Here is a 56,030-nt window from a genome sequence, read left to right on the forward strand (position 1 = left end):
GCCGGCAGGTCCGCGCGCGTGGGGGCGGGCAGGCCGCCCAGCATGCGCAGGATCGAGACCAGTTCGTCGCGCAGCTTGCCGCGATGGGTGACGCGGTCCAGCATGCCATGTTCCAGCAGATATTCGGCGCGCTGGAATCCTTCGGGCAGCTTTTCGCGGATGGTCTGTTCGATGACCCTGGGGCCTGCGAAACAGATCAGGGCATTCGGTTCGGCGATGTGGATATCGCCCAGCATCGCATAGCTGGCCGTCACCCCGCCCGTGGTCGGATGGGTCAGCACGACGATATAGGGGATGCCCGCTTCCTTGAGCATCTCGACCGCGACGGTGGTGCGGGGCATCTGCATCAGCGACAGGATGCCCTCTTGCATGCGCGCGCCACCGGCGGCGGAGAAGAGGACCAGCGGCTTGCGGACCTTGACCGCGCGTTCGGCGGCGGCGACGATGGCATTGCCGACATACATGCCCATGGACCCGCCCATGAAGCTGAAGTCCTGACCCACGGCGATGACCGGCGTCCGGCCGATCTCTCCCTCGGCGACCAGCATGGCCTCTTTTTCGCCGGTGGATTTCTGCGCGGCCTTCATGCGGTCGGGATATTTCTTCTGGTCCCGGAACTGCAGCGGGTCGACGATCGGATCGGGAACCTTCACCTCGATGAAGGCGCCGCCGTCGAACAGCGCGCCAAAGCGTTCGCGCGGGGTGATCCCCATATGGTGATCGCAGTTCGTGCAGACGTTCAGATTGTCCGACAGTTCCCGGTGGAACAGCATGGTCCCGCATTCGGGGCATTTGGTCCACAAATTCTCGGGCACATCGCGGCGCGAGAACAGCGAGTTGATGCGCGGGCGGACATAGTTCGTGATCCAGTTCATCGCGAATGGCCTTGGCTGTTTCAGTCCCTCAATTAGGCCGCGACGCAGGGAATTGCAATTGCCGGGGGGGCGGCGGATGATGCGCGCCATGTGGGCCACCCTGTTCTTTCTGTCGCATACCACCCTGTCGCTGGTGATCATCGCCCGCGTGTTGCTGCGACCCCGGGTCGAGCCGTCGGTCCGGCTGGTCTGGATCATGGTGATCGAGGCCCTGCCGCTGCTGGGGATCGCCGCCTATCTGCTGTTCGGCGAGGTCCGCATGAAGCAGGCCGAGGTTCAGCGGATGGCCGATGTGCGCGACCGGCTGACCGGGCTGCGCACGCCCGTGCCCGCCATCCTGGCCCCGGCGCCCGATCCCGCAGGCCCGGTGATCGCCGCCAATACCGCCGTGGGCGGCATGCAGGCCACGGCTGGAAACCGGCTGCAACTGCTGGAGGAAAGCGACGGCGCCATCGACCGGCTGGTCGAGGCGATCGACGGGGCGCAGGATCACGTCCATGTGCTGTTCTATATCTGGCTGCCCGATGTCAGCGGCACCAAGATCGCGGAGGCGATCTGCCGGGCCGAGGCGCGGGGCGTGCAATGCCGGGTCATCGTCGATGCGCTTGGGTCGCGCACGCTGGTCCGGTCGGCCCTGTGGGCGCGGATGCAGGCTGCGGGTGCGGAATGCGTCACCGCCTTTCCCTGGGGCCTGCCCTTCATCAGCGTGCTGTTCCAGCGGCTGGATCTGCGCAACCACCGCAAGATCCTGGTGATCGACAACCGCATCGCCTTTACCGGCAGCCGCAATGCCGCCGACATGGCCTTTGCGATCAAGCCACGCTTTGCGCCTTGGGTCGATATCCTGGTCTCGGTCGAGGGGCCTGCCGTGCGGCAGTTGCAGGCGGTCTTTCTGGGCGACTGGATGAGCTATACGGGCCGCGATCTGGGGCCGATGCTGCAGCCGGTCGCGCCGGTGGCCGATCCCGGCATGGCGGCGCAGGTGGTGGCGACGGGGCCGGATCTGCGGGCGGGCAGCGTGTCGGACTGTCTGTCGGCGATGCTGCATGCGGCGCGCGACCGGGTGGTGATCACCACGCCCTATTATGTGCCCGATGCGGCGCTGGATGCGGCGATCCGGGCGGCGGCGCGGCGGGGGGTGCAGGTCACGATGATCCTGCCCGCCCGCAATGACAGCCTGATCGTGGGGGCGACCAGTCAGGGGTTCTATTACGGGCTGCTGGCGGCGGGGGTGCGGCTGATGCTGTTTCAGGACGGCTTGCTGCATTCCAAGATCCTGACCGTCGACGGGCGCATGGCGATGATCGGCAGCGCCAATCTGGACCGCCGCAGTTTCGAGCTGAACTATGAGGTCAACATGGCCGTGTTCGATCCCGAATTCGTGGGGATGCTGGATGCCCGCCAGACCAGCTATGCCGACCGCGCCCGCCGGGTCACGCTGGACGAGGTCCGCGACTGGAGCGCGTGGCGCCGCATCCGCAACAACCTGTTCGCGCTGGCCTCTCCGTTGCTGTAATTTTTGATGAAGGCAAACCGACCATGACCCAAGATCTTGCCGCCCGGACCTGTCAGCCCTGCACCGGGGATACGGCCCCGCTGGAGGCCGCCGAGGCCGGGCGGATGATGTCGCGGCTGCCGGAATGGCAGCTGTCCGACGATGCCCGCAGCATGACCCGGCGGTTCACCTTCAAGGGCTGGGCCCGCGCGGTCGAGATGGCCAATCTGGCCGCATGGCTGGGCAACAGTCAGGGGCATCATCCCGATATTGCCTTTGGCTGGGGCTATTGTGCCGTGACTTTCACCACGCATGCGGCGGGGGGGCTGACGGAAAACGATTTTATCTGCGCCGCCCGGCTGGATGCGCTGCTGGGCTGAGGGGCTGGTCTTTCGACAGGGTTGTCCTGCACGGAAACCCGGTCTATCCCAAAGGCGTAGTGTAATAGGTTGTACCGCATGACGAGTCGTCGCTGCGCTGATGTCACACATTGGCATGCCCTCATGACCCGCAAGGGGCCATGCCCGCGCAGGGTGACCCTTTCCCCGACCGACGGAAGGACCATGAATGGCACGGCGTGACAGTGGCTGGATGGCGCAGCGCATCCGCCGGAATGCGGCGCGGCAATGGGACCGGTTCCTGCGGTCGGTCACCTTCGCCTATACGCCGGTCAATGACGATCTGCGCGACGAGGCCCGCGATCTGCAGCAGGTGCTGGCGCGGTTCCTGCAGGCGGCCGATGCGCTGGTGGTCCGGTCGCGCGATTCGCTGTCGCGGATCGACCTGCCCACCGGCACCGACTGGCGCTGGCGTCCGCAGGTGCTGTGCGCGCGCAGCACGCTGCCGGCGCTGATCTCTCCTCCCGACGGGAAATGGCTGTCGGACGAGGTGGCGCTGTATCACGACTGCCCCGAACGCGCGCTGATCCTGTGCCAGACCCGCAACCGGCTGGCGACCGATCTGTCCGAATATGGTCTCAAGCTGGAGGTGATGGGCTTTGCGGGGTCTTATCTGTCCTTCTCGCTCAGCCTGCCGACCGAGGCGCTGAAGGATCTGGGCGGGCATTACATCGTCCGGCTGGAATCAACCCTGCAGGCCGAACGGCCGATCAAGGTCTATTCCCGGCTGAACATCCAGCAGGGCCCGAACACCGAATCGATCCTGCGCCAGATGGGCGACCCGATCGAGGGCAACAACTGCAACCGCGTCGTCGAATTCGATCTGGGCTATGCCGAGCTGTCGCAGCGTTCGGTCGACAAGGCCTGGCTGGACGTCATCTTCGAGGCGCCGTTCATGAATGCCATCGCGCTGCGCGACGTGATCCTGTCGCGCCATCCCCGCGCCCATATCTAAGCCCTGTGTCTCAAGGAGGCCGCGATGCCCCAGTTCGAAAGCTTTGGCCTTAAGGGCGGTGTCTGGCGCGGACATCTGAATGCGCCCAAGGGCGCCCCCGCGCGCGTGGTTCTGGTCCAGCATGGTGCGGTTCTGGCCGAAGCGCGGCTGACCGACGAGGGCGATGACAGCTGGCTGGTCGAGGTCGACCTGCCCCCTGAAGTGCTTGGCGAGGGCATTCAGACGCTGTTGTTGAAAGCCGATAGCGGCGCCAGCGGGGACGAGGCCACCCATCCCGACGGTCATGTTCTGGACCGCCTGACGCTGATGGCGGGCCGGATGCTGGATGACGACCTGACCGCCGAGATCGCCGCCCTTCGTGCCGAACTGGAACTGGTCAAGCGGGAACTGCGCCGCTTTGCCGCCGGGATGGCTGCGGGCTGAGCCGCCCGCACCGTTCCGCAACGCGCTGTCGTCACCGGCCTGTCATGGTTCCTTGCGAAAAGCGGGGGGCGTGGCTATATCGCGGCTTCGCAAACCCGTGCGCTTTCACAGGAAGGTTGGCCGATGACCCTGCCGCAGACGCCGCATTACCTGATCGACATGGCGACGCTGCGCGCCAATATGGAAAAGGTCGCTTGGCTGCGCGAGGCATCCGGCGCCAAGGCCCTGCTGGCGCTGAAATGCTTTGCCACATGGTCGGTCTTTGATCTGATGCGCGATTACATGGACGGCACGACCTCGTCCTCGCTGTATGAACTGCGCCTTGGGCATGAGAAATTCGGCCGCGAAACCCATGCCTATTCCGTGGCATGGGCCGATCACGAGATCGACGAGGCGGTCGGTTATGCCGACAAGATCATCTTCAACAGCCTGTCGCAGCTGGACCGGTTCGGCCCCAAGGCCGCAGGCATAGCCACCGGCCTGCGCCTGAACCCGCGGTTTTCGACCAGCCATTTCGATCTGGCCGACCCCGCGCGCCCCTTTTCGCGGCTCGGAGAGGCTGATCTGAACAGGCTGGAACAGGCGCTGGACCGCATCAGCGGCGTGATGATCCATTACAATTGCGAAAATGGCGATTTCGACCTGTTCGACCGCCAGCTGACCCGAATCGAGACCGAATTCGGCGCCATCCTGTCCCGGCTGGACTGGGTGTCCCTTGGCGGCGGCATCCATTTCACCGGCGAGGGGTATCCGCTGGACCGTCTGGCCGACCGGCTGAAGGCGTTTCAGGACCGCTTCGGCGTGCAGGCCTTTCTGGAACCCGGAGAGGCCAGCATCACGGGCACCACCACGCTGGAGGTCAGCGTTCTGGACATCATCGACACCGGCAAGCAGGTGGCGATCGTGGACAGCTCGACCGAGGCGCATATGCTGGACCTGCTGATCTATCGCGAGGATGCGAAGCTGCCGCAGGCGGGCGATCACGCCTATCAGATCGCGGGCAAGACCTGCCTTGCGGGCGATATCTTCGGCGAGGCGCGGTTCCCCGCGCCCCTGCAGATCGGCGACCGGATCAGCATCGCGGATGCGGCGGGCTATACGATGGTGAAAAAGAACTGGTTCAACGGCGTGGCTATGCCCGCCATCGCGATCCGCGACGAGGATGGCCAGATCCGCACCGTCCGCAGCTTTGGCTATGACGATTACAAAGGCAGCCTGTCCTGAAGGCGACCCATCCTCTGCCACCCCCCGACAAGGAGACAGAATTGGCGAAGAAGAACGTGCTCATCATCGGTGCAGGCGGCGTGGCGCAGGTCACGGCGCATAAGCTGGCGCAATGGGCGGATGAATTCGGCGAACTGCATATCGCGAACCGCACCCAGTCCAAGGCCGATGCGATCATCGCCACCCTGCGCGACAAGGGCCATCAGATGCCCTTTGCCAGCCACGCGCTGGACGCCATGGATGCGGATGCGGTCGAGGCGCTGATCCGCCGGCTTGATGCGGGCATCGTCATCAATGTCGGCACCGCCTTCATCAATATGACCGTGCTGGAGGGCTGCATCCGCACGGGGGCCGCCTATATCGACACGGCGATCCACGAAGACCCGTCAAAGGTCTGCGAGACGCCGCCCTGGTACGGCAATTACGAATGGACCCGGCGCGAAGATGTCGCGGCAGCGGGCGTGACCGCCGTGCTGGGCGCGGGCTTCGATCCCGGCGTGGTCAATGCCTATGCCCGGCTGGCCGAGGATGAATATTTCGACAAGATCGACAGCATCGACATCGTGGACATCAATGCGGGCAGCCATGGCCGCTGGTTCGCTACGAATTTCGACCCCGAGATCAACTTTCGCGAATTCACCGGCACGGTCTACAGTTGGCAGCAGGGCGCCTGGCAGCAGAACCGCATGTTCGAGGTGGGTCGTGAATGGGATCTGCCGGTGGTCGGCAAGCGCACCGCCTATCTGTCGGGCCATGACGAGGTGCACAGCCTTGCCGCCCGTTATCCCGACGCGGATGTCCGCTTCTGGATGGGCTTTGGCGAACATTACATCAACGTCTTCACGGTCCTGCAAAAGCTGGGCCTGCTGTCGGAACAGCCGGTGGCACTGGATGACGGACGGCAGGTCGTGCCGCTGAAGCTGGTCAAGGCCGTGCTGCCCGACCCGGCCAGTCTTGCCCCCGATTACGAGGGAAAGACCTGCATCGGCGATCTGGTGCGCGGCACCCGCGACGGCAAGCCGGGCGAGGTGTTCATCTATAACGTCGCCGACCACAAGGAGGCCTTCGACGAGGTCGGCAGTCAGGGCATCAGCTATACCGCCGGGGTGCCTCCGGTCGCGGCGGCCATCCTGATCGCGCGCGGGCCCTGGGACGTGGGCCGCATGGCCAATGTCGAGGAACTGGCCGCGCGGCCTTTCCTTGAACTGTTGGGCGAAATGGGCCTGCCGACACGGGTCATAGACGCCTCGGGCGACCGCGAAATCTGAACCTTAAGGTTTGATCTTTGATAGCCGACGCAGGGCGGGCCGGAACATCCGGCCCGCCCTTTGCGTTCGGCGCTGAAATTGCGTCAAAAATTGATGCTGAGGGGAGGGGTTCATGGAACGTCCGAAGGACCGGATGTTTCCGGCATTCGAGCAGAGCGAGAACAGCCGGATGCCGCGTCTGGCCAACTGGGCGGTGATCGGGATCTTCCTGATCCTCGCCTTTTCGGCCATTGCGGCGGGCCGGGACTTTCTGATGCCGGTGACGATGGCGGGGCTGTTGTTCTTTGTCTTCACGCCGCTGCGCCGCTTTGCCGAACGGCGCGGCATTCCGGACGCGCTGACGGCGGCGGGGATCACTCTGTCGATCCTGCTGGCAGTCGCGGTCATCGCCTATGCCGCCAGCGGCCCGCTGAGCCGCGCAATGACCAATATGCCGGTGATCAGCGCCCAACTGGAACAGAAATTCGACAATGTCCGCGACAGCCTGTCGGATCTGCGCGACGCGGCGCAGCGCATCGACGAGGCGCAATCGTCGAACGACGAAGACGACACCCGTCCCGCGATCCGGGTCGAGACGGACGGCCAGACGACGCTTGGCATGGTGATGACCTCGGCGCCGCTGTTGTTCGGGCAGGTCGTCTTTACGCTGATCCTGCTGTTTTTCATGATCGCCTCGGGCGATCTGCTGTATCTGAAGATCGTGCAAAGCTTTGATCGGCTGCGCGACAAGCGCGGGGCCTATCTGGCGCTGCGCCAGATCGAGGATTCGCTTGGCAACTATCTGGGCGCGATTACGATCATCAATGCGCTTCTGGGGCTGGCCGTGGGCCTGGCGATGTGGGCCTGGGGCATGCCGGGCGCGCTGTTGTTCGGGATCGGTGCGTTTGTTCTGAACTTTATTCCCTATCTGGGGGCGATCACCGGCGTGGTGATTTCGCTGCTGGTCGCGCTGGTCGTGATGCCGGGGCTGTTCTGGCCCGCGATGGTGGCGCTGACCTATCTGGGCCTCACCTCGCTCGAAGGGCAGATCATCACCCCCTATTTCGTCTCGCGGCGGTTGCAGATGAACACCGTCGTGGTGTTTCTGGCCGTGGCGATGTGGGCGTGGTTGTGGTCGGTGCTTGGCATGGTCATTGCCGTGCCGGTTCTGGTCGTCATGCGCGTGCTGGCCGACCATGTTCCGGGATGGGAGAAATTCGGCAACTTCCTGGCGGGCGATGCACCCCCCGCTTTGGCGGACGAAGACGAGGACGAGGCCCGTGATCTGGTCGAGGCGGGCGCCGCAGCCGAGGATGAACCCTCGGCCCGGCTGGCGACCGCCGATGTGGGCGAGGCGGACGATCCGCGCCCCTGAGGGCCGGACAGGATGCCGATATGAAAACGGGCCGGGAAACCGGCCCGTTTTTTAATGTCGACGGCGGCAGATGTCAGCCTGCGGGCAGGGTCGGTGCGATCTCGTTGACCGCAGCCTCGATCTGCTGGCAGGTGCTTTCGACGGTGGCACCCTGACCGGCGACGGCGTCGGCCAGCGACAGCTCGTTCCCGCCGACAGCAACCATGCCTTCGGCGCCCTTCTCTTCGGCGGCGGCGCCTGCGGTCTCGTCACCGGCGGGCAGCATGGCGATCAGCTGGCTTTGTGCCTCGATCGCTTCGGCGCCGCTGAAGCCCTGTTCCTGACAGTATTGCAGGATGCCCAGCTGGTTGCGGGCGGCCTGATAGGTGGTTTCGGTATCCGCCGGGGCCATCGCCGGGGCGTCGGGGGCCGCTTCGGGGGTTGCGGCCTGAGCGTCGGACGGTGCGGGGGCAGGCGCAGGCGCTGTGGCATCCTGAGCAAGGGCTGCGGCAGGCAGAAGGCCAAGCCCAAGGGCGAATGCGATGTTGCGGATCATGCGATGTCTCCATTTGATCATGCGTGGCGCGCGTCCGGCACAAGGCCGGGCGGCGACGGCCCATTGCTAGTCGTGGTGGTCCGGGAATGCCCAGAGCCAGCGCGCGACGGCCCGGTTCTCGGCGGATCGCTGCCGGAATGGCGTTGCGCGATGGGGCCCGGATGCGCGGGTTCCGGCTTGCCAAGGGCTGCGCCCCGGCATGGCGGCACACGTTCGCATGATCGATCCGCGCGGCGGGATGCCGGGGCTGACCAAGGGCTTGGCAGGTCGCATGCAGGCGTGACACAAGCGTGAGTGAACCGGCACGCCCGGTATCCGTTGCCCCATTGGGCTGCGCTGACCGAAGGGCACGCCGCAATCCCCGAACGGAAACGCGCGCGGGCAGAGGGAGATCTTGTCATGATGAACCGCTTATTCGGCACTCTGAGGACCGGCGGTCTGGCGATGGTGCTGGCCACCGCTGCGGCTGTCGCATCGCAGGCGCAGACCGCCGCGCCGGACGTTCCGGCAGGCGAGGTGACCCGCATGGAGGCGATCGAGTTTCCGGTCCTGACCTCGGTCGCCACAGATGAAGAGGTCGCCGCCGATCTGGTGGCGCAAGGGTATCAGAACATCGTCGTCGTGCGGACCCCGGACGCGCTGGTCGTCGCCGCTGAACGCGGCGGCGTCCCGACCGAGATGGTGTTCAGCCCCGTCGACGGCACGCTGATCATGATCGACGGGGTCGCGCCGATGGGGGCCCCGCCTGCCGGGTCGGCCGTCAGCGACTAGGCTGGCCCCGGTCAGACCAGCCCCAGCAGCAGCGGGACGGCGATCAGCGCGGCCAGTGCGGCGGTCTGGACCAGCAGCATCACGATGGCTGCCGGGCCGACCTCGGCCAGTCGGGCCAGCGCTGTCTTCATGCCGACGGCGGCGACGGCGGCGACCAGCACGGCGCGCGACAGGGACTGCGCCGCATCCGTGACGACCAGCGGCACCAGATGCGCGGAATTGGCGGCGGCCAGCAGCAGAAAGGCCAGCACGAACCCCGGCAGCAAAGGCGGGCGGGGGCCTGATCCGGCGCTGGCGCGGCGCAGCACCAGCGCGGCGATCAGCACGACCGGGGCCAGCAGCGTCACCCGGATCAGCTTGACCACCGTCGCCAGATCGCCGGTTTCGTCCGACACCGAATAGCCTGCGCCGACGACCTGTGCGACATCATGGATCGTGCCGCCCAGAAACAGACCGGTCTGATGCGGGTCCATCCCAAGCGCGCTGGTCAGCATTGGATAAAGGATCATCGCGACCGTCGACAGCGCCGTCACGGTGATGACCGTAAAGGAAAGATCGCGTTCGGTCGTGTCGCGGGCTGGCAGGACCGAGGCGATGGCCATCGCCGCCGAGGCGCCGCAGATCGCCACCGATCCCCCCGTCAGCAGGCCGAAGGCGCGATCCTGCCCCACCCGCCGTGCCAGCGCGACCGAGCCGAGGATGACCATCGCCACCGACAGCGCCAGAAGCGCGATGAACGGCCAGCCGATCGCGGCCACCATGTCCAGCGACACCCGCAAGCCCAGCAGCGCCACGCCGATTCGCAGCAGCCCCCGCGCGGCAAAATCGATGCCGGGTCCGGCGCGGTCGTCCTCGGCCAGAAAATGCAGCGGCATCCCCAGCAGGATCGCCATCAGCATCACCGGCACGCCGTAATGGCTGGACAGGAACTGCGCCGCCATCGCCACCGTCACCGCCAGCGTGACGCCGGGTGCCAGCAGACGGGCCTGCGCGGGCAGGCGGGCAGACAGATCGGCAAGGCGGGGCAGGGGCATCGGCGTTCCGGAATGTGTCGACGGGGGCAGGGATGCCCCCGTTCAGGGTTGAAAGGAAGGGCAGGGGTGCCCCCCGGGAAGGCTACTGGATGTCGCGGGCGCGTTCGGCAGCCAGATCGGTTTCGGCCTGAGCCACGGCCTGACGGAAGGTCGCAAGGATCTCCTCGCCGCCATCCACGCTGCTGGTGAACCACTCATAGACCGGGGCGGCGGCTTCGGTGAAGGCGGCCCTTTCCTCGGGCGTGGGGACATAGACGTCGCCGCCGCCTGCCGCGAATTCCTCGTATGCGGCGATGGATTTGCGCTTGGGCGAGGCGAAGGTCGCCTGTTGCAACTGATAGAAGCCGTCCACGATGATGGCGCGCATATCCTCGGGCATGGCCATGAAGCTGTCGTTCGACATCCACCACATCGCGCTCATATAGGCATGCCCGTCCAGCGTCAGGTATTGCAGCCCGGCTTCGGGAAAGCGCATCGACATGATGTCGGTGATGCCGTTTGCGGTCCCCTCGACCACATTGGTCTGCAGCGAGGTGAACAGCTCGGCCCAGGGAATCGGCGTGGGAGAGGCATCCAGCGCGCGCACCAGTTCCTGCGGCAAGTCGGCCACCACGGTGCGCATCTTCAGCCCCGACAGATCGGCGGGCGTCTGGATGCGGCGTTCGGTATTGGCGAAATTGCGCCAGCCGCCGGTATTGCCGATGGTCATCAGGCGCAGCAATCCGCCCGAATCCTCCAGCGCCATGTCGCGCAGCTGCCGGGTGAAATCGCCCGACAGAACCCGTTCGGCCACCCGGTCATCGGCCATGATATAGGGCAGGTCCAGCACCTGCAGATAGGGAAACAGCCCCGCCGCCCCGTCCGAGGTCGAGATATAGACGTCGATCGAGCCGTCGGCGACGCCCTGCAGGCATTCCGCGCCGTTCGAACACAGCTGTGTGCCCATATAGATCTCGACCGCGATGGCACCGTTGGACGCCGCCTCGACATGGGATTTGAAGACCTGCAGCCCGTCGAAATCCTCGTCATTCTCGTTGGAATTGGCGACGGCGCGGATGGTGTATTCCTGCGCCATGGCAGGCGCGGCCACGCCAAGCGGCAGCATCAGCGCGGCGGTCAGGGTCAAAGTGGTTTTCAGCATCTCAGTCCTCCCTTGATGGTCTAGTCCGCAAAGCCGGTCAGGCGCGGGATCGTCAGCGAAATGGCCGGGACATAGGTGATCAGGAAGATCACGAACACCTCGACGGCCAGAAACGGCAGGATGGCGCGGGCGATGGTCATGACCTTTTCGCCCGATACGGCCGAGGCCACGAACAGCACCAGCCCCATGGGCGGTGTCGCCAGCCCCACCGTCAGGTTGACGCACATGATGATGGCGAAATGAACGCTGTCCACCCCCATGCCGGTAAAGACCGGCCCCAGAATCGGCGCCAGAATGATGATCGCGGGGCCTGCATCCAGAAACATGCCGACGACGAACAGCAGCAGGTTGATCAACAGCAGCAACAGCAGCGGATTGGCTGTCAGGGTCAGGATCCAGTCGGCCATCATCTGCGGCGTCTGCGACAGCGACACGACCGTCTTGAACGACATCGCGGCCCCCACCAGCAGCAGCACCACGGCGGATGTCAGCGCCGCGCGGCCCAGAACATCGGGCAGTTCCGCGACCTTCATCGTGCGCAGCACGAACAGGCTGATCACCAGCGCATAGACCGCCGCCACCGCCGCCGCCTCGGTGGGCGTGAAGACGCCGCCCAGGATGCCGCCCAGAATGATGACCGGGGTCATCAGCGGAAAGAACGCCTTGAGGCTGGCCTGACCGCGTTCGGGCCATGTCTGGCGGCGCGAGGCGATGGGAAAGTCGTATTTGTCGGCCATCAGCTTGACGACCGCCATCAGGCCCAGACCGACCAGAATGCCCGGCACGATCCCTGCCAGAAACAGCGCCGCGACGCTTTCGCCCATCACATAGGCATAGATGATCATGATCCCCGAAGGCGGGATGATCGGCCCGATGACCGAGCTGGCCGCCGTGATGGCGGCGGCAAAGCGCCGGGTATAGCCCTGCTTTTCCATCGCCGGGATCAGCATCGACCCAAGCGCGGATGTATCGGCCACCGCCGATCCCGACAGGCCCGCGAACAGCATGGATGACAGGATGTTCACATGCGCCAGCCCGCCCCGGAAATGCCCCATCAGGGCCTGCGCGAACTCGACCAGCCGCAGGGTGATGCCCCCGCGGTTCATCAGCTCTCCGGCCAGCATGAAGAAGGGGATCGCCATCAGCGGAAAGCTGTCGATGCCATTGTACAGGTTGCGATAAAGCAGCGTCAGGTCGCGTTCCTGACCGTTCATCCACAACAGGATGCCGGGGGCTGCCAGCATGCCGAAGACCACCGGCAGGCCGATCATCAGAAAGACCAGGAACAGCGGCAGGAACCAGATCAACATCATTCCGCCCCCCTCAGGCCCGGATCGAGCCCCTCGATGGGTGGCAGGTCGCGCACCCCCACCAGATCGGCCAGCGTGCGCAGGATCAGTTCGACATTGACCGAAATCAGCAGCACCAGACCGACCGGGATCGAGGCCATCATCCAGGCGCGCGGGATGCGGTACCAGGTGCTGAAATCCAGCGATGTGGGCAGGAACAGCGAAGCGCTGGCAAAGCGCCCGCCAAGGCCCGTCACCTCGCGCCAGCCGATCTGCACGGCCACGATCATGACCAACAGCGACAGGCACAGCAGCAGCAGGTTCAGGATGCGCGCCAGCGTGGCGGGCAGCATCGCGGGGATCATGTCGATCGCCACGAAGCCGCCGCGCCGGAAGGCGGTCGGTGCCATCAGCCCGGTCATCCACAGCATGCAGAACCGCGCCGCCTCGTCCGGCCATGCCAGCGCGCTGTTCAGGCCATAGCGGGCGATGACCTGCGCGATGGTCACGCAGACCATGACCCCGATCGCAAGGATGCCCACCGCGCGGCCCGCGCGCAGCAGATATTCGTTGATCCACGACAATTGCCGGATTACGGTGTGCAACAGGCTCATCTGGCCGTCTCCTCCCCCAAGGATGGATTATGGGCGATGCCGGGGCGCCTCATCCCAGCCCGGCATCCCCCGGTTCAGTCCAGCGCGATGCCCGCGATGCGCCCGCCGTAAAAGGCCAGCGGCGCGCCCTCGGCGATCCGGGCGTTCAGGACTCGGCCCAGAATGATCGCGTGATCGCCCGCCTCGTGCAGCGCGAATTGCGCGCAGTCAAAACGCGCCAGACACCGCTCCAGCACCGGCACGCCCTGATCGTTCAGCGCCAGCCCGGCCCCGTCCAACGCGTCGCGGTTGCGCGCCACGGCCCATGCCAGATCGGCCTGATCGGCGGCCAGCACATGGATGACGAAATGGCGCGCGGCGGCAAAGCCCGCATAGCGCGAACTGGCGCGGGCGGGCGACCACATGACCAAGGGCGGGTCCATCGAGATCGAGGAAAAGCTGTTGGCGGTGATCGCCATGCAGCCGTCTTCATGGGCGGCGGTGACCAGCGTGACGCCGGTCGCAAAGCGTCCAAAGGCGTCGCGCAGCATCCGGGTGTTCTGCGGTCCGGGAATGAAATCATGCGGCGTCGCTGCGGTCATGGCACCTCTTGGCCAAGGGCGGCCTGGTAAAGCTGGAACCATTGCACGCGGCTCAGATCCACCTGCCCGGCATCTGCGATCCGCGCGATCCGTGCAAGCGAATTGGTGCCCAGCACCGGCAGGATCATCGCCGGATGACGCAACAGGAACGCCACCGCCACGGCCTGACGGTCCACCCCGAAGGCGTCCGCCATCTGGTCCAGCGCCTGCCCAAGCAGCCCCTGATCGGTCATCAGGCGCCCGCCGCCCAAGGGCGACCACGCCATGACCGGATCGCGGCGGCGCTGGTGAAAGGCCAGATCGCCATTGGTCAGGGCGCCGGGCGCCGCCAGAGAGATCTCGATCTGGTTGGTGACCAGCGGCGCCTGCATCGAGGCCTGCAGCAGGTCCACATCCCAGGGGCGGAAATTCGACACGCCCACCGCGCGAACCTTGCCGCTGGTGATCAGGGCGTCCAGTGCCGCGCCGGTGTCATCCGCATCCATCAGCGGATCGGGGCGGTGGATCAGCAGCAGGTCGATCCGGTCGGTGCCCATGTCGCGCAAGGACGCCTCGACCGAGGCGCGCAGATGCGCGGCCGAGGTGTCGTAATGCTTGCAGGCGACGTCGGAATATTTTCCCATCGGCGCGACGATGCCGCATTTGGTCACGATCTCGATCCGGTCGCGCAGATCGGGGGCCGTGCGCAGGGCGCGGCCCAGAACCGCCTCGGCGGTATAGCCGCCATAGATGTCGGCCTGATCCATCGTGGTGATGCCTTGGGCCAGACAGGATTCGATCTTGGCCTGCACATGGGCGGGGCTGGTGTCGGGATCGTCGCCGATCCGCCACATGCCATAGACCAGCCGGGACAGGGACAGATCGTCGGTCAGGGTTACGCGGTTCATCATCAGCGCCTTTCGCCGGTGCCAAGGGGCGTTGGGGGGGTGGTGGCGGGGACGCGGCCCCAGACACGGTTCAGCTGGCAGGTCCGCATCTGCGGCAACACGCGGCTGCCGAAATGATCGGCCTCGTCCAGATGCGGATAGCCGGACAGGATGAAGGCGCGGACGCCCATCCTTTGCAACTCCTCCAGCTTGGTCAGCACCTGATCGGTCGATCCCACGATGGCCGCGCCGCAGCCGGACCGCGCCCGGCCCACGCCGGTCCACAGGTTCGGTTCGACATACCCTTCCAGATCGGCCAGTTCGCGGTTGCGGGCCTGACGGCTGACGCCAAGCGATCCGGCGTCCAGCGCGCGTTCGCGGATCGCGCGGCCCTGATCGTCGTCCAGGCGGCTGACCAGATCGCGGGCATAGTCGCGGGCCTCGGCCTCGGTGTCGCGCACGATCACATGGGCGCGAAAACCGTAATCCAGCGTGCGACCGTGTTTCTGGGCGGCCGCATGGGCGGCGCGCATCCGGTCGGCGATATCCTCGGTCTTTTCGGGCCACATCAGATAGACATCGCAATGCTGCCCGCAAAGGTCCAGCGCATCGGGCGAATAGCCGCCGAAATACAGCATCGGGCCGCCGGTCTGATACGGCCGGGCCGGGTCGGTCGCGACATCGGTGAAGTCATAGACCTGCCCATGGAAATCGATCCGGTCCTGCGTCCAGGCCTGTTTCAGGATCTGCACCACCTCGCGCGAGCGTTGATAGCGGAACGGGCTGGGCGCCGTCTCGCCGGGGAAATCGCTGCTGATGACGTTCAGCGTCAGGCGGCCTTGCAGCATGTGATCCAGCGTGGCGATGGTGCGGGCCAGCATGATCGGCTGCATCTCGCCGCAGCGAATCGCGGCCAGCAGGTTGATGCGATCGGTGATCGGCGCGCAGCCCGCCACGAATGACAAGGTGTCCTGACCGACCTGATAGCTGGACGGGCACAGGATGTTGCCAAAGCCGTGGCGCTCGGCGGCTTTCACGATGGCCGAACAATGCGCCCACGACGACCGCAGCGCCCCGTCGGGAACGCCCAGATGGCGGTAATCGTCCGAACACAGCGCCGAGAACCAGGCGACCTCGACCTCTGTCAGATCAGCCGAGGTTACAGGAACGACAGTCATGGTCTCCTCCGTCACAGGCCCGCGAATTCCCCTTTGCATACCCCCGTCCCTGATGTAAATCAATGGTGCATCAATTTGAATGTCACAGGAGGGGCGGATATGGACGAGCATCGCAGCGACGCGCTGCCCCTGCATCTGCAGATCGCCGAGATGATGATCCGCGAGGTCGCCGCAGGCCGTCTGGTCGATGGCCAGAAGCTGCCCCCCGAACGCGACATGGCCGCAGCCCACGGAACCACCGTGCGCACCCTGCGCAAGGCCCTGGCCGAGATGGAGGAGCAGGGCCTGCTGGAACGCCGTCAGGGGTCGGGCAATTACGTTCGGGCAGGATCGCCGACGCGGGCGGTCTATTCGATGTTCCGGCTGGAACATGCGCAGACCGGCGGCGGGCTGCCCCGCGCGCAGATCCTGTCGGTCGATTATCTGCCCAAGGATGCCGGTCAGCCCGCCTATGGCACCTCGGATCACGGCACCCGGTTCCGGCGGCTGCGCTCTCTGGACGATGTGCCCATCGCGGTCGAAGAGATCTGGCTGGATGGTGGCGCAGGCCGCATCCCCGCCGATCTGGTGCAGGATTCGCTGTATCTGACCTATAAGCGCGCGCTGAAGCTGTGGATCACCCGGGCCGAGGATAGGGTGGGGCTGGGCCCCGTGCCCGATTGGTCGCCGCCCGCCTTTGCACCGCGTCCCGGCCAGACCACCGCCTTCATCCGCCGCCTGTCCTGGGCGCAGGCCGCCCATGCGGTCGAGTTTTCCCGCACTTGGTACGACAGCGAACGTGCCCTGTACGTGCAACGGCTTATCTGAGGAGATTGCGATGACAATGACGGCGCCCGCAGGCTTGCGCAGGGTCACCTATGGCGTGATCGGCTGCGGCATGATGGGGCAGGAACATCTGCGCAATATCGCGCTGCTGCCGGGCACGGCGGTGGGCGCGATTTTCGAACCCGACGCGCAGATGCGGGCGCGGGCGGCGGCGCTGGCCCCGCAGGCGCAGATGGTGGACAGCATTCAGGCGCTGCTGGCCGTGCCGGATCTGGATTGCCTGCTGATCGCCAGCCCGAATTTCCTGCATGTCGCGCAATTGCAGGCCATCGCGGCGCAGCGCCCGCTGCCGGTGCTAGTCGAAAAGCCGCTGTTCACCGATCTGCACGATGTGGCGGCGGTGGATGCCTTTGCCGCCAGCTATCCCGCGCCGGTCTGGGTGGCGATGGAATACCGCTATATGCCGCCCGTCGCGCAGCTGTTGCAGATGGCCCCCGAGGCGACCGGCGGCATCCGAATGCTAACGATCCGCGAACACCGCTATCCCTTTCTGTCCAAGGTCGGGAACTGGAACCGCTTCAACCGCTATACCGGCGGCACTTTTGTCGAGAAATGCTGCCATTTCTTCGATCTGATGCGGCTGGCCATCGGTGCCGATCCGGTGCGGATCATGGCCACCGGCGGGCAGGCCCTGAACCATCTGGACGAGGATCACGACGGCCAGACCCCCGACATCTTTGATCACGGCTATGTCGCGGTGGAATTCCAAGGCGGCGTGTGTGCCATGCTGGAACTGTGCATGTTCGCCGAAGGATCGCGCTGGCAGGAAGAAATCAGCGCCACCGGCCCGCGCGGCAAGATCGAGGCCTTCGTGCCCGGCCCGACCCGGTTCTGGCCCGACCATCTGGGCGCCGCCCCGGTGGCGCAGGTCGTCGTGTCACCCCGCGATCCGATGGGGCCGCAGATCCTGCCCGTGCCGGTCGATCCGGCGCTGCTGGCGGCGGGCGATCACAACGGCTCGACCTTTTATCAGCATCAGCGCTTTCTGGATCTGGTGCGCGGCGGACGGGTCCGGCCCGAGGTGACGGTGACGGACGGAAAATGGGCGGTTCTGATGGGACTTGCCGCCGAACGCGCCATGACCACCGGGCAGGTGATCACTCTGTGACGTTTTCACGATCGCACAGCCATTGTGCATCTGCGGCGCTGCATCTTGGCGGCGCGCTCGGCTAGACTGCGCGTGAACGATTCACACGAGGCTTTCATGCGCCAGAATACCCCCCGCAGCTATGGCACCGTCGCCCGGACCTTTCACTGGCTGACGGCGCTGATCATCCTGGCCAATATCGGCCTGGGCCTGTGGGCCACGCGCATTCCGCTGGATCAGATGGCGCTGAAGGTGCAGGTCTTTTCCCTGCACAAGACGCTTGGGCTGGCGGCGCTGGTCGTGGCGCTGGCGCGGATCGCATGGGCGATCGGCCAGCCCCGCCCCGCCCCCGTCCATTCCGACCGCCGGGCCGAGACCCTGCTGGCCGAGGCGGTGCATTGGACCCTCTACGCGGCCATGGTGCTGGTGCCGGTGACCGGCTGGATCGAACATGCCGCGACCGACGGGTTCGCGCCGATCCTGTGGCCCCTGGGTCAGGGGCTGCCGCTGGTGCCCAAATCGCCCGCGCTGGCGATGGTCATGGCGGGGGTGCATCACGTCTTTGCCTGGATGCTGATCGGGTCGGTCCTGCTGCATGTGGCGGGGGCGCTGAAACACGGGCTGATCGACCGCGACGGAGTCTTGTCGCGGATGACGCGCGGGCGACCGGCAGGGCAGGGCGGCGCCGCGCGCCATCTGATGCCCGCGCTGACAGCCGTCGCGATCTTTGCCGCAGGCACCGCCTATGCGCTGGTGACCCGCCCGCAGGACGCCCCCCCGGCGACGGTGCTGGAACAGGCGGCCTCGGACTGGCAGGTTCTGGAAGGGCAGCTGGGCTTTTCAGTGACCCAGATGGGAACCCAGGTGCAGGGCGGGTTCTCCGACTGGACCGCCGCGATCAGCTTTGATCCCGACAGCGGCATGGGCGATGTGCGGGTGACCATCAACATGGACAGCGTCACCATCGGATCGGTCACCGATCAGGCCAAGGGGAATGAGTTCTTCGACGTGACCGCCAACCCCACTGCCGTCTTCGAAGGCAGGATCCGCCCCGAAGGCGCGGGCTATGTCGCCGAAGGGCCGCTAAGCCTGCGCGGTCAGCAGATGCCCGTGACCCTGCCCTTTACGCTGCAGATCACCGATGGCGTGGCCCGGATGCAGGGCCAGACGGCAATGGACCGCCGCGACTGGCAGGTCGGCGCGACCTATGCCGACGAGGCGACGGTCGGCTTTCAGGTCGCCGTCGATGTCAGCCTGACGGCTCGGCGTTGAAATCCCACGCAGATGTGCGCTGGCTGACAGGCCCTGTTCGCCCATCGCCAGTTGCCCCCCGCCGCCGTTCCGCCGAGGATGGCCGCTGAAAACCAACGGAGACCATGATGTTCAAGACCACCGCCCTGACCGCCGCTTTCGCCCTTGCCGCCACCGCCGCGCTGGCCGAGCCTCAGGCCTACAGCCTTGACACCTCGCACAGCCAGATCGTCTTCGATTACAACCATCTGGGCTTTTCGACGACGACCGGCATGTTCGGCGATATCACGGGCGAGATCACCTTCGATCCCGAAGATCCCGCCGCCTCGTCGGTCAATGCCAGCTTTCCCATCGCCTCGCTGATGACCGGTTTTGCGGGCCGCGACGAACATTTCCTGTCGCCCGAGTTCTTCGGCGCCGAAGGGTCGGCCCCCGAGGTGACCTTCGTGTCGACCGGGATCGAGGTCACCGGCGACACCACCGCCCTGATCACCGGTGACCTGACCCTGAACGGCGTCACCAAAGAGGTCGTGCTGGACACCACCCTGAACCAGCAGGGCAGCCACCCGATGGAAAACAAGCCCTGGCTGGGTTTCGATGCCACCACCACCCTGCTGCGCAGCGACTATAACGTTGGCATGTTCGCCCCCGCCGTGTCGGACGAGGTTCAGGTGACCATTTCAGTCGAGGCGATGGCCGCCGAGGGCTGATCGCCCTTTTCGCCGATCGGACCGCAACCCGCGACGCCCCCCCGGCGTCGCGGGTTTTTTCCTGCACGATCAGGCCGTGCCTGTGAGAGGCCAGGGGGCATTCTGCCCCCCGGACCCCCCTGAGGATATTTGGGCCAAGATGAAAGCGGCGTTCTCTTCTTGGGGCGGGATTTTCGCATGGCACTGAAATGAAGGCGTGCAGGCTGTTTCGATTGTTTTCGCGGGCGGCGGCTGTGGCGCCGCTACGGGCCGCGCCCGAGATCAGGGCCAGTGCCGTGCACCGTGTGGTGGCCCTTGCCAGGCGGCATGATGGTGACCCCGGCGTGATTCGAACACGCGGCCTGCGGTTTAGGAAACCGACGCTCTATCCGGCTGAGCTACGGGGCCATTCGCCGCGATCTTTACCGGGGCAGAGGTGGGCTTGGCAAGTCGGACGTGATCGGGGCGGATGGCGGCGGTTGTGGCGGTCGGTGACCTTCGCTAACATCGCCCGACCCCAGTTCGGGACAAAGTTCAGGAAACGGCCCCTCATGATCCCCACGCGACCTCGCCGCCCCCTGACCCTTCGCGACGTGTCCGAGGCGTCTGGCGTGTCGGAAATGACCGTCAGCCGGGTGTTGCGAAACCGGGGCGATGTGTCCGCCGCGACGCGGGAAAAGGTGCTTACGGCTGCCAAGGCGCTTGGTTATGTCCCCAACAAGATCGCCGGGGGGCTGGCCAGCCAGCGGGTCAACCTTGTGGCCGTGGTCATCCCGTCGCTGTCGAACCTGGTCTTTCCCGACGTGCTGGGCGGCATTTCTGCGGAACTGGACGATACCGGTCTGCAGCCGGTGATCGGGGTGACCAACTATTCCCCCGCGCGCGAAGAGATGGTGCTGTATGACATGCTGTCATGGCGGCCCTCGGGCGTCATTCTGGCGGGGCTGGAACACAGCCGGGCGGCGCGCGCCATGCTGCAGAATTCCGGCATTCCGGTGGTCGAGATCATGGATATCGACGGCGAGGGGATCGACACGCTGGTGGGCATTTCCCACATCCGCGCCGGGCGCGAGATGGCCGACCGGATCCTGGCTGCGGGATATCGCCGCATCGGCTTTGTCGGCACCCACATGCCCGAGGATCACCGCGCCCGCAAACGCCTGCTGGGCTTTGAAGAGGGGCTGGGCCTTGCTGGGGTCCAGCTGGAGGCGCGCGAATATTATCAGGGCGGATCCAGCCTGCTGAAGGGGCGCGAACTGACCGACCGCATCCTGACCCGCGCCCCGGATCTGGACTTCCTGTATTTCTCGAATGACATGATCGGGGCGGGTGGGCTTTTGTACTGTCTGGACAAGGGCATGGATATTCCGGGCCGGATCGGGCTGGCGGGGTTCAACGGGGTCGATCTGCTGGACGGGCTGCCGATCCGGCTGGCCACGACCGATGCGCGGCGCGTCGATGTCGGGCGGCGCGCGGCGCGGCTGGTGTCGGGCAAGGATGTCGCGCCGGAAAACCGCATCATCGCGCTGACGCCGACCTTCCTGCCCGGTGACACGATCCGCGCCATCCCCGCCTGATGCCAGCGCCTGCCTGAATGCCAGCGCCCGCCTGATCCCCCTGCCCGCCAGTGCCGCCCGCGCGACGCCTGCGCCTTGCGAGCGGCGCGCGCCCGGCCTATCTGTTGGGGATGCGTATACCCCTCATCTCCCGCCTTCTGTCCCGCAAGCCGCGCGTCGCGGTCATCCGCCTGTCCGGCACCATCGGCGGCTCGGGCCGGGGGGGCGGGCTGAACGATGCGGCCCTTGCGCCCCTGATCGAGCGGGCCTTCAAGCGCGGCAAGCCGCTGGCCGTGGCGCTGGTCATCAACTCTCCGGGCGGATCGCCGGTGCAATCCTCGCTGATCGCGGGACGGATCCGGCGTCTGGCGGATGAGACCGGCCTGCCGGTCCATGCCTTTGTCGAGGATGTGGCGGCTTCGGGCGGTTATTGGCTGGCCTGTGCGGCCGACCGGATCTGGGCGGATGACAGCTCGATTCTGGGGTCGATCGGGGTGATCTCGGCGGGCTTCGGCTTTCACGAGCTGATCGACAAATGGGGGATCGAGCGGCGGGTCCATACCGCGGGCGCGTCGAAATCGACGCTGGACCCGTTCCGCCCGCAATCGCCCGAGGATGTGGCCCGGCTGCATGCGATCCTTGAGCCGATCCACACCGCCTTCAAGGATCACGTCCGCGCGCGGCGCGGCGCAAGGCTGTCAGAGGAACGCGATCTGTTCACCGGCGAATTCTGGGCCGGCCAGGAATCGGTGCGCCTTGGTCTGGCCGATGGCATCGGCCATCTGGTGCCCAAGATGAAGGCGCTTTACGGCGATAAGATCCGGTTCGAGGTTCACGGCATGCGCCGACCCCTGCTGCGCCGCCTTGGCCTGTCCGCCGAAGCGCTGCTGGACGCCGCCGAAGACCGCGCCGCGTTTCAGCGTTTCGGAACCCGGGGATGAGCCTGCGCGTCGTGCTGCTGTTCCTGCTGGTCATGGCGGTGATCGCCTTTCTGGGCGGCCCCAAGGCGCGGCGTATCATGAAAAAACTATTTGGGATCGGGCGTCGTGATCGTTGAAATTCTGTTAGTGCTGGGCGGTCTGGCCCTGCTGGTGCTGGGTGGCGACCTGCTGGTGCGGGGCGCGGTCAATCTGGCGCTGAAGCTGGGGATGACGCCCTTGGTCGTGGGTCTGACCGTGGTGGCCTTTGGCACCTCGGCACCCGAATTGCTGGTCTCGCTGTCGGCCGCGCTGAAAGGCTCCAGCGGGATCGCGATGGGCAATGTCGTGGGGTCCAACATCGCCAATGTGCTGGTCATTCTGGGGATCACGTCGTTGGTCTCGGTCATCGTGACCAAAGGCCATGATCTGCGCGAAAGCTGGGCGATGATGATCGGGGCATCGCTGCTGCTGATCGCCATCGCATTCACCGGAGAGATCGGTCGGCTTGAAGGCCTGATCCTGCTGGCCGCGCTGGCGCTTGTGTTGTGGCGTCAGCTGACCACCGGCAAGGCCGAGGCGCCCGAACTGGAGGGCGTGACCCCCGGCGCGGGTTGGGGCAAGATCATCATCTGGCTGGTCATCGGCTTGACCGCCCTGCCCATCGGCGCCACCCTGCTGGTCAATGGCGCGACCGAGATCGCGCGCGCCTTTGGCATCAGCGAGACGGTGATCGGCCTGACGCTGGTGGCGATCGGCACCTCGCTGCCGGAACTGGCGGCCTCGGTCGCATCGGCCCTGCGGGGGCGGGCGGATATGGCGCTTGGCAATGTGGTGGGATCGAACATCTTCAACATCCTTGGCATTCTGGGCATCACCGCGCTGATCGCGCCGCTGCCCATCCCCCCCGAGATGATGCGTCTGGACCTGTGGGTCATGCTGGGGGCGTCGCTTCTGATGGCACCGTTCCTGTTCCGGGGCCTCAGCCTGACGCGCCCCGTGGGGGCAGCCTTTCTGGCGGCTTACGGGGTCTATGCCTGGATCTTGCTGTGACGGGGGTGGCGCTGGTTACTGGTGGCGCCCGCCGCCTTGGCCGCGCCATAGTGCTGGAACTGGCCCAGCAGGGGCATGACGTCGCGATCCATTACGCCGGGTCCGGCGACGCGGCGCAGCAGACGGCCCAGGATGCCCGCGCCCTTGGCGTGCAGGCACAGGTCTTTCAGGCCGATCTGCTGGACGCAGACGCCACTGCCGCGCTGGTCGGACAGGTAGCGCAGGCGATGGGACCGCTGCATGTGCTGGTCAACAATGCCTCGATTTTTGAGCATGATACGATCCACAGTGCCACGATGGCGGGGTGGGACCGCCACATCGGGTCGAACCTGCGCGCACCATTTCAGCTGATGCAGGCCTTTGCCGCGCAGGCACCCAAGGCCCTGCCGGATGAGAATGGTGAGCCGCAGGCGCGCGCGCTGGTGGTGAACATGGTCGATCAGCGCGTGCTGAAACCGACGCCGGAATTCATGACCTATTCGCTGGCCAAGGCGGGTCTGTGGTCTCTGACCCGGACCGCCGCGCAGGCGCTGGCCCCCGATATCCGGGTGAATGCCATCGGTCCCGGCCCGACCCTGATCGGCGCCCGTCAGACACCCGCCCATTTTGCCGCTCAGCGGGCCGCGACGGTTCTGGGCAGGGGCAGCGACCCGCAGGGGATTGCGCAGGCTCTGGCCTATCTTCTGGGCGCGCGAGGGGTCACCGGACAGCTGATCTGCGTCGATGGTGGCCAGCATCTGGCATGGCGGACCCCCGACATGCTGGTCCGGGAATAGGCCCGTTCCGGCCATGTCGGCAGATCTTGTCCACCCTTTCGCAAATGCGGCCCCAAGTGGCGGATTATACGTGGTTTTTCCATGTCGCGTTCAGGTTGATAAAAATTGTGATGCGAAATCAAGGGCCTGCAGAAATGCCTAAAATACCGGCAAGTTCACGGAACTGTAACGATTGCTGGCCCCCGGTGGCCATCCCCACAGCCCACCCACAGAGTTGTCCACAGTTTCCGTGGAAAGGTTAATGCTTGCGCTTGGGCTTTGGAACTTGCAGCGAGACCCCAGAATCACCAGCCAGAGATCATGACCCCAAAAACCGGCCACGCCCTGATACAGGATTACCTGCGCACGCTGGACAACAGTCCCGGCGTCTATCGCATGCTGGATGCCGCCCAAGCGGTTCTGTATGTCGGCAAGGCCCGCGATCTGCGGGCGCGGGTGTCGAACTATGCCCGCCCCTCGGGGCATTCGGGGCGGATCGCGCGGATGATCCGCGAAACCGCCAGCATGATGTTCCTGACCACCAACACCGAAACCGAGGCGCTGCTGCTGGAGCAGAACCTGATCAAGCAGCTGAAGCCGCGCTACAACGTGCTGCTGCGCGACGACAAAAGCTTTCCCAATATTCTTGTCGCGAAATCCCACGCCTATCCGCAGATCAAGAAGCATCGCGGCGCCAAATCCGAGCCGGGCGATTACTACGGCCCCTTTGCCAGCGCCGGTGCGGTCAACCGGACCCTGACCCAGTTGCAGCGGGTCTTTCTGCTGCGCAACTGCACCGACAGCATGTTCGAAAGCCGTACCCGGCCCTGCCTGCTGTTCCAGATCAAGCGCTGCAGCGCACCCTGCGTGGGCCGCATCAGCGCGCCTGATTACAACGCCCTGGTGAACGACGCCGAACGCTTCCTGCAGGGCAAGACGACGACCATCCAGTCCGATCTGGCCGCCGAGATGGCCAAGGCCGCCGAGGAGATGGAATATGAACGCGCCGCCGCCCTGCGCGACCGCATCAAGGCCCTGACCGCCGTGCAATCGGTGCAGGCCATCAACCCCAAGGGCGTGGCCGAGGCCGATATCGTCGCCCTGCACATGGAGGCCGGGCAGGCCTGTGTGCAGGTCTTTTTCATCCGGGGCAATCAAAGCTGGGGGAACCGCGATTTCTATCCCCTGCTTGGCGGGGCAGAAAGTCCCGACGAGGTCATGCAGGCTTTTCTGCTGCAGTTTTACGACGACAAGCCGCCGCCGCGCCAGATCCTGCTGTCTCATCCGCCCGAGGATCCCGATCTGACAGCCGAGATCCTGTCCGAACGCGCCCGCCGCAAGGTCGAAGTGCTGGTCCCGCAACGCGGCGAGAAATCCGATCTGGTGACCAACGCCCTGAGGAACGCCCGCGAAAGTCTGGCCCGGCGCATGTCGGAAAGCGCCACGCAGCTGCGCCTGCTGGAAGGGCTGGCCGAGGCTTTCGATCTGCCCAGCCCCCCCCGCCGGATCGAGGTCTATGACAACAGCCACATCATGGGCACCAATGCCGTGGGCGGCATGATCGTCGCCGGGGCCGAGGGGTGGATCAAGAACCAGTACCGCAAGTTCAACATCAAGGGCACCGAGATCACTCCCGGCGACGATTTCGGCATGATGAAAGAGGTGCTGATGCGCCGCTTTCAGCGCCTGCTGAAGGACGATCCGGACCGCCAGACCGAGGCCTGGCCGGACCTTCTGCTGATCGATGGCGGCGCGGGGCAGGTCTCGGCGGTCGATGCGATCATGGCCGAGCTGGGCGTGCAGGACATTCCGATGATCGGGGTCGCCAAGGGGCAGGACCGCGATCACGGCAAGGAGGAATTCCATCGCCCCGGCAAGCGCCCCTTTGCCCTGCGGATGAACGATCCGGTGCTGTATTTCGTCCAGCGCCTGCGCGACGAGGCGCATCGGTGGGCCATCGGCACCCATCGCGCCAAGCGCGCCAAGGCGGTGATGACCAATCCTCTGGACGAGATCGCGGGCATCGGGGCGGCCCGCAAGCGCGCCCTGCTGACCCATTTCGGCAGCGCCAAGGCGGTGGCCCGCGCGGGCCTCGGCGATCTTCTGGCGGCGCCCGGCATCTCGGCCGCGATCGCGCAGAAGGTGCATGATCATTTCAATACCCGGGGGTGAAACAGGCCGGGGGCCCAGGAAGGCCGGGGGCCAGGAAAGCCGGGGGCCAGCCCCCGGACCCCCGGGATATTTATGGACCAATGCAGGGGTTTGGGTTTGGGGAGGTGCGCGATCACAGATTCGGGTGGGGCAGGGGGCCTTGTCGCCTTGGGCCTTTCCAAGCGGCGCGACAGCGATTAGCGTGCCGTCATGCGCTGGAACCTTCCCAACATCCTGACCCTTCTTCGTCTGCTGGCCGCCCCCGGGGTGCCGCTGATGTTTCTGTATTTCCACCGTCCCTGGGCGGATTGGGCGGCGCTGGCGCTGTTTTTGCTGGCGGCGATCACCGATTGGTTCGACGGCTATCTGGCCCGCGCCTGGAAGCAGGAAAGCCGGTTCGGCGCCGCGATGGACCCGATTGCCGACAAGGCGATGGTGGTGATCGCGCTGGTCGTGATCACCGGATATTCCGGGATGAACCCCTGGCTGATCCTGCCGGTGACGGTGATTCTGTTCCGCGAGGTCTTTGTGTCGGGCCTGCGCGAGTTTCTGGGCGACAAGTCCCGCCTGCTGGCGGTGACCAAGCTGGCGAAGTGGAAGACGACCCTGCAGATGGTCGCCATCTCGGTCCTGTTTCTGGCAACGGGGCTGGCCTATGTCGAACACGGTCTGGCGCCCCGGGTGGGCGAGACGGGGCTGTTGTGGTCGGGCAGCTGGGCGGCGATTGCGGCCTATGCCGGGCTGGTCCTGATCTGGGTCGCGGCAGCGCTGACGGCCTGGACGGGCTGGGATTATTTCGTCAAGGCGCGCCCCTATCTGCGCGATCCTGGCCATGACGATTGAGGTTCTGTATTTCGCCGCCCTGCGCGAGCGGGTGGGCCATCCGCGCGAGACGATCAGCTCGGACGCGCTGACGCCGCGCGACCTGGTGGCCGAACTGGCCGCCCGGTCCGAGGGGCATCGGGCGGCATTCGCCGATCTGGCCGCCCTGCGTTGCGCGGTCGATCAGCAGCTGGTCGATCTGGACGCGCCCTTGGGGGCCGCACGCGAGGTGGCGTTTTTCCCTCCGATGACCGGCGGCTGAGGGGCCATGTCGGCCCGCGTGCAATCCGCGCCCTTTGATCTGACAGCCGAGCTGGCGGGCTTTGGCACGGGGGCGGGGGCCGTGGTGACCTTCACCGGGCTGGTGCGCGACGATACCGGAACGATGGCCGCGATGGAGATCGAACATTATCCCGGCATGACCGAACGCGCGCTGAGCGATTTCGGACAGGCCGCCGCCGGACGGTTCGGGCTGATCGACTGGCGGATCGTGCACCGCTTTGGGCGGATCGCCGTGGGTCAGCCGATCATGATGGTCGCCACCGCCGCCCGCCATCGCCGCGCCGCCTTTGAGGGTGCCGATTACCTGATGGACTGGCTGAAATCCCGCGCGCCGTTCTGGAAGCGCGAGATCGGGCTGGATGGCCGGACCGCGTGGGTCGAGGCCGTGCTGCGCGACGAAGATGCGCTGCGGCGGTGGTGATCCGGTCCGACATCCGCGACTGGCTGCGCGCCCATGCCGAGCTACTGATCTTTGCCGGGCTGGCCGTGGCGGGCCTGTGGCTGGCGCTGCGGGGCGGCTGGTTCTTTGCGGTGATCGGCGGGGGCGTGGCGCTGGTGGGTGCCAGTCTGGCGCTTGGCGCGCTGCGACGCGATGCGTTCCGCCGTCCCATCGATGCCCCCGGTCTGGTCGAGATCGTCGAGGGCGCGATCCGATTCTATGGCGCCACCGATCGCGGCGGTGAAATCCCGCTGCGCGATCTGGTCGAGATCCGCCTGCTGCGTCTGCAGGGCCGCGCCCATTGGCGATTGCGCAGCCAGACGGGCGAGGCTTTGCTGATCCCCGTCGATGCGGCGGGCGCACCGGCGCTGGCCGATGCCTTTACCGCCTTGCCGGGTCTGGACATGGGCGCGGTGTCCGCCGCGCTGGCCGGGGTGGCCGATCGGGGCGATGCGATGCGCACCGTTTGGCGCAGGTCGGCGTAACGCGGCTTGACTTGGCGGGTGGGCATTGCCACCTGTGACCGACCGGAACGCAAGAAAGGCGCCTCTCTCCATGTCGATACCACAGCAGGGCGGAGGCCCCATCGAACATCGCGACCAGCTGGCAGCCTATATAGCCAGCGGCGAAAAGCCGAAAAGCGACTGGCGCATCGGCACCGAGCACGAAAAATTCGGCTATGATGATGCGGGCAAGATGCCCCTGCCCTATGAGGGGGCGGTGTCCATCACCGCCATGCTGGAGGGGTTGCGCGACCGCTTCAACTGGACCCCGGTGCTGGAGGCGGGCAAGCTGATCGGGCTGGAGCGCGACGGCGCCAATGTCAGTCTGGAACCGGGCGGGCAGCTGGAACTGTCCGGCGCACCGCTGGAGACGATCCACCAGACCTGCGACGAGGTGAACAGCCATCTGGCCGAGGTCGAGGCCGTGGCCCATGACATCGGCGCGGGCTTTATCGGACTGGGCGCGGCGCCGATCTGGGGGGCGGGCGACATGCCGATGATGCCCAAGGGGCGGTATCGGCTGATGACGGATTATATGGGCCGGGTGGGTACGCTTGGCACGCAGATGATGTACCGGACCTGTACGGTGCAGGTGAATCTGGACTTTGGGTCCGAGGCCGACATGGTGCAGAAGATGCGCGTGGCGCTGGCCCTGCAGCCGGTGGCGACGGCGCTGTTCGCGAATTCTCCGTTTCTGGATGGCAAGCCCAACGGCATGAAATCCTGGCGGGCGCATATCTGGCAGAATCTGGATGCGGCGCGGACGGGCATGCTGCCCTTCGTCTTCGAGGACGGGTTCGGATACGAGGCTTGGGTCGATTACGTGCTGAACGTGCCGATGTATTTCGTTTATCGCGACGGGAAATACATCGACGCGCTTGGCCAGAGCTTCAAGGATTTCCTGAACGGTCGTTTGCCCGCTCTGCCCGGCGAGGTGCCGACCCTGTCGGATTGGGCCGATCACATGACCACGGTGTTCCCCGAGGCGCGGGTTAAAAAGTATATCGAGATGCGCGGGGCCGATGGCGGCCCGTGGCGGCGCCTGTGCGCGCTGCCTGCGCTGTGGGTCGGGCTGACCTATGATCAGGGGGCGCTGGATGCGGCCTGGGATCTGGTCAAGGGCTGGGACGCCGAGACGCGCGAGGCGCTGCGGGTGGCCGCTGGTCGGGACGGGCTGCAGGCCGAGGCCGGTGGCGTGAAGATGCACGATCTGGCCCGCGAGGTGCTGGCGATCGCGGAAGGCGGGTTGAAGGCGCGCGGACGGTCCGGCAATGACGGGCTGGTGCCGGACGAGACGCATTTCCTGAATGCGCTGAAGGAAAGCGTCGACAGCGGCAAGGTGCCCGCCGATGAGCTGCTGCAGAAGTATCGCGGCGAATGGGGCGGGGATCTGTCGCGGATCTATGACGAATATTCGTACTGATCCTTTTGCGTCCCGCGATGGCCGGGGGGTGCTTCGCCCCCCGCCGTCCAGCGGTCCTTCGACCGATGGCGGATCGCTGAACCGCCCCCAGAGGATATTTTCGTGAAGAAGAAGACGTGGCGCACGGGAAGGTGAGGGCCACCGCTGCTGCTTTGGGTTGAACCGGAGGCCGCAGGGTGGCAACCCGACAGGGAATTCCGGTCAGAATGGGGCGGTCATGCGGGGCGATGTGATGCAATGGGTTGGGCGGCTGGTCGCGGCCGTCTTTGGCTTTGGGGCGCTGGCCCTGCTGGGCGCGGTCTTCGTGCTGGTGCGGCAGGCCGAGGGTGTGCCGCCGATGCCGGTCTTTCTGGGGCTTTTGGGCATGGCGGTGCTGGTCCTGCTGGCCGGGGCCTGTCTGGGGATCATCTCGATCGCCGTGTCGGCGCGGCGCGGGGCCGAGGCGTTGCAGCGCATGGCCGGGGGCGGAGTGGCCAAGACGGGTGTCGCCGGGTCTGAGATGCAGGGCCCGGTCGCGCCTTTGGAACAGGCGCTTGCCGTGCCGCCGCGCCAGACGCCCCGTCCGACCCCGCGTCCCGGCCGCGTGCTGGTGGCCGAGCGCTAGGCGTTATTTGCGGCCGATCCGGGGTTCGGTGCCGGACAGAAGGCGGCGGATGTTGGCGTGATGGCGCAGGAAGATCAGCGCCGCCATGAAGGCGGTGACTGCGGCGATGTCGCCTCGTCCAAGGCCCCATGCAAGGACCGGCGTCAGGGCGGCGGCCAGAAGCGCGCTGAGGCTGCTGATGCGGCTGATCGCGGCCACCAGCGCCCAGGTCGCGCAGGCCGCCAGACCCAGGGGCCAGTGCAGCGCCGCCAGCGTGCCCAGAAAGGTCGCCACGCCCTTGCCGCCCTTGAAGCCCAGCCAGACCGGGAAGCAATGGCCCAGAAACGCCGCGCCGCCCGCAAGGGCCGCCGCCGTCTCGCCGCCGAACTCTCGGGCCAGCAGCACGGCGATGGCGCCCTTGCCGCTGTCCATCAGCAGGGTGGCCAGTGCCGCGCCCTTGTTGCCGGTGCGCAGCACATTGGTGGCGCCGATATTGCCCGAACCGATCGTGCGCAGATCGCCCAACCCCATCGCGCGGGTGATGACGATGCCAAAGGGCACCGAGCCGAGAAGATAGCCGAACAGTGCCCAGAGGATCATACGCTCTCTCCGAAGACGGGGCGGCCTGCGACCCAGGTGCTGATCACCCGGCCCTGCATGCGGGCGCCGTCAAAGGGGGTGTTCTTGGATTTGGACAAAAGCGCAAAGCGGTCCAGCACGAAGGGCGCGTCGGGATCGAAAAGGATTAGATCGGCCGGGGCGCCATCCGACAACCGACCGCCGGGCAGGCCAAGGCGGCGGGCCGGGTTCAGCGACATCGCGCGGATCAGCTGCGGCAAAGTCAGCCCGCCCTGATGGTAAAGGCGCAGCGCGGCGGGCAGCAGGGTCTGCAGGCCGACGGCGCCGGGGGCGGCGGCCTCGAACGGCAGACGCTTGGATTCCTCGTCCTGAGGGGTGTGAAAGCTGGCGATGCAGTCGATCAGCCCGTCCGCCACGGCCTGCACCATCGACAGGCGATCATCCTCGGATCGCAAAGGCGGCGTGAAGCGGAAGAAGGTGCGGTAATCGCCCACATCGAATTCGTTCAGCGTCAGATGGTGGATCGAGATGCCCGCCGTCACGTCCAGCCCCGCATCGCGCGCGCGCGACAGGGCGGGCAGGCTGGCGGCGGTGGTGATCTGATCAGCGTGATAGCGTCCGCGCGTCATCGCGACCAGCGCCAGATCGCGGTCCAGCCCCATCACCTCGGCCATGGGCGAGACGGCGGGGATGCCATAGAGGGAGGCGAACTTGCCGCTGGTCGCCACCGCGCCATGAGACAGCGAGGGATCCTGCGGATGGCCCATGATCAGCGCGTCCAGACCGCGCGCATAGGTCATGCAGCGTGACATCAGCTTGCTGTCGCGCACGACGCGCACGCCATCGGTAAAGGCCACGGCACCCAGATCGGTCAGAAACCCGATCTCGACCATCTCGCGGCCTTCCCGGCCTTTTGTCAGGGCCGCCATGTGGCGGATGTTGACGGGCGCATCGGCGGCGCGGCGGGCGACGAATTCCAGCGCCTCGGGCGTGTCGATCGGCGGCGCGGTGTCGGGGCGGGCGACGATCGTGGTGACCCCGCCGGCGGCGGCGGCCAGACCTGCGCTGCGGAAGCTTTCCTTGTGACGCTCGCCCGGTTCGCCGATCTTGACGCCCCAATCGATCACGCCCGGCGCCAGCGCGCGTCCCCCGGCATCGATGATCCGGGCACCTTCGGGGGAGGGCTCATCCGGGGCGCCGCGCCCGCTGATGCGGCCATCGGTGATGCGCAGGCTGCCCATGGCGTCGGTCTGCGCCTCGGGGTCGATCAGGCGGGCATTGCGAAAGATCAGGTCCATCACATCTCTCCCACGGCCGACCGGCCCCGCGCCTGTCGCAGGTTGCGCGCCAGCAGATCCAGCGCCGCCATGCGGACGGCGACGCCCATCTCGACCTGATCCTGAATGACGCTGCGGTTGATGTCATCGGCGATGGTGCCGTCGATTTCCACGCCCCGGTTCATCGGACCGGGATGCATGACGATGGCATCGGGCGCGGCCAGCGCCAGCTTTTCGGCATCCAGCCCGAAGCGGTGGAAATATTCGCGTTCGGACGGGATGAAGCCGCCATCCATCCGTTCCTTTTGCAGGCGCAGCATCATCACCACATCGGCGCCTTTCAGACCCTCGCGCATATCCTCGTAGAGTTCGACCCCCATATCGGCGACGCCTGCGGGCATCAGCGTGGCGGGACCGATCAGGCGGATACGGTTTTCCATCTTGCCCAGCAGGATCAGGTTCGACCGCGCGACGCGGCTATGGGCGATGTCGCCGCAGATGGCAATGGTCAGGCGGTGCAGCCGCCCCTTGGCGCGGCGGATGGTCAGCGCATCCAACAGCGCCTGCGTGGGATGTTCATGCCGCCCGTCGCCCGCATTGATGACCGCGCAGTTCACCTTTTCGGCCAGCAGGTTCACCGCGCCGGAATGGGGATGGCGCACGACCAGCAGGTCGGGCTGCATGGCGTTCAGCGTCAGGGCGGTGTCGATCAGCGTCTCGCCCTTTTTCACCGAGGACTGGCTGACGGCCATGTTCATCACATCGGCCCCAAGCCGCTTGCCCGCCAGTTCGAAACTGGCCTGCGTGCGGGTCGAGTTCTCGAAGAACATGTTGATCTGGGTCATGCCGGCCAGCGCATCGGAATGCTTGACGGTGCGGCGGTTCAGCGCCGCATAATCCTGCGCCAGATCCAGCAGCGAGACGATCTCGTCGGGTTTGAGATGGTCGATGCCCAGAAGGTGGCGGGCGCGAAAGCTCATGGGCGGCCTCTTGCGTCGGGGTCCGGGGGGGCGCGGTTGCGCGATCTATTGCAGATGGGGGCAAGGGCGGCAAGCGCCGCAGGGGGGCGCTCGCGCCCCCCGTCGCCTGCGGCGCCTCCCCCCTGAGGATATTTCTGTGAAGAAGAGGGGCCTTCGGCTGAAATCTGCAGGATGCGCAATCTGGTCCTTGCCCGGGCTTTGGTGCGGCGATATGGCAGAGCCATGCTGACGCCCCGCTATCGCCCCCATATCCTTGCGACGCTGTCGCTTGGTCTGCCGCTGATCGGCAGCCATCTGGCGCGCATGGCCATCGGCGTGGGCGATACGGTCATGATTGGCTGGTACGGGGTCGAGCCGCTGGCGGCGCTGGTCATCGCGACCTCGTTCTTTCACATTCTGTTCTTTCTGGGCATGGGGTTCGGCACCGGCGTGATGGGGCTGATCGCCAGCGACATCGCGGCGGGTCGTCAGACCGAGGTCCGGCGCGGCGCCCGCATGGCCCTGTGGCTGTCGGCGGGCTTTGGTCTGGCGGTCATGCCGCTGATGTGGTGGTCCGAGCCGATCTTGCTGGGTCTGGGGCAGACCGCAACCGTCTCGGCGCTGGCGCAGGAGTACCTGCGCATTGCGGGCTGGGGTCTGGCCGTGGTGCTGGGACAACTGACGCTGGCCTCGTATCTGGCGGCGCTGGAGCGGACGCAGATCGTCATGTGGGTGACGCTGGCCGGGCTGCCGCTGAATCTGGCGCTGAACTGGGTGCTGATCTTTGGCAATCTGGGCGCGCCCGAGCTGGGCGTCGAGGGCGCGGCCATCGCCAGCGTGACGGTGCAGGTCGCGCAGCTGGTGGCGCTGATCGGCTATGCCGCATGGCTGCCGATGGCGCGGCGCTACAACCTGTTCCAGCGCTTCTGGCGCCCGGACTGGCAGGCGATGTGGCAGGTCGCGCGCACCGGCTGGCCGATCGGCCTGACGATGGTGGCCGAGGGCGGGTTGTTCGTGGGTTCGAACATCATGATGGGCTGGATCGGCATTCCGCAGCTGGCCGCGCATGGGATCGCGCTGCAGATCACCTCGGTCACCTTCATGGCGCATCTGGGGCTGTCCAATGCCGCGACCGTGCGGGTGGGGCAGGCCAAGGGGCGCGGCGACAGGGCCTGGATGCGCGATGCGGCGCTGACGATCTGCTGGATGTCGCTGGTCTTTTCGACCGTGTTCATCCTGATCTATCTGCTGTTTGCCGAGGATCTGGTGCGGCTGTATCTGGACCCCGCCGATCCGCAGGGGCCGCAGATCGTCGCGCTTGGGGCGATGCTGTTGATGTATGCCGCGCTGTTCCAGCTGACCGACGCGTTTCAGGTCATCGCCCTCGGCTTTCTGCGCGGGGTCCATGACACCGGCGTGCCGATGGTGATCGCGGGCTTCAGCTATTGGATCATCGGCATGCCGGTGGCCTGGGCGCTGGCCTTTCCCTTGGGCTTTGGCCCGGCGGGCTTGTGGCTGGGCATGTGCGCGGGCCTGTCGGTCGCTGCGGTCCTGCTGATGCGCCGCTTCTGGAGGGGACATGCGCGCGGGGACTGGACCCGCAGCGCCACCCCGGTCTAACCTGCCGCCAAAAGGGAGATCCCATGCGCCCCGTCTTCGTCCAGTTCCGATGCGAGCCCGGCCGCACCTATCAGGTCGCCGAGGCCATCTATGACCGAGAGATCGTCAGCGAGCTCTATTCCACCTCGGGCGATTACGACCTGATGGCTAAGGTCTATATCCCCGAGGGCGAGGATGTCGGTCGTTATCTGTCCGACCGGCTGTTCGATATCCCCCATATCAGCCGCACCCTGACCACGATGACCTTCCGCGCCTTCTGATGCCGCCTTTCGCCCCCCTTCCCGCCGGATTGCCGCAGACCGTCCCCTTCATCGGCCCCGAAACGCTGGAGCGGCGGCGCGGCACCCCCTTTGCCGCCCGGCTCGGCGCCAACGAAAGCGCCTTCGGCCCCAGCCCGCTGGCGGCACGCGCCATGCGCGAGGCGGTGGGCGGCATCTGGAAATACGGCGATGCGCCCAGCCATGATCTGACCCATGCGCTGGCCGGCCATCTGGGGGTCACGCCTGCCCATGTGATGGTGGGCGAGGGGATCGACGGCCTGCTGGGCACTCTGGTACGGCTGATGGTGGCGCCGGGCGATGCGGTGGCGACCTCGGACGGGGCCTATCCGACCTTCAACTATCACGTCACGGGCTTTGGCGGGGTGCTGCACAAGGTGCCCTATCGGGGCGATACCGAAGATCCGCAGGCCCTGCTGGATCGCGCGCATCAGACAGGGGCACGGCTGATCTATCTGGCCAATCCCGACAACCCGATGGGCAGCTGGCACAAGGGCACGGTCATCAGGGCCATGCTGGACGATCTGCCCCCCGATTGCCTGCTGGTGCTGGACGAGGCTTATGCCGAATTCGCCCCCGCCGATGCCATCCCGCAGATCGACGCCGACGATCCCCGGGTCATCCGGATGCGGACCTTCTCCAAGGCCTATGGTCTGGCCGGGGCGCGGATCGGCTATGCCATCGGCGCGCCCGACCTGATCGCGGGCTTTGACCGCATCCGCAACCATTTTGGGGTGAACCGCATCGCGCAGGCAGGCGCGCTGGCCGCGCTGGCCGATCCCGGCTGGCTGGCCCATGTGGTGGCCTCGGTCGCCGCCGCCCGCGACCAGATCGGGCGGATCGGCGCTGCGAACGGGCTGACCGCCCTGCCTTCCGCCACCAATTTCGTGGCGCTGGACACGCATCGCGACGGCGCCTTCGCCCGCGCCCTGGTCGCGGCGCTGCAGGCGCGGGACGTGTTCATCCGAATGCCCGGCACGGCCCCATTGGACCGCTGCATCCGCATCAGCTGCGCCCCCGATGCCGAGCTGGAGGTTCTGGCCGAAGCCCTCCCCGCCGCCCTCGGCGAAGCCGCTTCTTCTTCATAAAAATATCCCCGCCGGAGGCTCCCGCGCGTCACGCGAGTGCGCCCGGCGGGATGGGGTCACATGGCCGCCAGCTGATCCAGTGCCGCGCGCAGGCGGGCGATATCATCCTCCAGCGCCGCCAGCTTGGCTTGGGTTTCCTCGATCACCTCGGCCTCGGCATTCTGGGCGAATTTGGGGTTCGACAGTCGTTTGCGCAGCCCGTCGGCATCCTTGTCGGCCTTTCCCACCGCCTTGGTCAGCCGCGCCGTCTCGGCCGCCACGTCGATCACATCGCCGATGGGCAGCGCAAAGCTGGCCCCCTGGGCCGAGACCGCGATCATGCCCTTGCCTGCCGTTCCGTCCATGGGCGTGTTCACCCGGGCCAGACGTTCGATCAGGGGCGCATTGGCACTCAGCGCCACGCGGGCCGTGGCATCCGCCTCGGTCACGATCAGATCCAGCTTCGCCCCGGCCGGCACGCCCATCTGGGCACGGGCGGACCGCACCGCTTCGATCAGCGCGATCACCCAGTTCATCTGGCGGTCGGCCTCTGCGTCGATCAGATCGGCGCCCAGCAAAGGCCAGTCGCCATGGATCAGCATCTTGGAGCGGTCGCCGGTCAGCGCCCACAGCTCTTCGGTGACAAAGGGCATGATCGGGTGCAGCATGGCATAGCACTGATCCAGCACCCAGCCCATCGTCGCGCGGGTTTCCTCGGCATCCTCGCCATCGAACAGGGGCTTGGCAAATTCGACATACCAGTCGCAGACCTTGCCCCAGACAAAGGCGTAAAGCCCGCCCGCCGCATCGTTGAAGCGATACCCGGCCAGTGCCTCATCGGTCGCCATCAGCACCCGCGCCGTCTCGCCGATGATCCAGCGGTTCACGGTGTTTTTCGGGTCAGGGCGGGCGCCGCCGCCGCGCACGCCGTTCATCTCGGCAAAGCGGGTGGCGTTCCACAGTTTGGTGACGAAATTGCGGTTCACCTCGACATGCTTCGGCCCCAGCTTGGGATCGCGCCCCATCGCCGCCATCGAGGTCAGCGTGAAGCGCAGCGCATCCGCCCCGAAGTCATCGACCAGCACCAAGGGGTCGATGACATTGCCCTTGGATTTGGACATCTTGGCGCCCTTTTCGTCGCGCACGAGGCCGTGGACATAGACCGTCCGGAACGGCACGTCTTTCGCGACCTCCAGCTGCATCATCATCATCCTGGCCACCCAGAAGAAGATGATGTCAAAGCCGGTGACCAGCACATCGGTGGGGAAGTATTTCTTCAGCTCCTCGGTCGGCTCGGGCCAGCCGAGGGTGCCAAGCGGCCAGAGGCCGGAGGAGAACCATGTATCAAGGACGTCGGGGTCGCGGGTCAGGGTCTTGCCCGGAGCCATGTGTTGCGCCTCGGCCTCGGAAGCGGCGCAATACTGGTTGCCCTCATCATCATACCAAACCGGGATCTGATGCCCCCACCACAGCTGGCGGGAAATGGTCCAGGGCTCGATATTTTCCAGCCAGTTGAAATAGACCTTCTTGTGCTGCTCGGGCAGGATTTCGGTGCGGCCGGACCGGACGGCTTCCAGCGCCGGTTCGACGATGCGTTTCGTGTCCACGAACCACTGGTCGGTCAGCATCGGCTCGATCACCACGCCCGAGCGGTCACCAAAGGGCTGCATGATGGGTTTCGCATCCACGACGGGGCGGCGTTCCAGATGCTCGGCGCCGGTTTCCGGCTCGATCTCGCGGTGCAGATAGGTGACGGCCAGACCCTCGGCGGTGATCGCCTCGACCACGCGCTTGCGGGCGTCGAACCGGTCCAGACCGCGCAGATCGTCGGGCACCAGATTGACCGCAGACACGTCGCCCACATCCTCGCCCTTCGCGGCACGCGAGGCGATGGCGGCGCTTTCCGCATAGGATAGCCCGTCGCTGCGCATCGCGCCCTTGGTGTCCAGCAGCGCATAGAGGGGAATGCCGTTCCGCTGCGCCACGCCATAATCGTTGAAATCATGCGCGCCGGTGATCTTGACCGCACCGGACCCGAAAGTCGGATCGGGGTAGTCGTCGGTGATGATCGGGATCAGGCGGCGGTGTTCCTTGGGGCCGACCGGGATCTCGACCATCTGGCCCACGATGGGGGCATAGCGCGCATCCGAGGGGTGGACCGCCACCGCGCCATCGCCCAGCATCGTCTCGGGGCGGGTGGTGGCGATGCTGATGTAATTGCGGGTCTCGCGCAGGGTCACGCGGCCATCCTCGTCGCGTTCGACGTATTCATAGGTCGCACCGCCTGCCAGCGGGTATTTGAAATGCCACATATGGCCGGGAACCTCGCGGTTCTCGACCTCCAGATCGCTGATCGCGGTTTCGAAATGCGGATCCCAGTTTACCAGTCGCTTGCCGCGATAGATGATGCCCTTGTTATACAGATCCACAAAGACCCGGATCACAGCGTCATGGAAATTCCCCTCTTCCCCCGCAGGGGCGCCGGGGGCGCCGGACATGGTAAAGGCGTTGCGCGACCAGTCGCAGGATGCGCCCAACCGCTTGAGCTGGTTGATGATCGTATCGCCGGATTCCTGTTTCCACGCCCAGATCTTTTCGACAAAGGCGTCGCGCCCGATCTCTCGGCGGCCCGGTTCCTGCCGTTCGGCCATGCGGCGTTCGACGACCATCTGGGTGGCGATGCCCGCATGGTCCTGTCCCGGCTGCCACAGCGTGTCGAACCCCCGCATGCGGTGCCAGCGCACCAGAATATCCTGCAGCGTGTTGTTGAAGGCATGGCCGATATGCAGGCTGCCGGTGACGTTGGGCGGCGGGATCATCACGGTGAACGTCTCGGGCCGCGAGGCATTGGCGCCCGCCGCAAAGGCACCGATGCGTTCCCATTCGGCGCTGATCCGGGCCTCGGCGGCCGTCGCGTCAAAGCTTTTGTCCATCGTCATCGCAATTCCCCTTGGTTGGGGATGGATTACCCAATGCGCGGCGAAAGGCCAAGAGAGGCTGTCAACCGGCCCCCCGGTGCCCGCCCCCCGTCAGGGCAGATCGACGATGGGGGTGAAGCCGCCCCAGAACATGCGGCGCCCGTCAAAGGGCATCTGCGGAAAGTCCTGCCCCGCCATCCCGGCCTCCATCTGCCGCGCAGCCCGATCGCAGGTGGCGCGGTCGGGCCATTCGATGCGGCTGAAGACGGGAACCTCATCGGCCTTCGCCAATGTCGCGCGGTGAAAATCGGTCCTTGATCCGTGGGGGACATCCTCGCCCCAGCATTCCTGCTGGAATGTCGCGCCCATGTCCCGGAACATGTCGGTCGCGCTGCGGGCCATGTCGATATAGGCCTGTTTCGCAGCCCCCGGCACCGCCAGCACAAAGCCCTGAACATAGCGGCCCGGCGCGCTGTGCCCGACCTCGACGATGGGGTCGAAGCCGCCCCACATCATCCGGCTGCCGTCAAAGGGCATTCGGGCCATGGCCGCCATCTCGGGCTCGGCCCCGGCGGCCAGTCGGGCGCCTGCGGCATCGGCGGTGGCGCGGTCGGGCCAGTCGATCCAGCTGAACAGCGGGGTCTCGTCCGGCTGCGCGGCCGTGGCGCGGTAAAAGTCGGTCTGCGTGCCATGGGGCACATCCTGGGCCCAGCCTTCGACCATGCGACTGGCCCCAAGGCGCTGCATCATCGGCCAGCTGGCCTTGGCATGGTCGATATAGGCCTGCCGGTTGGCCGTCGGCACGGCCAGCACGAATCCGGTGATGAAGGTCATGATCCTCTCCCTGTCCTTCTGGTGCGGCAAGCGGGCGCATGGTCCCGCAGGACCGAATGTCTCAGTTGCAGTATGAAAAAGCAACTTATAGTATGAAAACATGACCGAACCAGCCAGATCCCGCCCGCGCTATGATGAAGGCTGCCTTGCCGCCCATGCGCTGAACATGATCGGCGATCGCTGGGCGCTGCTGGTCGTGCGCGAACTGATGCTGGTGCCCAAGCGGTTCCAGATGATCCGCGCGGGCCTGCCCGGCGTGACGGCGGCGGTGCTGACGCAGCGTCTGGCACAGCTGCAGGCGGCGGGGGTGGTCGGCCATGATCCGGCGCTGGGGGCCTATGGGCTGACGGCCTCGGGGCAGGGGCTGATGCCGGTGCTGCAGGCCCTGTGCCGATGGGGCTCGGATCATCCCGGCCATGATCCGCGCCGGTTCATCAGCCCGACGGCGCTGATGATCTCGATGACGGCGATGGTGGACCAGGGCCTGCCCGGTCCCGTCCGCGCGGGGTTCCGAAGCGGGCGCGAGGGGTTCGTGCAGACCCTGACGCGGGGCGCGCTGCAGGTCGCCGCCGATCCCGATCCGCAGGCCCCGTTCGTGATCGAGGGCAGCGGGAATGCGCTGGCGCAGGCCGTCTATGGGCCCTTGCCTCTGGACCGCGTGCCCGGCGTCACGCTGCAGGGCGATGCGACAGCCGCGCAGGCCTATCTGGCCCGGTTCCGCCTGCGCTGAGGCACCCCCCGCATGCGCGCCATTTTGCCGCTTTAACCGAAATGACACAGGTTCCGCCGCAAGATCGGGTGATGCGCGCAAATCACCCCTTTTCAGGGGTGCCATTGAAACCCTAAAGCGCGCATCAGGGTTGAACGATTTATGCCCTTTTCCTGTCTGTGCGAAAGGAACCGCAATGGGACAACAGAAGACCGTCTGGGACAATCCGGCCGAGGTCATCCGACATCTTGCCCCGGAACATCCGGTCATGGTCTTCGCGCCGACGGTGCTGCAGGACCGCGCGCGTCAGTTCATCCAGGGCTTTCCGGGACTGGTGACCTATGCGGTCAAGTCGAACCCGGACGAGGTGGTGATCCAGAACCTCGTCGCCGCCGGGATCGCGGGCTTCGACGTCGCCTCGCCGTTCGAGATCGACCTGATCGGCCGCATGGCGCCGCATGCCGCGCGCCATTACCACAACCCCGTCCGCGCCCGGTCCGAGATCGCGCATGCCGTGGCCCAGGGCATGCGCGCCTGGTCCGTGGACAGCCGGTCGGAACTGGACAAGCTGTTCGATCAGGTGCCGACCCATGTGGATAGCAAGGGGGTCGAGATTTCGCCCCGCTTCAAGCTGCCGGTTCTGGGGGCGGCCTATGATTTCGGCTCCAAGTTCGGCGCGACGCCGGAACTGGCTGCCGAATTGTTGGCCGAGGTCGCGCGGCGCGGTTATGTCCCCTCGCTGACCTTCCATCCGGGCACGCAATGCACCGACCCGATCGCATGGGAAAGCTATATTCGGGTGTCGAAAGACATCTGCGACATGGCGGGCGTCCGGGCCGTGCGCCTGAATGTGGGCGGGGGCTTTCCGTCCCATCGGGTCATCGGGGTCGAGCCTGACCTGACCTCGATCTTTCAGGAAATCGCCGACACCACGACCGAGATGTTCGGGACCGACGCCCCGGCGCTGGTCTGCGAGCCGGGGCGCGGCGTCGTGGCCGATGCCTATGCGCTGATCACCCGCGTCAAGGGCGTGCGTGACGGCAGCCATGTGTTCCTGAACGATGGCGTCTATGGCGGTCTGGCCGAGCTGCCGATCATCGGCAATATCGACCGGATCGAGGTGATGACCCCGCAGGGCCAGCCCCGCCACGGCGATCTGACCGGCCGGGTGATCTTTGGCCCGACCTGCGATTCGGTCGACCGCCTGCCCGGAGAGCTGAGCATGCCCGAGGATCTGGCCGAGGGCGATTTCGTGATCTTTCACGGGGCAGGCGCCTATTCCACGGTCACCAACACCCGCTTCAACGGCTTCGGGGCGATGACCCACGCGACGGTGATGGGGCTGTCCTAACCTTTTGCTCATGCCTCCGTGCTAGCGTGGGGGCATGAGCATTCTGCGACCGCCCACCACCCATGTCGTGCTGATGGACGGCACCTTCGCCTCGCTGGCCGACGGGCGGCGCAGTTCGATCGGACGCATCCACCGGCTGCTGGGCGGTCAGCTGGGGCCGATGCCGCCGGGGCGCATCCGCATCCATTACGGCATGGGCCAGCAATGGACCCGCTGGCGCACGCTGCCCGATCTGGTGATGGGCCGGATTCTGGAAACCACGATCATCGGCGCCTATGCCTGGCTGGCCTCGGATTTCCGGCCCGGCGACCGGATCTTCATGCTGGGCTATTCGCGCGGCGCGTTTGCGGTGCGCAGCCTGGCGGGCATGATCAGCCGGGTGGGACTGCTGCGGTCGGATGCGGCGACCGAACGGCATATCCGGCTGGCCTGGCGCTATTACCACGCGGGTGGCTCGGCGCAGGCGATGGGTGCTTTTCGCCGCAGACGCTGCCATCCTAACGCCCCGATCCGAATGGTCGGCTGTTTCGATACGGTGATGGCGCTTGGCCTGCGGCTGCCGGTGCTGTGGATGCTGACCGAACCGCGCTTTCGTTTCCACGACGCGCATCTGGGCCACGGGATCGAACATGGCTTTCAGGCGCTGGCGCTGGATGAGACCCGCGCCGCCTTCGCGCCGCTTCTGTGGGATGACGATCACGCGGCGGGGCGGATCGAACAGATGTGGTTCCGGGGCGCGCATCCCGATATCGGCGGGCAATTGTCGGGCCGCGAACAGTCCCGTCCGCTGGCCAATATCCCGCTGGTCTGGATGCTGGACCATGCCGCCGGGCTGGATCTGCCGCTGCCGCAGGATTGGCGGGCGCTGTTTCCCTGTGACCCCCACGCCCCCGCCATCGGCAGCTGGCGCCACTGGGGCAAGGCCTTCCTGATCCGCACCCCCCGCATCGCCGGACGCATGATGACCGAGGCGCTGCATCCCACCGTCACCCGTCCCTACAAGGGCCCCGCCCGCCTCACCGGCACGCTTGCAGAGATGGCACCCCGCAACCGCGACACCGCCTCAGCAGACCCCGCCTGAGGCCCATAACCTCTTCTTCACAAAAATATCCTCGGGGGCCGTTCAGCGATTCGCCATCGGTCCGCGGACCGATGGACGTTGGCGGGGGGGGGGGGGGCGAAGCGCCCCCGGCCTTCCGCCCGCCCCTAAGGCCGGGCCATCAGGCCACCGCTTCCAGCCCGCCCGCAGGCCGCACACCCAAGGCCGCGCAGACATCGCGGGTCAGCTCGGGCCGGTTCAGCGTATAGAAATGCAGCTGCCCGACGCCGCCCGCCGTCAGCGCTTCGCACAGATCGACGCTGAGGCTGGTGGCCAGCGCGCGGGTGGCCTCGGGGCCGTCCAGCGCGGCCATCTGGAACGCCTCTTCGGCCCAATCGGGAACTGCAGTGTTGCAGGTCGCGGCGAACCGCTTGGTTCCGGCCCAGCTTTGCACCGGCAGGATGCCGGGAATGATCGGCACGTCGATCCCCGCCGCAGCACATTTGTCGCGGAACCGGAAGAACGTGTCGGCCTCGAAGAAGAACTGGGTGATCGCGCTGGTGGCGCCCGCATCGATCTTGCGCTTCAGCCATGTGACATCGGCATCGGTATCGGCGCTGTCGGGATGGGGTTCGGGATAGGCGCCCACGCGGATGGTCATGTCGCCACGCGCCGCGATCGCCCTGATCAGCTCGACCGAGCTGGCAAACCCTTCGGGATGGGGGGTAAAGCGGTCGGCGCCCTTGGGGGCATCGCCGCGCAGGGCGACGATTTCGCGGATGCCGGCATCGGCATAGGATTGCACGATCTCCATCGTTTCGGCCTTGGTCGCCTCGACGCAGGTCAGATGCGCGGCGACCTGCAGACCGAACTGGCGGTTGATGGTCGTCACTGCCTCGTGGGTCAGCTGCCGCGTGGTGCCGCCCGCGCCATAAGTGACCGACACGAAATCGGGCGCCAGCGGCGCCAGGGCGCGCGCCGTCTCCCACAGCCGGAACGAGGCATCCAGCGTCTTGGGCGGGAAGAACTCGAAGCTGATTCGGGGCGTGCTCATGACAGATCCTTTCGGTTGGCGGGTCTTGTGCCATGGCCGGCGGCGTGAGACAAATTCATAATCCTCAAGTTAAACCTGAGACTGGCTCATCATGCATCTGGAATTGCGCCATCTGCGGACCGTTCACGCCATTCACGAACAGGGCGGTCTGGCCCGTGCCGCCGAGGTTCTGAACATCACCCAATCCGCCCTGTCCCATCAGGTCAAGGCGCTTGAGGAACAGGCCGGGGTCGAGCTGTTCGTCCGCCGCACCAAGCCCATGCGCCTGTCCGCCGCGGGCATGCGCCTGTTGCGGCTGGCCGAACAGGTGCTGCCGCTGGTCGTCGCGACCGAGGCCGAATTCAAGGGCGTCGAGGCCGGGCGCATCGGACGGCTGCATATCGCGATGGAATGCCACGCCTGTTTCGACTGGCTGCTGCCGGTGCTGGACATCTTTCGCCGCGCCTGGCCCGATGTCGATGTGGACATCCGCCAGCGGCTGGCCTTTGGCGCGCTGCCCGCGCTGGTGCGCGAAGAGGTCGATCTGGTGATCTCGTCCGACCCTGAGGATCTGCCGGGCGTCACCTTCCAGCCGCTGTTCGATTACGCCCCCACGCTGGTCGTGCCTGCGGGTCATCCGCTGGTGGCCAAGGGCCATGCCGATCCCGCCGATCTGGTGACCGAGGTGCTGATCACCTATCCGATGGACCGCGCCCGGCTGGATGTGTTCAGCCAGTTCCTGACCCCCGCAGGCATCGAGCCGCTGCGCCAGCGCACGGTGGAACTGACCGCCGTGGCGGTGATGCTGGTCGCATCGGGTCGCGGCGTGGCGGTCATGCCGGATTGGGTCTTGCGGCGCGAGGCTGCCAATCCCGAACTGGCGCTGCTGCCCCTGGGACCGCAGGGGATCCGGCGCAGGCTTTATGCGGCGGTGCGGACGGGCGATCTGGCCCAGCCCTATATGGCGCATGTGCTGCGCCTGTCGCGGACCGAGCCGTTGCGGATGCTGCGAGGCCCCATGACATGACGCCCTGCAACCGGATGGTCCGCGACTTGCCAGACCCGTTCCGACGGGCCGTGGCGTGACGCTTGGCATTCCGGCGCGTCTGCCCTAAGACCCAGCCCAACCCCAAACGCCGGAGCACCCGATGGCAAGCGCCAATCTGAACGTCATGATCAAGGCCGCCCGCAAGGCCGGGCGCGGCCTCGTCAAGGATTTCCGCGAGGTCGAAAATCTGCAGGTCAGCGTCAAGGGCGCCGGCGATTTCGTCACCCGTGCCGACCGCGAGGCCGAGCGGGTGATCAAGGAAGAGCTGATGAACGCGCGCCCCAGCTATGGCTGGCTGGGCGAGGAAACCGGCGAAGAGGCGGGCGAAGACCCCACCCGCCGCTGGATCGTCGATCCCTTGGACGGGACCACGAACTATCTGCACGGGCTGCCGCATTGGGCTGTCTCGATCGCGCTGGAGCATAAGAAGGAAATCGTCGCCGCCGTCATCTTTGACGCCGCCAAGGACGAGATGTTCATTGCCGAAAAAGGCACCGGCGCCTATATGAACGACCAGCGGCTGCGCGTCTCGGGCCGCACCCGGCTGACCGATTCGATCTTTGCCACCGGCATCCCCTTTGCCGGGCGCGGACCCTTGCCTGCCGCCTTGCAGGATCTGGCGCAGCTGATGCCGGTCTGTGCGGGCGTGCGCCGGTTCGGTGCGGCCTCGCTGGATCTGGCCTATGTCGCCTCGGGCCGCTTTGACGGTTATTGGGAACGCGGCAATAAGCCTTGGGACGTGGCCGCAGGCATCCTGATGGTGCGCGAGGCGGGCGGGTTCGTTCACGGCATCCGCGAAAACGACGATCCGCTGGAATCGGGCCGCATCGTCGCCGCCAACCCGACCCTGCTGGAGCCCTTCGCCAAGATCATCCGCGCCCGCGACTGATCCGCCTGCCAAGGGACCGGGCATTCGTGCCACAAAGGCCGGGTTGCACGTCGTGCAACCCGGCCTTGCCTTGACCTGATGACGATCAAGCGCGCAACAGGGGGCATTCGCGAAAGAATGCCCATGCCCGACGACCGATCCGCCCCGCCCCCTTCTGCCGACACCACCCCTTATGCGGGGTCGGTGGCTGCGGCATCCGCCGCACCGCCGGTGCCGCCAGTCACCCCGCGCCCGGCGCGCGACCGCACCGGGCTGGCGATCGCGATGATGTGCGCGGTCAGCCTGATCTTTGCCTTTCAGGATGTCTTTTCACGAATGCTGGGCGGGGCCTATCCGCCGGTTCTGGTGGTGATGATCCGATACTGGATCTTTGCGCTGTTCGTGATCGCGCTTGTCTCTCGCCAGCCGGGCGGGCTGAAACGCGCCATCCGCACCAAACGACCGCTGACCCAGATCGCCCGGGGCGTCATTCTGGCGCTGGAGGTGGTGATCATGGTCGAGGCTTTTGTCCGCCTTGGCCTGATCGAAACCCATGCCGTCTTTTCCGTCTATCCGCTGCTGGTCGCGGCCCTGTCCGGCCCGGTTCTGGGCGAAAGCGTCGGCTGGCGGCGCTGGACGGCGATCGCCATCGGTTTTCTGGGCATTCTGGTGATCCTGAACCCCGGCGGGGGCGTGGTCAGCCTGACCGCGCTGCTGCCCTTTGCCGCAGCCCTGATGTTCGCGCTGTACGGGTTGTTGACGCGGCATGTGTCGCGCGACGATCCGGCGATGGTCAGTTTCTTCTGGACCGGCATCTCGGGCGCCGTCGCGGTCACGCTGATCGGCATCTGGGACTGGCAATGGCTGGCGCCGCTGGATTGGGTCTGGATGATCTGCCTGTGCGTCTGCGGCATGTCCTCGCATTACCTGATGATCCGCAGCTATGAGATGGCCGAGGCGTCGGCCCTGCAACCCTTTGCCTATACCCAGCTGGTCTGGGTCAGTTTTCTGGGCGTGTTCCTGTTCAACGAGACGCTGCGCCCGAATGTCGTGCTGGGCGCGGCGATCATCGTCGCGGCCAGCATCTTCACTCTGTGGCGGCAGCGGCAGAAATCGGCGTGAACCATCCGTCCGGCAAGGGCGGGCCGATAAAGGGTTTGGGGTAGGGCCGCGTCGACAAAGCCAGCGTCAGCCGCGCGGGCGGGGGCGGCACCGCGCCGCCGCCCGACAGATCCCACCGGGTGACGACGGGCGCGGGCTTGCCATGGATGCGGGCGCGATAGATGGGCAGCGCCTCGGCCACGCGCATGACATAGTTGCGGGTCTCGTCAAAGGGGATCAGCTCGACCCAGTCCACCGGGTCGGCGCCCTTGCGCAGATCGCCGAAATCGCCCAGCCAGCGCGCCGGTCGCCCCGGCCCGGCATTGTAGCCCGAGGCGATCAGCGCGATCGACGGGCCGAACCGTTCCGTCAGATCGACCAGATATTGCGACCCGATCCGCGCGTTATAGGCCGCATCGCTGGACAGGCGGCCCAGATCATAGGGGATGCGCAATTGCCGCGTGACCTGTTCCGCCGTGCCGGGCATGACCTGCATCAGCCCCTGCGCGCCCACCGGGCTGCTGGCGGTAAAGTTGAATTCCGATTCCTGCCGGGCGATGGCCATGACCAGTTCGGGGGGCACGCCCAGATCCTCGCGTTCCAGACCGGTCAGCGGGAAATGCGCGACCGGCCAGATGACGCCCTGACTGGCCGATTGCTTGGCCAGACGCAGCCCGTGCCAGGGCGTGCCGGCCTCGTACATCAGGCGCGACATGCGGGCAATGTCCTCGGGCGTCGAGGATTGAGCCAGATGCAGCAGGAACCGCTGCGCGTCGTCCCGCCTGCCGCTGGCGATCAGCCACAGACCGGCACGGAACAGGCCGTTTTCGCGCAGCGCGCTGCCGCGCCAGTCGGGCAGGCTGTCGATGGCCGGATCGGCCACGGCATAATCGGCGGGCAAAGGCGCGCCGGTCTTTTCCATCGCCAACTGCCCGTAATAGGTGCCGGGCAGGTCGGCTGCCGCCTCATAGGCGGCGCTCGCCGCAGCATCGTCGCCAAGCGCCTCATGCGCGCGGCCCTGCCAGTAATGCGCGCGCGAGGTGCTGATCGCCGCCCCCACCACGGTTTCCAGATGCAGGAAATGGTCCAGCGCCCGGCCCGGATCGCCGGTCTTCAGCGCGGCAAAGCCCGCCAGCCATTCCAGATCGGGATAATGCCGGTTGCCGGGGGGCAGGAAATGCGGGCTGGCCAGCCGCAAGGCGCGTGGCCAGTCGCCATTGCGCATGGCCAGCCGTGCGTAATCGACCCGCATCGAGGCCCATTGGCCGGGATCGCGCAATCCCTCGGCGCTGCCCGAGGCCTCCAGCATCAGCGCCTGTGCGCCCTCGTGCTGGCGGGCACCGACGCGCCAGTTGAACCGGTCCATCGTCAGGCCCGGATCGGCGCGCAGGGGTTCCGGCAAGGCCAGAATCAGGTCGTCCACGCCGGCGCGCCCGGCCTGCAGGGCGATGCGGGCGCGTGGCAGGGGGCGCTGATTCTCGGGCAGGCGGGCCAGCAGGCGCTCGGCCCCGGCCCATTCGCCCGCGTCCAGCAGCGCGGTGACACGGGCGGGGATCAGCGCGGCCAGATCGGGATGGGCGGTCAGCAGCGCAGCCTCGTCCGCCGCCGACAGGGGCTGGCGGGAAAAGACGGCGTTGCGCATCGCCGCGGCCTCGGCGGGGGGCAGGACCGCGTTCAGCGCCTCCACCCCGCTGCGGGTGGCGGGCAGACGGTCGGTGAACCACAACCGGATGTCGTCGGGGTCCGCGCCGGGGCGCAGTTTGGCCTCGCCCCGTTCGATCAGCAGATCGAGGCCGGGCCAGTCGGGGTTTTCGCGCAGGAACGCGGCATAGTCGGAAAATTCGCCAAATCCCGCACGCAGGGCGTGCCAGCCGACCAGCGCCTCGGCCAGCGGGCCCGCGCGCAGGGCGGCGTCGCGGGCGGTCACCCAGTCCCGCGCCTCGGTCGCGGCCAGAGCCAGCGCCATCGCGCCCGGATCCTCGGCCCGCGCGGGGAGGGCAAGCGGCAGGGCCAGAAGCCCCGCGATCATCATGTCTCGCAGAAGTCGCATCACCATCCTGTGTCGCCGCCAAAGCGCGGCCATGCAATTCACAACCTTGGCAAGTTCGCCGCCCGAGGATAGGGAAGCCCCAATCGAAAGATCCCAATTCAAGGAGCGTGTCATGTTCAAAGGGTCTCTGCCAGCCCTCGTCACGCCGTTCACACCGGACGGCGAGCTGGATCTGCACACGCTGAAAAAGCTGGTCGAATGGCATATCGATCAGGGCACGCATGGTCTGGTGCCCGTGGGCACGACCGGCGAAAGCCCGACCCTGACCCATGACGAACATCGTCTGGTCATCGAAGAGGTCGTGCGTGCGGTCAATGGCCGCATCCCCGTCATCGCCGGGGCCGGGTCCAATTCCACCCGCGAGGGGATCGGCCTGTTGCAGCACGCGGCCTCGGTCGGGGCGGATGCGGGGCTGGTGGTGACGCCCTATTACAACAAGCCGACGCAGGCCGGGCTGATCGCGCATTACACCGCGTTGACCGATGCCTGCGATCTGCCGATCATCATCTATAACATCCCCGGACGGTCGGTCATCGACATGATGCCCGAGACGATGGGCGTGCTGGCGCGCATCCCCTCGATCATCGGGGTCAAGGACGCGACCGGACGGCTGGAACGGGTCAGCTGCCAGCGCATGACCTGCGGGCCCGATTTCGTGCAGTTGTCGGGCGAGGATGCCACCGCGCTTGGCTTCAACGCCCATGGTGGGGTCGGGTGCATCAGCGTCACCGCCAATGTGGCGCCGCGCCTGTGCGCGCAGTTCCAGGAGGCGACCCTGCGCGGCGATTACGCCGAGGCTTTGGCGTTGCAGGACCGGCTGATGCCGCTGCATCTGGCGATCTTTGTCGAGCCGGGGCTGGTGGGCGCGAAATACGCCATGTCGCGTTTGGGGCTGTGCGACGAGCGCGTACGCCTGCCCCTGACGCCACTGACCGAGCCGACGCGGCATCTGATCGATGCTGCGCTGGAGCATGCTGGCTTGGTGTGATTTGCGTCCCGCGAGGGCGGGGGGCCAGCCCCCCGGACCCCCCGGGATATTTATATGAAGAAGAAATCGTGGCGCTGCCGCTAGGTGAGGCCGAGGCCGGTGCGCATCATCAGGCGGCGCAGGGGGGGCAGGCCGTGCAGGCCGCCCAGGGCTGCGGCGCGCAGGTCGCGCAGTGGGCGCAGGCCGGTCTGGCTGGTGCGGTTCAGAGCGTCGATGCCGATCATGCGGGCCAGCGCCTCGGGGCGGCGGGTGCGGTCATAGCGGGCCAATGAGGCCGCGCTGCCCGGATCGGCGCGGCTGAGATCCAGCAGGGCTGCCAGATCGGCAAGGCTCATGTTCAGGCCCTGCGCGCCGATGGGCGGTAGGACATGCGCGGCCTCGGCGATCAGGGCGGTGCGGGGACCACTGAAGCGGTCGGCGATCTGGCTGATGATCGGCCATTCGCTTAGCGCGGCGGCCGGCGTCAGGTGGCCCAGCACATCGGCCGAGCGGGCGTTCAGGGCGGCGGTGAAGTCCGCGGCGGGCAGGGCGCGCAGGCGGGCGGTCTCGCGGCCGTTTTCCATCCAGACCACGGCAGATGCCGGTTTGCCGTCGCGGTCGGGCAGGGGCACCAGCGTGAAGGGGCCGCCCGAGCGGTGCACCTCGGTCGAGATGTTGTGATGGGGGCGGTCATGGGTGACGGCGAAGGCCAGCGCCTTTTGCCCATAGCGCCATGTGCGGGTGCCGATGCCAAGCGCGCGGCGCACGGGGGAATCCCGCCCGTCGGCGCCGATCAGCAGGCGGGCACGCAGGCGGCGGCCATCGGTCAGGGTAACGATCGCGCCCTCGTCCCTGGCCAGCACCGTGGCGGTGCCGGTGCCGGGCAGAAAGCGGACGGTCTGCAAACCGTCGAGCCGGGCCGAGATCTCGCGCCGCAACAGCCAGTTGGGCAGGTTCCAGCCAAAGGGCTGGTCGCCGATCTCGGCGGCGTCGAAATCGCGGATCAGGCGGGGCTGCGGATCGCGCCCCCCGGCATCGACGATGCGCATGACCTGCAGCGCGGTGGCATGAGGCGCCAGCCTGTCCCACAGCCCGATCCGGTCCAGCAGGGCGACCGACGGCATCAGGAAGGCGGTCGAGCGCAGATCGGCGCCTGCCGCGCTCTCGTCGGTGACGGGCGGGGCGGGATCGACGCAAAGGACCGAGAACCCCTCGGCGCCAAAGGCTGCGGCGGCGATCAGCCCGGCGATCCCTGCGCCCGAGATCAGGATGTCGATATCGTCGATGCGCGTGCCGGTCATGGGACAGCCCTTTTTGCCTGAGGCCTTATCCTGCCCGTCCCGCCGTCCCGGCGAAAGGGGGAACGCTGTCGCAGGCCCCCGTCATGTCAGCGTCAGGACCGCGTCAGGTCGCGCAGAAATCCGGTCAGATCGAAGGTCTGATGATGGACATGCGGCCCCGGCGCCGCCAGGAGCGCATCGGGGCCGTGGCGGCCGGGGCCCACCAGCACGGTGCGCATCCCCAGATCATGGGGGACGACCAGATTGCGGGGGTCATCCTCGAAGAAGGCGGCGCGGCCCGGATCGATTCGGGCCGCCGTCAGGACGCGGTGAAAGGCCTCGGCGCCCGGCTTGGGGTGAAAGCCGGTTTCCTCGATGCCATAGACCGCCTCGAACAGATCGTCGGGCAGGGCACGGGCGGCCAGAACGCGCCGCGCATAGGCGGCATCGCCATTGGTGTGGATGATCCGCCGCCCCGGCAGGGCTGCGATCGCATCCGCCAGATCGGGATCGGGGGTCAGGACCGAAAAGTCGATATCATGCACATCGGCCAGATAGGCTGTCGGATCGATCGCATGGTCGGCCATCAGCCCGGCCAGCGTGGTGCCGTGCAGGCGCCAGTAATCGACCCGCAACCGGTTGGCGTGATCCTGCGCCACGCCAAGGCTGCGCATCATATAGGCTGTCATCCGCGTCTCGATCTGCGCGAAAAGCTGCGCCTCGGGCGGGTAGAGGGTGTTGTCCAGATCAAAGATCCAGACCTGAACGTTCGAAAAATCCATGGCCATGCCATAACCGGGCCGGCGCGCGCTTGCAATTCGCGGCGGCAGGGCCAATCGTCGGCGGCATGAAAGATGCCTATTCCCTGATCCTGACCGCCATCGAGAGCGGCACCTATCGTCCCGGCGACCGGCTGGTCGAATCCGAGCTGGCCGAACGCTTCGGCGTCAGCCGCACCCCTGTGCGCGAGGCGCTGCAACGGCTGGAAACCCAAGCCATGCTGGTGCGCGACGGGCGCAGCCTGATCGTGGCCTCGCTGGATCACAACCAGCTGGCGGAACTGTACACCGTGCGCGCGGAACTGGAGGCGCTGGCCGGGCGGCTGGCGGCGCGTCACGCCACCCCCGAAGAGGTCCGCGTGCTGGCGCAGATGGTCGATGAGGACCGCCGCGCCAAGGGCGACCCCGAGGTGATGGCGCGGGCCAACAAGCGCTTTCACCGGCAGATCCATCTGGCCTCGCATAACCGCTATCTGGTCCAGCAGCTGGATCTGGTGCACCGGACCATGGCGCTGATGGCGCGGACCTCGCTGGCCGCCGAAGGGCGGGGCGACACCGCGCTGGCCGAACATGCCCGCATCGTCGAGGCGATCGCGGCAGCCGACGGGCAGGCGGCGGACCGGGCGCTGCGCCAGCACATTTCGATGGCATGGGAGACGCGGCTGAGGCTTGAGGCGCAGGCGGGTGGCTGAGCCACGGCTGCCACGGCTGATCACCACGCAGGCCGATCTGGATGAGGGATGCGCCCATCTGGCCAGCGTCTGCCCGGTCTGGGCGCGGGTTCTGCCGCAGCTGGGGCCGCTGCCCTTGCGCAGGCGCGACGACGGGTTCGCGGCCATCGCCCATGCCATCGTCGGCCAGCAGATCTCGGTCGCCGCTGCCGGGGCGATCTGGGCGCGGATGGAAACTGCCGGCCTGACCGCCGAGGCCGCGATGCGGGGGGCCTCGGATGAGGATCTGCGCGCGGCGGGCCTGTCGCGGCCCAAGCAGCGTTACCTGCGTGCGATTGCCGGGGCGGGTCTGGACTGGCCGGGCCTGCGCGCGATGCCTGACGATCAGGCCCTGGCGGCGCTGGTCGCGCTGCCCGGCGTGGGGGTCTGGACCGCCGAGATCTATCTGAAATTCGCGCTTGGCCGGGCCGATGTTCTGGCGGCGGGCGATCTGGCCCTGCAAGAGGCCGCGCGCACCCTGTACGACCTGCCCGCGCGCCCCGGGCCCGCCGCGCTGCGGGCCCTGGCCGAACCGTGGCAGCCATGGCGGGCGGTTGCGGCGCGGGGGTTGTGGGCCTATTACCGGCTGGCCAAGGGACGCGAGGGAACCATATGACCGACATGCTGACATCCGACCGCAAGGGCCCGCAGACCGCCACCTCGGTCGTGGTCTTTGTGCATGGCTATGGCTCGGACGGGGCCGATCTGATGGGGCTGGCCGATCCGCTGTCCGCGCATCTGCCGCAGACCGCCTTTTACGCCCCCGACGCGCCGGAACCTTGCCGCAACAATCCGATGGGATATCAGTGGTTTCCGATCCCCTGGCTGGACGGCTCGGCCGAAGAGGATGCGCGGTCCAGCATGGCGCAATCGACGATCGCGTTGAATGCGTTTCTGGACCGGGTGCTGGCGGATGAGGGGCTGACCCCCGACCGCATGGTTCTGGTGGGCTTTTCGCAGGGCACGATGATGACCCTGCATGTCGTGCCCCGCCGGGCAGAACCCATCGCTGGGATCGTCGGCTTTTCGGGCCGCCTGCTGCAGCCCGAACTGCTGGCGGAACAGGCCCAAAGCCGTCCGCCCGTCCTGCTGATCCACGGCGATCAGGACGAGATGGTCCCCTTTGACGACATGGCGCTGGCCGGACAGACCCTGCAAGAGGCCGGCTTCACCGTCTATGGCCATGTGATGGAGGGCACCGGCCACGGCATCGCGCCCGACGGGCTGTCGGTGGCGCTGGCGTTCCTGAAAGAGCATCTGAAGGACTAGGCCGGGGCAGGGCCGCCCCTTGCCCATGGTAGGCAAGATGGACAAACGGCCCCAACTCTCCTATCGACCGAAGAAATCCGACCCTTTGGCGAGCGTTTCCGACATGCCCCTTTCCGCCACCCCGACTGCATCATCGGACGCGTCCGTTCCCGCAGAGCTGGTCCGCGCCCTTCGCGAACATGCCGATTTGCCCGCCCTGCAGGATCGCGACCACGCGCTGAGCTATGCGGAACTGGCCGATTTCGTCGCGCTGTTCCAGGACCGGCTGACCGATGACGGCCCGGTGGCGATCTTCGGCACGCCGGGCGTTCTGCTGGCGGCGGCGGCGGTCGGATGCGTGATCGGGGGGCGGCCCTTCGTGCATCTGGACCCGGCCATGCCACAGGTCGTGCTGACGAATATCGTGGACGAGCTGGCTGTGGGCACCATCGTGACCTGCCAGCAGCCTGCGCCCGGCCAGTTGCCGGATCGCTGCCGCATCATGGCCGCGCAGGGCTGTCTGGGCCAGCGACCGCCCGCGACGCGTGCCCCGCTGGTCGCCGTGGAAGTGGCACCGTCTGACATCATCTATCTGGTCGCCACATCCGGCACGACGGGGCGGCCCAAATGCATTCCCGTCACCCATGACGCGGCCTTTCTGTCCTATCGCTGGCGCGACGCCTTTACCCCCTATGACCCGACGATGAAGATCGGCATCTATATCTTTGCGATATGGGAGCTGTTTCGCCCGCTGCGGAACGGTGCCGCGCTGGTCTTTCCGGGGCTGAACGACCTGATGTCGCCGCAGGCGCTGGTCGCGTTCCTGTCGCGCCATGCCATTGACGAGATGCTGTTCACCCCGTCCTTTTTCGAAAAGACGCTGACCGCGATCGACCCCGCAACCGGCGCAGCCCTGCCCTTGCGCCGCGTGATCCTGAACGGAGAGGTGGTCGGCGACCGTCTGGTGGCCGAGGCGCGCGCGCGGCTGCCCCATGCGGAGCTGTGGAACCTCTACAGCATCTGCGAGACGCATGACATCAGCATCACCCGGCTTGGCGGCGCCCCGGGGTTCGGGCAGGGCACGGCGGTCGGGGTGGCGATGCCGCATCTGCAGGCGGTGGTGCTGGACGATCAGGACCGGCCCTGCCCGGCGGGTCAGCCGGGGCTGCTGCATTTCGAAGGCCCCCGGATGCTGGGCCCCGGCTATGTGAACCGCTCTGATGAGACCGCGCAGCGGTTCCGCAGCCTGACATTGGACGGGCGGGACTGCCGGCTTTATGACACCGGCGACCGGGGCTTTGTGGCGGCGGATGGCCAGATCCATGTGCTGGGCCGCATCGCGCATATGCTGAAGCTGCGGGGCCACAGCATCCAGACCCGCGAGCTGACCGAGACGATGGCCGCCCATCTTGCCTTTGCGCAGGCGATCCCATGGGTCCGGCAGGATGGCGATCAGGGTCAGGTTCTGGTCGTCTATTACACCGCCGATGCTGCCCAGATGGACCGGAATGCCGCGTGTTGGGGACTTGGCGCAGGCTGGGCGCGGATGCCCGCCGCGCTGGCCGGGGCGTTGCAGCAGGGATTGCCGCGATATTGCATCCCGACCTGGCTGGTGCATCTGGACGAGATCCCGATCAACCCGGTTTCGGGCAAATGCGATTTCAAGGCGCTGCCTGCGGTTCCGTCCGAGACGGCCCGACCCGACGGCGCCCCCCATGACGATGCGGCCGACGCCCTGCCCGTTACCCGCTTCGCAGCGCGAATTCTGGGCTGCCCGGTGGGCAGCGTCGATCCCGCCCGGTCCTTTCACGATCAGGGCGGCGATTCGCTGATGTGCGTCGATCTGCTGCTGTCGCTGGAAACAGCCTATGGCCGCCCGGTCGATTTTGACTGGGCGCTGAACCTGCCGCTGCTGCGGCTGCATGATCTGCTGACCGACACGGCCGCATCCGGGCCCCGGCCCGACGCCTTCCGGCAA

General features: G+C 66.7%; 55 protein-coding genes and 1 tRNA gene (1 of these 56 running past the window's edge). 37 read left to right on the forward strand and 19 right to left on the reverse strand.

The window, feature by feature from the left end; genetic code table 11:
* On the reverse strand, positions 1-875 hold an 875-nt coding region (gene accD, locus EG885_RS06280), incomplete at its 3' end, for an acetyl-CoA carboxylase, carboxyltransferase subunit beta (protein ID WP_131573632.1).
* Between the two features lie 76 nt (positions 876-951).
* Here accD and cls point away from each other — a divergent pair.
* The 7 genes from cls (at position 952) to EG885_RS06315 (ending at position 7,992) form a co-directional block, all read left to right on the forward strand.
* A complete protein-coding gene (gene cls, locus EG885_RS06285) occupies positions 952-2,391 on the forward strand; it encodes a cardiolipin synthase (protein ID WP_242679532.1) in 1,440 nt (479 codons plus the stop codon).
* 23 nt (positions 2,392-2,414) lie between these two features.
* Positions 2,415-2,750 carry a 4a-hydroxytetrahydrobiopterin dehydratase gene (locus EG885_RS06290; RefSeq protein ID WP_131573633.1) on the forward strand — a complete coding sequence of 112 codons (336 nt, stop codon included), beginning with the start codon at positions 2,415-2,417 and terminating at the stop codon, positions 2,748-2,750.
* 187 nt (positions 2,751-2,937) lie between these two features.
* Positions 2,938-3,723 (forward strand): DUF6478 family protein, encoded by a 786-nt coding sequence (locus tag EG885_RS06295; RefSeq protein ID WP_131573634.1) that lies wholly within the window; start codon positions 2,938-2,940, stop codon positions 3,721-3,723.
* 24 nt (positions 3,724-3,747) lie between these two features.
* Positions 3,748-4,146 (forward strand): hypothetical protein, encoded by a 399-nt coding sequence (locus tag EG885_RS06300; RefSeq protein WP_131573635.1) that lies wholly within the window; start codon positions 3,748-3,750, stop codon positions 4,144-4,146.
* Between the two features lie 129 nt (positions 4,147-4,275).
* Positions 4,276-5,370: a carboxynorspermidine decarboxylase gene (locus tag EG885_RS06305; protein ID WP_207392217.1), complete on the forward strand. Its 1,095-nt coding sequence runs from the start codon at positions 4,276-4,278 to the stop codon at positions 5,368-5,370.
* Positions 5,371-5,411: 41 nt separating this feature from the next.
* Complete coding sequence (locus EG885_RS06310; RefSeq protein ID WP_131573637.1) at positions 5,412-6,638, forward strand: saccharopine dehydrogenase family protein; 1,227 nt, start codon at positions 5,412-5,414, stop codon at positions 6,636-6,638.
* Positions 6,639-6,750: 112 nt separating this feature from the next.
* Positions 6,751-7,992: an AI-2E family transporter gene (locus tag EG885_RS06315; protein ID WP_131573638.1), complete on the forward strand. Its 1,242-nt coding sequence runs from the start codon at positions 6,751-6,753 to the stop codon at positions 7,990-7,992.
* A 73-nt stretch (positions 7,993-8,065) separates the two neighbouring features.
* Here the strand turns inward: EG885_RS06315 and EG885_RS06320 are convergent, their stop codons facing one another.
* On the reverse strand, positions 8,066-8,527 hold the full coding sequence (locus EG885_RS06320) for a pore-forming ESAT-6 family protein (protein ID WP_131573639.1): 462 nt from the start codon (positions 8,525-8,527) through the stop codon (positions 8,066-8,068).
* A 399-nt stretch (positions 8,528-8,926) separates the two neighbouring features.
* Between EG885_RS06320 and EG885_RS06325 the strand changes: the two genes are divergently transcribed.
* Positions 8,927-9,298 carry a hypothetical protein gene (locus tag EG885_RS06325; RefSeq protein ID WP_131573640.1) on the forward strand — a complete coding sequence of 124 codons (372 nt, stop codon included), beginning with the start codon at positions 8,927-8,929 and terminating at the stop codon, positions 9,296-9,298.
* Between the two features lie 11 nt (positions 9,299-9,309).
* Here the strand turns inward: EG885_RS06325 and EG885_RS06330 are convergent, their stop codons facing one another.
* The 7 genes from EG885_RS06330 to EG885_RS06360 form a co-directional block, all read right to left on the reverse strand.
* Positions 9,310-10,332, reverse strand: coding sequence for a YeiH family protein (locus tag EG885_RS06330; protein ID WP_131573641.1), 1,023 nt, complete (start codon positions 10,330-10,332; stop codon positions 9,310-9,312).
* A gap of 82 nt (positions 10,333-10,414) precedes the next feature.
* Positions 10,415-11,473, reverse strand: a complete 1,059-nt coding sequence (locus tag EG885_RS06335; protein ID WP_131573642.1) for a TRAP transporter substrate-binding protein — start codon at positions 11,471-11,473, stop codon at positions 10,415-10,417.
* A 20-nt stretch (positions 11,474-11,493) separates the two neighbouring features.
* A complete protein-coding gene (locus EG885_RS06340) occupies positions 11,494-12,783 on the reverse strand; it encodes a TRAP transporter large permease (RefSeq protein ID WP_131573691.1) in 1,290 nt (429 codons plus the stop codon).
* Entirely contained in the window at positions 12,783-13,376 is a 594-nt protein-coding gene (locus tag EG885_RS06345; protein ID WP_131573643.1) for a TRAP transporter small permease, read from the reverse strand. Before EG885_RS06345 ends, EG885_RS06340 begins: the two co-directional genes overlap by 1 nt.
* A 74-nt stretch (positions 13,377-13,450) precedes the next feature.
* Complete coding sequence (locus tag EG885_RS06350; RefSeq protein WP_131573644.1) at positions 13,451-13,957, reverse strand: flavin reductase family protein; 507 nt, start codon at positions 13,955-13,957, stop codon at positions 13,451-13,453.
* Positions 13,954-14,844 carry an aldo/keto reductase gene (locus EG885_RS06355; RefSeq protein WP_131573692.1) on the reverse strand — a complete coding sequence of 297 codons (891 nt, stop codon included), beginning with the start codon at positions 14,842-14,844 and terminating at the stop codon, positions 13,954-13,956. Before EG885_RS06355 ends, EG885_RS06350 begins: the two co-directional genes overlap by 4 nt.
* Before the next feature lie 2 nt (positions 14,845-14,846).
* Entirely contained in the window at positions 14,847-16,001 is a 1,155-nt protein-coding gene (locus EG885_RS06360; protein WP_131573645.1) for an LLM class flavin-dependent oxidoreductase, read from the reverse strand.
* A gap of 99 nt (positions 16,002-16,100) precedes the next feature.
* On the opposite strand from EG885_RS06360, the gene EG885_RS06365 reads away from it, so the two are divergent.
* The 4 genes from EG885_RS06365 (at position 16,101) to EG885_RS06380 (ending at position 19,874) form a co-directional block, all read left to right on the forward strand.
* Complete coding sequence (locus EG885_RS06365) at positions 16,101-16,808, forward strand: GntR family transcriptional regulator (protein ID WP_131573646.1); 708 nt, start codon at positions 16,101-16,103, stop codon at positions 16,806-16,808.
* Between the two features lie 10 nt (positions 16,809-16,818).
* Positions 16,819-17,934 (forward strand): Gfo/Idh/MocA family protein, encoded by a 1,116-nt coding sequence (locus EG885_RS06370; protein WP_242679533.1) that lies wholly within the window; start codon positions 16,819-16,821, stop codon positions 17,932-17,934.
* A gap of 96 nt (positions 17,935-18,030) precedes the next feature.
* Positions 18,031-19,185, forward strand: a complete 1,155-nt coding sequence (locus EG885_RS06375) for a cytochrome b/b6 domain-containing protein (protein WP_131573647.1) — start codon at positions 18,031-18,033, stop codon at positions 19,183-19,185.
* A gap of 104 nt (positions 19,186-19,289) precedes the next feature.
* Positions 19,290-19,874 carry a YceI family protein gene (locus EG885_RS06380; protein WP_379105622.1) on the forward strand — a complete coding sequence of 195 codons (585 nt, stop codon included), beginning with the start codon at positions 19,290-19,292 and terminating at the stop codon, positions 19,872-19,874.
* Positions 19,875-20,184: 310 nt separating this feature from the next.
* Here the strand turns inward: EG885_RS06380 and EG885_RS06385 are convergent.
* A tRNA-Arg gene (locus tag EG885_RS06385) sits at positions 20,185-20,261 on the reverse strand.
* 143 nt (positions 20,262-20,404) lie between these two features.
* Here EG885_RS06385 and EG885_RS06390 point away from each other — a divergent pair.
* From EG885_RS06390 to EG885_RS06440, 11 genes are all read left to right on the forward strand, one after another.
* Positions 20,405-21,430, forward strand: a complete 1,026-nt coding sequence (locus EG885_RS06390) for a LacI family DNA-binding transcriptional regulator (protein WP_131573648.1) — start codon at positions 20,405-20,407, stop codon at positions 21,428-21,430.
* Positions 21,431-21,540: 110 nt separating this feature from the next.
* The gene (locus EG885_RS06395; protein ID WP_131573649.1) at positions 21,541-22,350 is read left to right on the forward strand and encodes a S49 family peptidase; all 810 of its coding nucleotides are present in this window, start codon (positions 21,541-21,543) and stop codon (positions 22,348-22,350) included.
* Between the two features lie 105 nt (positions 22,351-22,455).
* On the forward strand, positions 22,456-23,379 hold the full coding sequence (locus EG885_RS06400) for a calcium/sodium antiporter (RefSeq protein ID WP_131573650.1): 924 nt from the start codon (positions 22,456-22,458) through the stop codon (positions 23,377-23,379).
* On the forward strand, positions 23,376-24,155 hold the full coding sequence (locus EG885_RS06405) for an SDR family oxidoreductase (RefSeq protein ID WP_131573651.1): 780 nt from the start codon (positions 23,376-23,378) through the stop codon (positions 24,153-24,155). The genes EG885_RS06400 and EG885_RS06405 overlap by 4 nt, the downstream gene beginning before the upstream one ends.
* A gap of 300 nt (positions 24,156-24,455) precedes the next feature.
* The gene (uvrC, locus tag EG885_RS06410) at positions 24,456-26,306 is read left to right on the forward strand and encodes an excinuclease ABC subunit UvrC (protein WP_131573652.1); all 1,851 of its coding nucleotides are present in this window, start codon (positions 24,456-24,458) and stop codon (positions 26,304-26,306) included.
* A gap of 189 nt (positions 26,307-26,495) precedes the next feature.
* The gene (gene pgsA / locus EG885_RS06415; protein ID WP_131573653.1) at positions 26,496-27,128 is read left to right on the forward strand and encodes a CDP-diacylglycerol--glycerol-3-phosphate 3-phosphatidyltransferase; all 633 of its coding nucleotides are present in this window, start codon (positions 26,496-26,498) and stop codon (positions 27,126-27,128) included.
* A complete protein-coding gene (gene moaD / locus EG885_RS06420; RefSeq protein WP_131573654.1) occupies positions 27,118-27,369 on the forward strand; it encodes a molybdopterin converting factor subunit 1 in 252 nt (83 codons plus the stop codon). The genes pgsA and moaD overlap by 11 nt, the downstream gene beginning before the upstream one ends.
* Before the next feature lie 6 nt (positions 27,370-27,375).
* Positions 27,376-27,810, forward strand: a complete 435-nt coding sequence (locus EG885_RS06425; protein WP_131573655.1) for a molybdenum cofactor biosynthesis protein MoaE — start codon at positions 27,376-27,378, stop codon at positions 27,808-27,810.
* Positions 27,804-28,313 carry a hypothetical protein gene (locus EG885_RS06430; RefSeq protein WP_242679534.1) on the forward strand — a complete coding sequence of 170 codons (510 nt, stop codon included), beginning with the start codon at positions 27,804-27,806 and terminating at the stop codon, positions 28,311-28,313. The genes EG885_RS06425 and EG885_RS06430 overlap by 7 nt, the downstream gene beginning before the upstream one ends.
* A gap of 70 nt (positions 28,314-28,383) precedes the next feature.
* The gene (locus tag EG885_RS06435) at positions 28,384-29,754 is read left to right on the forward strand and encodes a glutamate--cysteine ligase (RefSeq protein ID WP_131573656.1); all 1,371 of its coding nucleotides are present in this window, start codon (positions 28,384-28,386) and stop codon (positions 29,752-29,754) included.
* 217 nt (positions 29,755-29,971) lie between these two features.
* Complete coding sequence (locus tag EG885_RS06440; RefSeq protein WP_131573657.1) at positions 29,972-30,358, forward strand: hypothetical protein; 387 nt, start codon at positions 29,972-29,974, stop codon at positions 30,356-30,358.
* Between the two features lie 3 nt (positions 30,359-30,361).
* Here EG885_RS06440 and plsY read toward each other — a convergent pair whose 3' ends face one another.
* From plsY to EG885_RS06455, 3 genes are read right to left on the reverse strand one after another with little or no spacing between them, the layout of a single operon-like run.
* The gene (plsY, locus tag EG885_RS06445; protein WP_131573658.1) at positions 30,362-30,937 is read right to left on the reverse strand and encodes a glycerol-3-phosphate 1-O-acyltransferase PlsY; all 576 of its coding nucleotides are present in this window, start codon (positions 30,935-30,937) and stop codon (positions 30,362-30,364) included.
* The gene (gene pyrC / locus EG885_RS06450) at positions 30,934-32,214 is read right to left on the reverse strand and encodes a dihydroorotase (protein WP_131573659.1); all 1,281 of its coding nucleotides are present in this window, start codon (positions 32,212-32,214) and stop codon (positions 30,934-30,936) included. The genes plsY and pyrC overlap by 4 nt, the downstream gene beginning before the upstream one ends.
* Positions 32,214-33,173: an aspartate carbamoyltransferase catalytic subunit gene (locus EG885_RS06455; RefSeq protein ID WP_131573660.1), complete on the reverse strand. Its 960-nt coding sequence runs from the start codon at positions 33,171-33,173 to the stop codon at positions 32,214-32,216. The genes pyrC and EG885_RS06455 overlap by 1 nt, the downstream gene beginning before the upstream one ends.
* Before the next feature lie 222 nt (positions 33,174-33,395).
* On the opposite strand from EG885_RS06455, the gene EG885_RS06460 reads away from it, so the two are divergent.
* From EG885_RS06460 to EG885_RS06470, 3 genes are read left to right on the forward strand one after another with little or no spacing between them, the layout of a single operon-like run.
* Entirely contained in the window at positions 33,396-34,772 is a 1,377-nt protein-coding gene (locus tag EG885_RS06460; RefSeq protein ID WP_131573661.1) for an MATE family efflux transporter, read from the forward strand.
* Between the two features lie 23 nt (positions 34,773-34,795).
* Positions 34,796-35,032: an Lrp/AsnC ligand binding domain-containing protein gene (locus tag EG885_RS06465; protein WP_131573662.1), complete on the forward strand. Its 237-nt coding sequence runs from the start codon at positions 34,796-34,798 to the stop codon at positions 35,030-35,032.
* Positions 35,032-36,138 (forward strand): pyridoxal phosphate-dependent aminotransferase, encoded by a 1,107-nt coding sequence (locus EG885_RS06470; protein WP_131573663.1) that lies wholly within the window; start codon positions 35,032-35,034, stop codon positions 36,136-36,138. The genes EG885_RS06465 and EG885_RS06470 overlap by 1 nt, the downstream gene beginning before the upstream one ends.
* Before the next feature lie 56 nt (positions 36,139-36,194).
* On the opposite strand, the gene EG885_RS06475 is transcribed toward EG885_RS06470, so the two are convergent.
* Entirely contained in the window at positions 36,195-39,056 is a 2,862-nt protein-coding gene (locus EG885_RS06475) for a valine--tRNA ligase (protein WP_131573664.1), read from the reverse strand.
* A 90-nt stretch (positions 39,057-39,146) separates the two neighbouring features.
* Entirely contained in the window at positions 39,147-39,869 is a 723-nt protein-coding gene (locus EG885_RS06480) for a DUF1428 domain-containing protein (RefSeq protein ID WP_131573665.1), read from the reverse strand.
* Positions 39,870-39,969: 100 nt separating this feature from the next.
* Between EG885_RS06480 and EG885_RS06485 the strand changes: the two genes are divergently transcribed.
* The 3 genes from EG885_RS06485 (at position 39,970) to EG885_RS06495 (ending at position 43,010) form a co-directional block, all read left to right on the forward strand.
* Positions 39,970-40,599 (forward strand): winged helix-turn-helix transcriptional regulator, encoded by a 630-nt coding sequence (locus tag EG885_RS06485; protein WP_131573666.1) that lies wholly within the window; start codon positions 39,970-39,972, stop codon positions 40,597-40,599.
* Positions 40,600-40,774: 175 nt separating this feature from the next.
* On the forward strand, positions 40,775-41,929 hold the full coding sequence (locus EG885_RS06490) for a type III PLP-dependent enzyme (protein ID WP_131573667.1): 1,155 nt from the start codon (positions 40,775-40,777) through the stop codon (positions 41,927-41,929).
* 34 nt (positions 41,930-41,963) lie between these two features.
* Complete coding sequence (locus EG885_RS06495; RefSeq protein WP_131573668.1) at positions 41,964-43,010, forward strand: DUF2235 domain-containing protein; 1,047 nt, start codon at positions 41,964-41,966, stop codon at positions 43,008-43,010.
* 139 nt (positions 43,011-43,149) lie between these two features.
* Here EG885_RS06495 and metF read toward each other — a convergent pair whose 3' ends face one another.
* A complete protein-coding gene (gene metF, locus EG885_RS06500) occupies positions 43,150-44,022 on the reverse strand; it encodes a methylenetetrahydrofolate reductase [NAD(P)H] (RefSeq protein WP_131573669.1) in 873 nt (290 codons plus the stop codon).
* Between the two features lie 91 nt (positions 44,023-44,113).
* Between metF and EG885_RS06505 the strand changes: the two genes are divergently transcribed.
* The 3 genes from EG885_RS06505 (at position 44,114) to EG885_RS06515 (ending at position 47,039) form a co-directional block, all read left to right on the forward strand.
* Positions 44,114-45,028 carry a LysR family transcriptional regulator gene (locus EG885_RS06505; protein ID WP_131573670.1) on the forward strand — a complete coding sequence of 305 codons (915 nt, stop codon included), beginning with the start codon at positions 44,114-44,116 and terminating at the stop codon, positions 45,026-45,028.
* A 121-nt stretch (positions 45,029-45,149) separates the two neighbouring features.
* Positions 45,150-45,938 carry an inositol monophosphatase family protein gene (locus EG885_RS06510; RefSeq protein WP_131573671.1) on the forward strand — a complete coding sequence of 263 codons (789 nt, stop codon included), beginning with the start codon at positions 45,150-45,152 and terminating at the stop codon, positions 45,936-45,938.
* A 123-nt stretch (positions 45,939-46,061) separates the two neighbouring features.
* Positions 46,062-47,039, forward strand: a complete 978-nt coding sequence (locus tag EG885_RS06515) for a DMT family transporter (protein ID WP_379105606.1) — start codon at positions 46,062-46,064, stop codon at positions 47,037-47,039.
* Here the strand turns inward: EG885_RS06515 and EG885_RS06520 are convergent.
* Positions 47,005-49,068, reverse strand: a complete 2,064-nt coding sequence (locus EG885_RS06520) for a lytic transglycosylase domain-containing protein (RefSeq protein WP_131573672.1) — start codon at positions 49,066-49,068, stop codon at positions 47,005-47,007. The genes EG885_RS06515 and EG885_RS06520 overlap by 35 nt on opposite strands.
* A 112-nt stretch (positions 49,069-49,180) precedes the next feature.
* Between EG885_RS06520 and dapA the strand changes: the two genes are divergently transcribed.
* Entirely contained in the window at positions 49,181-50,056 is an 876-nt protein-coding gene (gene dapA / locus EG885_RS06525) for a 4-hydroxy-tetrahydrodipicolinate synthase (protein WP_131573673.1), read from the forward strand.
* Positions 50,057-50,136: 80 nt separating this feature from the next.
* Here the strand turns inward: dapA and EG885_RS06530 are convergent, their stop codons facing one another.
* Both EG885_RS06530 and EG885_RS06535 read right to left on the reverse strand, forming a co-directional pair.
* A complete protein-coding gene (locus EG885_RS06530; protein WP_131573674.1) occupies positions 50,137-51,336 on the reverse strand; it encodes a UbiH/UbiF family hydroxylase in 1,200 nt (399 codons plus the stop codon).
* 92 nt (positions 51,337-51,428) lie between these two features.
* Positions 51,429-52,097: a pyrimidine 5'-nucleotidase gene (locus tag EG885_RS06535; protein WP_131573675.1), complete on the reverse strand. Its 669-nt coding sequence runs from the start codon at positions 52,095-52,097 to the stop codon at positions 51,429-51,431.
* A gap of 65 nt (positions 52,098-52,162) precedes the next feature.
* Between EG885_RS06535 and EG885_RS06540 the strand changes: the two genes are divergently transcribed.
* The 4 genes from EG885_RS06540 to EG885_RS06555 form a co-directional block, all read left to right on the forward strand.
* Complete coding sequence (locus EG885_RS06540) at positions 52,163-52,786, forward strand: GntR family transcriptional regulator (RefSeq protein WP_131573676.1); 624 nt, start codon at positions 52,163-52,165, stop codon at positions 52,784-52,786.
* The gene (locus tag EG885_RS06545) at positions 52,779-53,420 is read left to right on the forward strand and encodes a DNA-3-methyladenine glycosylase family protein (protein ID WP_242679535.1); all 642 of its coding nucleotides are present in this window, start codon (positions 52,779-52,781) and stop codon (positions 53,418-53,420) included. The genes EG885_RS06540 and EG885_RS06545 overlap by 8 nt, the downstream gene beginning before the upstream one ends.
* Positions 53,417-54,073, forward strand: coding sequence for an alpha/beta hydrolase (locus EG885_RS06550; protein WP_131573677.1), 657 nt, complete (start codon positions 53,417-53,419; stop codon positions 54,071-54,073). Before EG885_RS06545 ends, EG885_RS06550 begins: the two co-directional genes overlap by 4 nt.
* 103 nt (positions 54,074-54,176) lie before the next feature.
* A protein-coding gene (locus EG885_RS06555) for an AMP-binding protein (protein ID WP_131573678.1) crosses the window boundary here: on the forward strand, positions 54,177-56,030 show its 5' portion. Its footprint extends 993 nt past the window's final position; the window shows 1,854 of its 2,847 coding nt (coding positions 1-1,854); the start codon lies at positions 54,177-54,179; its stop codon lies off the right edge, out of view.

This window comes from Paracoccus nototheniae (assembly GCF_004335005.1).
Taxonomy (GTDB): domain Bacteria; phylum Pseudomonadota; class Alphaproteobacteria; order Rhodobacterales; family Rhodobacteraceae; genus Paracoccus; species Paracoccus nototheniae.

What these genes read in the sequence shown, in the direction of transcription:
- cls (WP_242679532.1), top strand. Translation starts at nt 952, where the DNA reads ATGATGCGCGCCATGTGGGCCACCCTGTTCTTTCTGTCGCATACCACC.
- EG885_RS06290 (WP_131573633.1), top strand. Translation starts at nt 2,415, where the DNA reads ATGACCCAAGATCTTGCCGCCCGGACCTGTCAGCCCTGCACCGGGGAT.
- EG885_RS06295 (WP_131573634.1), top strand. Translation starts at nt 2,938, where the DNA reads ATGGCACGGCGTGACAGTGGCTGGATGGCGCAGCGCATCCGCCGGAAT.
- EG885_RS06300 (WP_131573635.1), top strand. Translation starts at nt 3,748, where the DNA reads ATGCCCCAGTTCGAAAGCTTTGGCCTTAAGGGCGGTGTCTGGCGCGGA.
- EG885_RS06315 (WP_131573638.1), top strand. Translation starts at nt 6,751, where the DNA reads ATGGAACGTCCGAAGGACCGGATGTTTCCGGCATTCGAGCAGAGCGAG.
- EG885_RS06320 (WP_131573639.1), bottom strand. Translation starts at nt 8,527, where the DNA reads ATGATCCGCAACATCGCATTCGCCCTTGGGCTTGGCCTTCTGCCTGCC.
- EG885_RS06325 (WP_131573640.1), top strand. Translation starts at nt 8,927, where the DNA reads ATGATGAACCGCTTATTCGGCACTCTGAGGACCGGCGGTCTGGCGATG.
- EG885_RS06330 (WP_131573641.1), bottom strand. Translation starts at nt 10,332, where the DNA reads ATGCCCCTGCCCCGCCTTGCCGATCTGTCTGCCCGCCTGCCCGCGCAG.
- EG885_RS06335 (WP_131573642.1), bottom strand. Translation starts at nt 11,473, where the DNA reads ATGCTGAAAACCACTTTGACCCTGACCGCCGCGCTGATGCTGCCGCTT.
- EG885_RS06340 (WP_131573691.1), bottom strand. Translation starts at nt 12,783, where the DNA reads ATGTTGATCTGGTTCCTGCCGCTGTTCCTGGTCTTTCTGATGATCGGC.
- EG885_RS06345 (WP_131573643.1), bottom strand. Translation starts at nt 13,376, where the DNA reads ATGAGCCTGTTGCACACCGTAATCCGGCAATTGTCGTGGATCAACGAA.
- EG885_RS06350 (WP_131573644.1), bottom strand. Translation starts at nt 13,957, where the DNA reads ATGACCGCAGCGACGCCGCATGATTTCATTCCCGGACCGCAGAACACC.
- EG885_RS06355 (WP_131573692.1), bottom strand. Translation starts at nt 14,844, where the DNA reads ATGAACCGCGTAACCCTGACCGACGATCTGTCCCTGTCCCGGCTGGTC.
- EG885_RS06360 (WP_131573645.1), bottom strand. Translation starts at nt 16,001, where the DNA reads ATGACTGTCGTTCCTGTAACCTCGGCTGATCTGACAGAGGTCGAGGTC.
- EG885_RS06365 (WP_131573646.1), top strand. Translation starts at nt 16,101, where the DNA reads ATGGACGAGCATCGCAGCGACGCGCTGCCCCTGCATCTGCAGATCGCC.
- EG885_RS06370 (WP_242679533.1), top strand. Translation starts at nt 16,819, where the DNA reads ATGACAATGACGGCGCCCGCAGGCTTGCGCAGGGTCACCTATGGCGTG.
- EG885_RS06375 (WP_131573647.1), top strand. Translation starts at nt 18,031, where the DNA reads ATGCGCCAGAATACCCCCCGCAGCTATGGCACCGTCGCCCGGACCTTT.
- EG885_RS06380 (WP_379105622.1), top strand. Translation starts at nt 19,290, where the DNA reads ATGATGTTCAAGACCACCGCCCTGACCGCCGCTTTCGCCCTTGCCGCC.
- EG885_RS06390 (WP_131573648.1), top strand. Translation starts at nt 20,405, where the DNA reads ATGATCCCCACGCGACCTCGCCGCCCCCTGACCCTTCGCGACGTGTCC.
- EG885_RS06395 (WP_131573649.1), top strand. Translation starts at nt 21,541, where the DNA reads ATGCGTATACCCCTCATCTCCCGCCTTCTGTCCCGCAAGCCGCGCGTC.
- uvrC (WP_131573652.1), top strand. Translation starts at nt 24,456, where the DNA reads ATGACCCCAAAAACCGGCCACGCCCTGATACAGGATTACCTGCGCACG.
- pgsA (WP_131573653.1), top strand. Translation starts at nt 26,496, where the DNA reads ATGCGCTGGAACCTTCCCAACATCCTGACCCTTCTTCGTCTGCTGGCC.
- moaD (WP_131573654.1), top strand. Translation starts at nt 27,118, where the DNA reads ATGACGATTGAGGTTCTGTATTTCGCCGCCCTGCGCGAGCGGGTGGGC.
- EG885_RS06425 (WP_131573655.1), top strand. Translation starts at nt 27,376, where the DNA reads ATGTCGGCCCGCGTGCAATCCGCGCCCTTTGATCTGACAGCCGAGCTG.
- EG885_RS06435 (WP_131573656.1), top strand. Translation starts at nt 28,384, where the DNA reads ATGTCGATACCACAGCAGGGCGGAGGCCCCATCGAACATCGCGACCAG.
- EG885_RS06440 (WP_131573657.1), top strand. Translation starts at nt 29,972, where the DNA reads ATGCGGGGCGATGTGATGCAATGGGTTGGGCGGCTGGTCGCGGCCGTC.
- plsY (WP_131573658.1), bottom strand. Translation starts at nt 30,937, where the DNA reads ATGATCCTCTGGGCACTGTTCGGCTATCTTCTCGGCTCGGTGCCCTTT.
- pyrC (WP_131573659.1), bottom strand. Translation starts at nt 32,214, where the DNA reads ATGGACCTGATCTTTCGCAATGCCCGCCTGATCGACCCCGAGGCGCAG.
- EG885_RS06455 (WP_131573660.1), bottom strand. Translation starts at nt 33,173, where the DNA reads ATGAGCTTTCGCGCCCGCCACCTTCTGGGCATCGACCATCTCAAACCC.
- EG885_RS06460 (WP_131573661.1), top strand. Translation starts at nt 33,396, where the DNA reads ATGCTGACGCCCCGCTATCGCCCCCATATCCTTGCGACGCTGTCGCTT.
- EG885_RS06465 (WP_131573662.1), top strand. Translation starts at nt 34,796, where the DNA reads ATGCGCCCCGTCTTCGTCCAGTTCCGATGCGAGCCCGGCCGCACCTAT.
- EG885_RS06470 (WP_131573663.1), top strand. Translation starts at nt 35,032, where the DNA reads ATGCCGCCTTTCGCCCCCCTTCCCGCCGGATTGCCGCAGACCGTCCCC.
- EG885_RS06475 (WP_131573664.1), bottom strand. Translation starts at nt 39,056, where the DNA reads ATGACGATGGACAAAAGCTTTGACGCGACGGCCGCCGAGGCCCGGATC.
- EG885_RS06480 (WP_131573665.1), bottom strand. Translation starts at nt 39,869, where the DNA reads ATGACCTTCATCACCGGATTCGTGCTGGCCGTGCCGACGGCCAACCGG.
- EG885_RS06485 (WP_131573666.1), top strand. Translation starts at nt 39,970, where the DNA reads ATGACCGAACCAGCCAGATCCCGCCCGCGCTATGATGAAGGCTGCCTT.
- EG885_RS06490 (WP_131573667.1), top strand. Translation starts at nt 40,775, where the DNA reads ATGGGACAACAGAAGACCGTCTGGGACAATCCGGCCGAGGTCATCCGA.
- EG885_RS06495 (WP_131573668.1), top strand. Translation starts at nt 41,964, where the DNA reads ATGAGCATTCTGCGACCGCCCACCACCCATGTCGTGCTGATGGACGGC.
- metF (WP_131573669.1), bottom strand. Translation starts at nt 44,022, where the DNA reads ATGAGCACGCCCCGAATCAGCTTCGAGTTCTTCCCGCCCAAGACGCTG.
- EG885_RS06505 (WP_131573670.1), top strand. Translation starts at nt 44,114, where the DNA reads ATGCATCTGGAATTGCGCCATCTGCGGACCGTTCACGCCATTCACGAA.
- EG885_RS06510 (WP_131573671.1), top strand. Translation starts at nt 45,150, where the DNA reads ATGGCAAGCGCCAATCTGAACGTCATGATCAAGGCCGCCCGCAAGGCC.
- EG885_RS06515 (WP_379105606.1), top strand. Translation starts at nt 46,062, where the DNA reads ATGCCCGACGACCGATCCGCCCCGCCCCCTTCTGCCGACACCACCCCT.
- EG885_RS06520 (WP_131573672.1), bottom strand. Translation starts at nt 49,068, where the DNA reads ATGCGACTTCTGCGAGACATGATGATCGCGGGGCTTCTGGCCCTGCCG.
- dapA (WP_131573673.1), top strand. Translation starts at nt 49,181, where the DNA reads ATGTTCAAAGGGTCTCTGCCAGCCCTCGTCACGCCGTTCACACCGGAC.
- EG885_RS06530 (WP_131573674.1), bottom strand. Translation starts at nt 51,336, where the DNA reads ATGACCGGCACGCGCATCGACGATATCGACATCCTGATCTCGGGCGCA.
- EG885_RS06535 (WP_131573675.1), bottom strand. Translation starts at nt 52,097, where the DNA reads ATGGATTTTTCGAACGTTCAGGTCTGGATCTTTGATCTGGACAACACC.
- EG885_RS06540 (WP_131573676.1), top strand. Translation starts at nt 52,163, where the DNA reads ATGAAAGATGCCTATTCCCTGATCCTGACCGCCATCGAGAGCGGCACC.
- EG885_RS06550 (WP_131573677.1), top strand. Translation starts at nt 53,417, where the DNA reads ATGACCGACATGCTGACATCCGACCGCAAGGGCCCGCAGACCGCCACC.